The sequence below is a fragment of the Paenibacillus pini JCM 16418 genome, assembly GCF_000576305.1.
Classification (GTDB): domain Bacteria; phylum Bacillota; class Bacilli; order Paenibacillales; family Paenibacillaceae; genus Paenibacillus_AQ; species Paenibacillus_AQ pini.
On sequence record NZ_BAVZ01000002.1, the window covers coordinates 288,081 to 345,751 of the forward strand.

The window sequence follows — 57,671 nt, forward strand, 5'->3', positions numbered from 1 at the left end:
GTCAGCGCCATCTAGTAAGCCGTACGGATGCGGTAATTACCAGTATATATGCTGAACAGGGAAGGCCAGTAGTAGCTAAGAATGATCGGGTTAAAAAGGGTCAGATTCTCATCTCCGGCATGCTCGGGGACGAGGCACACTCCGAGCTAGTCGTGGCTAAGGGTGAGGTCAAAGGTCTTGTTTGGCATGAATATAATGTTGCAGTCCCGCTTGTAAAGGAACGGAAGATTTACACGGGGGAACGTAAAAATAGAAGTTATCTAGTTCTAGGAAACCGTGCTGTTCAGTTATGGGGATATGGAAAGAACCCCTATGCACAATCGGAGGTCCTTACAGAGCAAGATCCGCTTTCATGGCGTTCTATCGTTCTTCCTCTAGGCTGGATGACCGAGAAAGTGATGGAAGTTAAAATAAGTCAGGATACTATCGATGTGGAAGAAGCTAAAAAACAAGGTTTAGATGGAGCTATTCGTGATATTTTAGCTAAATACGGCAATGATTCGCAATTGATCAGTCAAAAAATTTTGCATGAGAAGAAAGAGAATGGTAAAGTTTATATGAAAGTGCTTTTAGAAGTGGAAGAGAGGATAGCTGAAGAGCTTCCTATAGTTCAAAACCAAGGAGAATGAGGCTATTTGTCAGAACATAATCACAGCATACAAATTTCACTCCAAAGTGCGGGTGAAGGACTGTCCATTTTCGGACCACAGGATACTTTTTTGAAATTAATTGAAGCTGAAATTCCCGCTAAAATTGATTCCCGGGAAGCCGAAATTACAATTCGCGGCAATGACCACGATGTTCAGGTGTTACAGCAATTGTTCGATGTGCTCCTTCAGTTGGTGCGCAAAGGTTACATCCTTACGGAGCGCGATGTATTGTATGCTATTGATTTAGCCAAAGATTTTCGGGCAGATCAGCTTTTAGATTTGTATAAGGGTGAGATTACTACCACGTTCCGGGGTAAACCCATCCGGGTTAAGACCATCGGACAGAAGCATTATGTTACTACGATTAAGAAGCGTGATATCGTATTCGGTATTGGTCCCGCAGGTACAGGTAAGACGTATCTGGCTGTGGTCCTTGCAGTTGCAGCGCTGAAAGAAGGCTCCGTTAAAAAGATTGTGCTTACTCGTCAGCCGTTGAGGCAGGGGAAAGCCTTGGCTTCTTACCTGGAGATTTGCAAGAGAAGGTTGATCCTTATTTGCGGCCATTATACGATGCCCTTTATGATGTTATGGGTCCAGATCAAACAGCCAAGTCCTTGGAGAGAGGATTAATCGAAATTGCTCCGCTCGCATATATGCGTGGAAGGACATTGGATGATTCTTTTATCATATTGGATGAGGCTCAGAATACGACCGCTGAACAAATGAAGATGTTCCTGACCCGTCTTGGATTTGGATCGAAGATGGTTATTACAGGTGATGTAACCCAGATTGACTTACCAAGAGGTAAGAAATCAGGGCTTATTGAAGCGAAATCTATACTACATGGAATTGATGAGATTGGATTTGTCTTTTTTGCGGAACAAGATGTCGTAAGGCATTCTCTAGTGCAAAAAATCATCGTTGCGTATGATCATGCAGCAGAAAAACAAGATTAGAGGGGATTATCTTTATGACTTCGAAAGAATCGTCATCTGGCAAATCTTTCTCAAGCAAAAGTATTGGCTGGAAGCATAGCGTGCCAACCCGCTATGTTCTATTTTTATTTTTGGTGCTGCTCTTCTATATAAGTCTGGCCTCTGACTTGCTTCCGGAACGCTATAATATCCAGATCGGAACGCATAGCGAGAAGGAAATTACAGCGCCAATGCAAATTCCGAACAATAAGGCTACACTCAAAGCACAAGAACAAGAAGCGGAGCGCGTACAGCCCATCTATAGTATCCTTCCGATCCGTAACGAGAATCTTGTCGTTTCTTTACTGGAGCGAATTGATCGCCTGAATCAAGATGATCAAGTATCTCGTGAGGATAAAGTGGCCATTTATCGTCAGGAAATACCTCAGAGATCTCAAGATTTTATACTTAACTATGTGAATGCTAGTCGTAGTGCGGGTAAGTACACGGACAAGCTTTTGAATGAGTTGGTTAAAGTAACGAATCAGCAGGCCTATCGGATTCCAGAAGAAACATTTATTAAAATGCCGCGGCTCTCATCAGAAGATATTATGAAGATGAAACCGGTAGCACGTGAGATTGTCTCGCGGCTCACAGGCGACCAGATTGTCGAGGCACAGACAGCCCGGGCTAAAGTTGCAGAGCTCGTTAGTACAAGCTCTCTTGATCAACGTACAGCTCGTGAAGTCGTACAGGAGCTGTCTAGACTGGCCATAACTGCCAATAAATTTTACGATGAGGATCTAACCAAGGAAGCTAGAGTACAAGCCCGTGAGAATACACAGACTGTTTATATTAAACAGGGGGATGTCCTGGTCGCCAAAGGTGAGATGATTACAAGCGAATTGTACAATCTTCTCGATGATAGCGGACTACTCAAGAATAAAGTGAATTATTGGCCTCAGGTCGGATTGTTCATGCTTTGTTGCTTGTTGTCCTTCGGACTTCTGATGTTCATTCGTCAATCGAATCCGAATAAGTTCAAATATAACAATGCACAGCTTCTTATGCTTGCCCTTATCTTTGTAATCACGATCGGCTCTATGTATGTGGCAGGCGTGCTACAAAGTAATGAACGCCCCTATATCGGGTATTTAGCTCCAGTTGCGATTGGAGCCATGTTAGTCACCTTGCTGCTTGATATGAGTCTTGCTTTTTTCTGCGCGATGATTTTTGGAGTGCTAGCAAGTGTTATCCTAAATGTTCATCAAGGGCAAATATTTGATTTTAAATTTGGGTTTTTTGCTCTCGTGGTTTCCTACGTTGGGATCTTTACTATTCATAAAGCTAGTCAGCGTTCTACCCTGTTAAAAGGTGGCATCATGGTATGTTTGTTCGGTTCTCTTGCTGTGTTTATGATGACGCTTATTAACACTGGTGGATGGAATCAAATGCAAATGCTGTATGCAATCGGATTCGCTTTTGCTGGAGGGCTACTCACAGCCATTCTGGTTATAGGGCTAATGCCTTTCTTTGAAGTCACGTTCGGCATTCTGTCTGCGCTGAAACTTGTAGAATTGTCTAATCCGAATCATCCGTTGCTGCGTAAGTTGCTTACGGAGACACCGGGAACCTATCATCATAGTGTGATGGTCGGTAACCTGTCAGAGGCTGCTGCTGAGGCGATTGGCGCTGACGGATTACTGTGCCGGGTAGGCTCTTATTATCATGATATCGGCAAGACCAAAAGACCAAGTTACTTCATTGAAAATCAGAACAATATGGAAAATCCGCATGATTCAATTGACCCTAAATTGAGCAAATCTATTATCATTGCGCACGCTAGAGATGGTGTAGAGATGCAAAAAGAGTACAAGCTTCCAAAACCGATTCGTGATATTGCTGAACAGCATCATGGAACGACTTTCCTACATTTCTTTTATCACAAAGCACTTCGTCAGGCTGAAGAATTAGGTAAGGAGCCAGACTTCACGGAAGAGGATTTTCGTTATCCTGGTCCTAAGGCGCAGTCGAAGGAATCAGCTGTTGTCGGCATTGCTGACAGCGTGGAAGCTGCGGTGCGGTCGCTACGTAAACCTACGGTCGAGCAGATCGAGTCCATGATTGAGAAAATTATTAAGAGTCGTCTGGATGATCATCAATTTAACGAATGCGATCTTACGATGAAGGAACTGGATATTGTCGGCAAAACACTACAAGAAAGCGTAATGGGGATTTTTCATTCGCGTATTGAGTATCCTGAAGAGATTAAGAAACCTGCTAGTTCGGTAGCTAGTAGCTGAAGTAGCTGAAATCCAACTTATGTTAATTCAAAGAGGGGCGTAATCAGAATGAGTCTACAACTCGTTTGGAATAATGAACAAGATGTACACAATATTAGTGATGAGTTGATTTCACAGCTGATGCAGGTACTTTATAAGGCTGGAGAAGCGGAGAACGTCACGGATGGGGAAGTTGCTCTGACCTTTGTAGACGATGCTCAAATTCACGAACTAAACCTCGAATACCGTGGTATTGATCGCCCAACGGACGTGCTTTCATTTGCTATGAATGAAACCGTTGATGAGGAACTTGACATTGTGTATGAGTTAGAAGAAGATGAAGAACTGGATGATATTCCTGATGTGCTAGGAGATATTATTATTTCCGTTAATCGCGCGCAGGCTCAGAGTGAAGAATATGGTCATTCGCTGGAACGTGAAATCGGTTTTTTATTTGTTCACGGATTTCTTCATTTGCTAGGATACGACCATCAGGATGAGGCAAGCGAAGCTGAAATGATGGGCAAGCAGGAAGCGGTGCTGGCTCAAGTGGGGTTAACGCGCTAATGGCCAGAAACTCCTTCGCATCATCCGTTGTTTATGCGGTGGAAGGAATTCGATATGCCTTCGCCACACAGATCAATATGAGAATACATGGGGTTGCTGCAATTGTAGTGATTACGGCTGCGGCGCTCCTACATGTTTCGGGACTGCGCTGGTTGTTTCTTCTACTAGCTATTACCTTGGTTATGGTTGCTGAAATGCTCAACACAGCGATTGAGGCTGCTGTTGATTTGACCTCTCCAGATCTGCACCCATTAGCCAAAGCAGCCAAGGATACCGCCGCAGGAGCTGTGCTTCTTGCTGCGGTTTTTGCTATTATCGTCGGTATTATCGTATTTTACCGTCCGGTGCTTGATTGGCTGGTATAAGGCTGTTCACTACATTACTAAACAACTTAGGAGGAATCAGGATGGATTCTGCGACATTACTACAAGAGGCAATTAAAGCTCGTACTAAGGCATATATCCCATATTCACATTTTGGAGTGGGAGCAGCTCTTCTTGATTCAGAAGGAAACGTGCATCATGGCTGTAATGTTGAGAATGCTGCTTATGGACCTACAAACTGTGCTGAGCGCACAGCGATGTTCCGTGCCATTGCAGATGGACATCAAGCGGGGAGCTTTCAAGCGATAGCCATTGTTGCCGACACAGACGGTCCTGTTTCGCCGTGTGGGGTCTGCAGGCAAGTAATGATAGAACTATGCCCTCCCGATATGAAAGTTATTCTGGGCAATATGAAGGGCAATACAAGTGAAACAACAGTTCGCGATTTGCTACCGGGTGCTTTTGGACCGTCAGATCTAGGCAACGTACGCAACTAAGCTAGTTAACAGGAGGAACATACAACTATGGCCAAGGCGTCATTTAAATCAGGATTTGTTGCTATTGTCGGTAGACCGAACGTAGGCAAATCCACATTGATGAATCAGGTAATTGGACAGAAAATTGCAATTATGTCTGATAAACCGCAGACGACAAGAAACAAAATTCACGGAGTATATACAACAACCGATTCTCAGGTTGTTTTTCTAGATACCCCGGGTATTCATAAAAGACAATCCAAACTTGGCGATTTCATGAATCAAACCGCGCTGAACACGCTAAAGGAAGTTGAAGCAGTTCTTTTCTTGGTTGATGTCGCCGAAGGACTTGGCGGTGGTGACCGATTCATTATTGAGCAACTTAAACAAGTGAAAACACCTGTGATTCTGGTGCTGAATAAAATCGATCAGATTGATCCACCAGCATTGCTGCCCATTATTGAGTCATACCGTAAGCTGCATGAATTTGCAGAGATTGTACCTGTTTCCGCAATAAACGGTAACAATGTAAATACTCTTCTTGATCAAGTGAAAAAGTATCTTCCTGAAGGGCCACAATACTATCCTGATGATCAGATCACTGACCACCCAGAACAGTTTGTCTGCGCAGAATTGATTCGTGAGAAGATCCTTCATATGACACGAGAAGAAGTTCCGCATTCCATTGCCGTAACGATTGAAGCGATGTCTGTTCAAGAGAACGGTCTTGTTAACATCTCCGCTGTCATTTTCGTTGAGCGGGATTCCCAAAAGGGAATCATTATCGGTAAACAAGGAGCGCTGCTCAAGCAGGTAGGTAAGCTCGCTCGTTATGATATCGAACGTTTACTTGGATCGAAGATTTTTCTGGAATTATGGGTAAAAGTGAAAAAAGACTGGCGCAACCAAGACCGTGTTCTTCGTGATCTAGGTTTCAACCGCGACTAGAAGTTAATTAGGTGATGCTGGCAGGAATTGCAACACATACTTCATCTGAGTTCGCACATCCTATTTTTTGAGATGCAGACGTCATTTCAGAAAGGATGAATACGAATGCGAGATTTTTCGTGGAAGTATTTTGCAATGACTGGAGATGTCGATGCTTATTTGCTGTATAAAGAAGCCGACGGTACAACTGGCGAAGAGCTGACAGCAACACCTGCAGCTGTTACGTGGAACGAGATGGAACATTATGAAGAAAACGAATGATGCTTGGCTGCTCAGGGAATGGCTGGGTGAAGAGGCGTGCTATACAGGGTTGAAGGGATCGTCATCCGCAGCATGGACTACGGTGAGGGGAACAAAATCATTACGCTTTGCACCGAAAACGCCGGTAAAGTAGGAGTACTCGTCCGTGGAGCTAAAAAAGTAAAGAGCCGGCATGCTGCTTTGACTCAATTATTTACGGTTGGCGAATATGTTTTTTTTAGAAATGGGACAGGGCTAGGTACGCTTAATTCGGGCGAGATTAACCAGTCCCACCACTTGCTAAGGGAAGAATTGTTCAAGGCTGCTTATGCATCGTATGCCTGTGAATTGCTGGATCGTGTTCTCCATGATGAAGAAACTGGTAATTTCTGGTTTCAACAACTTCATGCTTGCCTGCAGGCATTAGAAGAGGATAAAGATCCTGCAATTATTATTCACTTATATGAGATGAAGATTTTACAAGCTGCAGGGTATGGGCCTGAGCTGTACTCCTGCATCTCATGTGGCAGAGAATTAGCGGATGAGTCATTCTTTATCAGTCCTATGCTTGGTGGTATTCTGTGCAGATCGTGCAAGCATCTAGATCCACCCGCAATGAGCATTACCCCGCGTAGTTTGAAGCTGCTAAGGTTGTTCACACAACTTGATCTACGCCGCCTTGGACAAATTGATGTCAAAGACGAGACGAAGAAAGAGCTTAAGTCGATCATGAGAGCCTTTATGGACATGCAGCTAGGGCTAAACCTGAAATCCAGAAGCTTTTTGGATCAGATGGAGAAGTACGAAATGTAAATGAATGATTTGACGAATGCGCGGCAATACATTAATATATACTAAAGTTTCTTGTAAAAGGTCTGAGATGTGTTGATCGGTGTGGCGACCGGGAGCATTCATGTAATTTATATAAAAGTGGATTGTATGTTCGTCTAACGAACGTTTAATCAAGTAGGGTGGAACCGCGGGATCAACAGCTCTCGTCCCTATGTCTGTACAACAGGCATGGGGCGGGAGCTTTTTGCTGTGTTGTGCAGGCTTGATACATAAAAAAGCAAAGGAGTGGCACAGATGAATTTTCAGAAAATGATTTTGACATTGCAGCAATTTTGGGCAGATCAGAACTGCATTATCGTAAATCCCTATGATACCGAAAAGGGAGCGGGTACGATGAACCCGATGACATTTCTACGTTCCCTTGGACCGGAGCCGTGGAAAGTAGCTTATGTAGAGCCATCCCGTAGACCATCGGATGGACGTTATGGGGAGAACCCAAACCGTTTGTATCAGCATCACCAATTTCAGGTCATTATCAAACCTTCACCAGATAATATTCAGGAACTATATTTAGATAGCCTTAAAGCACTTGGGGTAGATGCGCTACATCACGACATCCGCTTTGTAGAGGATAACTGGGAAAACCCATCATTAGGTTGCGCAGGACTTGGATGGGAAGTATGGCTCGACGGCATGGAAATTACTCAATTCACATATTTCCAACAAGTCGGAGGTATTGAGACGAATCCAGTAGCTGTAGAGATTACTTACGGAATGGAACGTCTTGCTTCTTACATTCAGGAGAAAGAAAATGTATTTGATCTTGAATGGGTAAATGGCATCGCGTATGGTGACGTATTCCATCAACCTGAAGTTGAGCATTCTAAATACACATTTGAGGTTTCCGATGTGAAAATGCTTTTTACACTGTTTAACATGTACGAACAGGAAGCGAATAAAGCAATGGAGCAACACTTGGTGTTCCCTGCATATGACTATGTGCTTAAATGTTCCCATACATTTAACTTGCTTGATGCAAGAGGTGCAATCAGTGTAACCGAACGGACAGGATATATTACTCGCGTACGTAATCTAGCACGTCAGGTTGCTGCAACATATCTGGAAGAGCGTGAGAAGCTAGGCTTCCCGCTGTGTAAGAAAGGAGACGTGGAGCATGTCTAAGGATCTCTTATTTGAAATTGGACTAGAGGAAGTGCCTGCAAGGTTTCTTCGTGCTGCAATGCAGCAGCTGAAGGATCGAGTAGTCAAATGGCTGGAACAGTCGAGACTATCCCATGGTGATGTTCATGCATATGCCACTCCACGTCGTTTGGTTGTGCGTGTAGAGTCTTTAGCTGAAAAGCAGGATGATGTGGAGGAAGAAGTTAAAGGACCTTCCCGTAAAATTGCCCTCGATGAGTCAGGCGCATGGAGTAAGGCAGCTCTAGGCTTTGCTCGTGGTCAAGGTGTAGATCCAGAGCAGTTTACATTTAAAGAATTAAACGGTGTTGATTATATTTACGTAACGAAAAGCAGTGTGGGAGTAGAAACTTCTTCGCTGCTTGCTGAAGGTTTACTAAATATATTGTCATCCATGACCTTCCCTAAAAATATGCGCTGGGGCGCTTATGATTATAAATTCGTTCGGCCGATTCGTTGGCTTGTAGCTCTGTTTGGATCTGAAATCATCGAAATGGAAGTAACGGATGTTAAGGCTGGCAACGTAACACGGGGTCATCGTTTCTTGGGTACAGAAGTTGTGATCTCTGATCCTGCATCTTATGTTGAAACACTTCGTGAGCAGCATGTTATTGTTGACGTGCAAGAGCGCAAAGCGATGATTGAGCAGCAAATCCAAGCACTTGCAGATGAGAAGCAGTGGAAGATCGCTGTAAAAGAAGATCTGCTGGAAGAAGTATTGTTTCTCGTAGAAACACCAACGGTATTGTTCGGAACATTTGATCCATCGTTCTTAAATATTCCACAAGAAGTGCTGATTACGTCGATGAGAGAACATCAGCGTTACTTCCCAGTACTTGACGATCAAGGAAAGCTATTGCCTTTCTTTGTTACGGTTCGGAATGGTGATGCCACTTCGCTGGATGTTATTGCTAAAGGGAATGAGAAAGTACTCCGTGCTCGTTTATCCGATGCTAAGTTTTTCTATGATGAAGATCAGAAGCTGCAGATTAAAGATGCCTTATCTAAGCTGGAGACGATCGTATTCCATGAAGAACTTGGAACCATTGGCGATAAAGTACGTAGAATTCGTCGTATTGCAGATCAAGTGGGTCAAGCGCTGCATATTTCAGGTAATCAAGTGGAATCTGTTAGCAGAGCTGCTGATATTTGCAAATTTGATCTGGTAACTCAAATGGTGTATGAGTTCCCTGAACTGCAAGGCGTTATGGGTGAAGATTATGCCCGTAAAGCTGGAGAAAATGAGGATGTGGCTAAGGCGATATTTGAACACTACCAGCCACGCTCAGCATCAGATGATGCACCTTCGTCTATCGTAGGAGCCATTATTAGTATGGCTGATAAAATGGATACGATCGTAGGCTGCTTCTCCATTGGAATTATTCCAACAGGTTCACAAGATCCATATGCTCTACGCCGTCAGGCACAAGGCATTGTTCAAATTATGATTGCTCACCAGCTCCCGCTTACGTTATCACAGCTATTTGACATCGCACTAGATGTGCATGAAGAATTACGTGACATGAAACGTACCAAGTCTGAAATCAGTAAGGATCTGGTAGAATTCTTTGGTCTCCGTGTTAAAAAAGTTCTTTCTGAAAATGTTCGCTACGATGTCGTGGATGCGGTCATTCAAGCTGGATTTGATGATGTAGTGTCTGTTGTCGCTCGTGGAGATGCGTTGATGCAGGCTGTCAACAGCAGTACAGATGATTTTAAAACAACCGTTGAATCATTTAACCGTGTAAGCAACCTAGCGGCCAAAGCAGGCAATGCCGAGGTGAGTGAACAATTGCTACAGGAAGAAGCTGAGAAGGCTCTATATACAGCATGGAGAGCGGTACAACAGCCATATCATACAGCACTAAGTGAGAGAGAGGCTCCCAAGGCACTAGCTTTGCTCGCGCAGTTGAAAGAAGAAATTACACAATTCTTCGATGCAGTCATGGTTATGGCTGAAGACGACAATATTCGTAAGAATCGTTTGGCACTTTTAGCGTCTTTAGATCAGGATTTGAAACAATTTGCCGATTTTAATAAATTGGTGTGGTAATCTTTTGCGATTAAAGGGTATAAATATACGGAAGTGGAGTGGAAACATTGCTCCACTTCTTGGTTGCCCTTTGAAAAATAAGTTTGGCAGAAGTTGTTATTAACCTTAAAGCAGGATTTTAGTGTCTCAGGCTCGTATATATTATTACGGTATAACCATGATAACAGGGTGATGACTTCTGACTAAGTTGAACTTACAAATTGTTGTTGACGGGGATGCCTGTCCTGTGAAATCTGAAATCGCTGAAGTGGCCCGGATTTTCCAAGTTCCAGTGCTGTTGGTTGCTTCATATGATCATTTCATGCGGGAGCAAGCAGGCGTAACTGTTGTTCAAGTCGATCGGAGTGATCAGAGTGCTGACTTGTATATCGCCAATCATATTCATCATGGGGATGTTGTAGTTACCCAAGATTATGGTTTGGCTGCTTTGGCACTTTCTAAGAGCTGTCATGTTATTTCATTCCGCGGTATGTATTATAGTGATGAAGATATTGAACAGATGCTTGATCGGAGACATCATCAGGCCAAGGCAAGGCGGAATGGTAAACATTCCAAGGGTCCTAAACCGATTACCTCAGAGGACAAAACATTTTTTCAACAGAAACTGACAAAACTTTTGCAGAATTTGCAGGAGAACGTTTAATTGTAGCGAATTATATTTACGTGCTAAAAGAGATGAAGGTGGTTATGATGAGTGCCGGACAAGGTATTCCGGAGAATGTCATCGACTCCGTATTGGAGCAACACGATATCGTCGATACGGTAGGCAAGTACGTTCATCTGACGAAGCAGGGGAAATACATGAAGGGGCTTTGCCCATTTCATTCCGAGAAGACCCCGTCTTTTACAGTGACACCTGAACGTCAAATCTTTTATTGCTATGGCTGCGGCAAGGGCGGAAATGCCATCAAATTTAGGATGGAAATCGAAGGATTATCTTTTCCCGAAGCTGTGAAGGTCATGGCAGAAGAGAGCCATATCGCAATGCCAGAAGGACAAGGTGGGGTTGTTATCCCTTCTAATCCAGAGCGTGATCGTTTGTTGCAGGCTTACGAGTGGACGGCCAAATTTTATCACTTTCTGCTAAAGAACACCGAGCACGGCAAAGCAGCAATGGAGTATTTGCGTTCTAGAGGATTCAGCGACAAGATGATTGATCTGTTTCAAATCGGTTATGCTCCTGACCGCTGGGATACCCTGGTTCAGTTCTTGACGAAACGTTCATTTGATCTAGGCGAGATGGAGAAGGGCGGACTGTTATCGGTTCGGAGTGACGGTGAAGATTATCTTGATCGTTTCCGTGATCGTGTCATGTTTCCGATCTATGATCGCAACGGCAGAGTTATTGCTTTTGCCGGTAGGGTCTTAGGGGATGCGCAGCCCAAGTATTTAAATTCACCGGAAAGTAAGCTGTTTAACAAGAGTCGGATTCTGTACAATTTGCATCAAGCTAAACCAGCTATTCGTAAACTTCGGCAGATCGTTCTTTTTGAAGGTTATGGAGATGTAATTTCAGCTTGGGAGGCAGGGGTGCAGAATGGCGTGGCGACGATGGGAACTTCCCTGACCGAAAGCCATACCGGGCTTATGAAGACTATGGCTGACGAAGTAGTGATTTGCTATGACGGTGATCGTGCCGGACAAGCTGCTGCGATGAAGGTCATTCCTCTGCTGGAAGGCATAGGACTTCGCGTCAAAGTCTCTGTCTTGAATGAAGGGCTTGATCCCGATGAATTTATTCATAAGTATGGACAGGAACGATTTGTGCGGCAGATTATTGACGGGGCTGTATCTACTACGAAATTTAAGCTTATATATCTGAAAAAAAACCATATACTGCTAGAAGAAGAAGGTAAAATCGCATATACGAAAGAAGTTCTTCCAATTATCGCGATGCTTCAATCTTCGACTGAACGAGAGGTTTACTTGCGGGAATTATCTGCAGAGCTACAACTTTCCTTCGAAAGTCTTAAGCAGGATTGTAATGAGATCCGCCAGTCTATGCAAAAAAACATGCAGGATGGGGATAATAACGACAAAAGGTGGAATACTGGAAGGCATAAAAAAGGGCGTGTTGCAGCACCGACTTTACTGCCTGCTTATCACACTGGTGAACGCCGTCTTTTAGCGATTATGCTTCAGGATACCGAAGCTGCCCGGTATGTCCAAGAGCGACTCGATGATGCTTTTAATATTGATGATCATCAGCGATTGCTGCTTATCTATATGCCTATTATGCACAAGGCAAACCCCCGGACATCAGCCGGTTTATGTCATCTCTTCATGATGACCGTCTGGAGAAGACACTTAGCTCAATCTCCATGATGGATACACCTCGTGAATGGAATACTCAGGTACTGGATGATTGCATTAAGGAAGTACAAAAAGTCCCTCTGAAATTGCAAATCGATCAGAAAAAGGAAGAAATGATTTCTGCGGAGCGTTCAGGTGACTTTTTGCGTGCGGCACAAATTGCAAGTGAGATTATAGCCCTAGAAAGACAGTAAAGAAAGAGCATGGATATTTCTAGGGAGGAGGGAGTCGAAGTATGGCGAATGATCAGCATACGGAGTTAGAGACAGAATTTACGTTGGACCAGGTCAAAGATCAATTGGTTGAACAAGGTAAGAAAAGATCATCATTAGCTTACAAAGATATCATGGAAAAATTGTCCCCGTTCGATCAAGATCCCGAACAAATGGAAGAATTTTATGAGCATCTAAGTGATTTGGGAATTGAAGTGGTGAATGAGAATGATGAAGAAGTCACCAGCCTTCGGCCTAACGATGAGAATGAAAACAGCAATGACAATGAGGAATTCAGCTTCGATGATGATTTATCTCTTCCACCAGGGATTAAGATCAATGACCCTGTAAGGATGTATTTGAAAGAAATTGGTCGTGTTCCTTTGCTATCAGCTGATGATGAAGTCGAACTGGCTAAGCGAATTGAGAATGGTGATGAAGAAGCGAAGCGCCGCTTAGCGGAAGCCAACCTTCGTCTCGTTGTAAGTATCGCGAAACGTTATGTGGGCCGGGGAATGTTATTCTTGGATCTAATTCAAGAAGGTAACATGGGTCTAATTAAAGCCGTAGAAAAGTTTGACCATAAAAAAGGTTATAAATTCAGTACTTACGCAACTTGGTGGATTCGTCAGGCTATCACGCGTGCAATCGCGGACCAAGCAAGAACAATTCGTATCCCAGTGCATATGGTGGAAACCATAAATAAGCTGATCCGGGTATCCCGTCAGCTGTTGCAGGAATTGGGGCGTGAACCTACGCCAGAAGAAATCGCGGCTGAAATGGAACTGAGTGTAGAGAAAGTTCGGGAAATTATGAAGATCGCTCAAGAACCTGTATCTCTGGAAACACCAATTGGTGAAGAGGATGATTCTCATCTTGGCGACTTTATCGAGGACCAAGAAGCATTGGCCCCTGCTGACGCAGCAGCCTATGAGCTTCTGAAAGAACAACTAGAGGATGTTCTTGATACGCTTACCGAGCGGGAAGAGAACGTACTTCGTCTTCGTTTCGGATTGGATGATGGACGGACAAGAACACTTGAAGAGGTTGGTAAGGTGTTCGGTGTTACACGTGAGCGGATTCGCCAAATTGAGGCTAAAGCACTCCGTAAACTACGTCACCCTAGCCGTAGCAAACGATTAAAGGATTTTCTCGAATAGGATGTACCCAAGGCCTTCTGCATTGAAATACGCAGCAAGGTCTTTTTTCTTGTCATGGATCGTTTGCGTCTTCTATACTTTAGGTTTATTTCCTTTTTTTGTTTTATTGTTTTTTATTTTAGCTCTTTTTTATAATCAATGCAAATGATAAAGGGGTTTTTTAATTCCCAAAATTTAGTGGGAGGCAGGACAATCTGTAGTTTGCAGACTTTGCATCTGTCTGTTAGGGTAAAATAATAAGTGAATCATTCATGAGGATAATATCAAACAAATAAATTGATGGTGTAGGTGGAAGCGTGAAATTATCTAGAAGATTACAACTCATATTGGAACAAGTTCCATCAGGTAGCAGAATAGCAGATATTGGATCTGACCATGCAATGTTACCCGTAGCGGCAGTAGAATCGGGTAGGGCTGTAATGGCAGTAGCGGGAGAGGTTAATCCAGGACCTTTCGATGCGGCAACAAAGCAGGTGGCTGCAGCAGGACTCAGCCATTCCATTTCGGTCAGACGTGGAGACGGCCTTCAGGTGATTTCGCCAGAAGAAGTCGATGTTATTACAATTGCTGGTATGGGCGGGGGCTTAATTACAAGCATATTAGATGCTGATCAGGATAAATTGAAAGGTGTAAGCCAGCTTGTACTTCAGCCAAACGTCGGAGAGGACATATTACGTCGCTGGTTACTTGAGCACCACTGGGTGCTTATATCTGAAATGATTATTGAGGAAGATCATAAATTATATGAGATATTAACGGCCGTGCCTGAAGGTAGCCAAAGCGAGGGACAGCTAACGAATGAACAATTGTATCAAGAACAGACTTGGCAACGAGAATGGAGCGGAGAACCGCCTCTAGTCATTTCGCGTGATTTATTATTACAGATGGGGCCACTACTACTGGCTGATCCTGATCCTGTTTTGTTTGAGAAATGGGAAGGCGAAATCACTAAGCTAGAAGGCATCTTGGCGTCGCTATCATCATCTAAGCTTTCGTCGGCTGAGATGAAGGCGCAGGACATTAGGAAGCAAATAAAGCTTATACAGGAGGTTCTGGCATGTTTGCAAAAGGACAAGCAGTAATTCAATACATGGAGAAGCTTGCACCCAAGCATCTAGCGGTTCCCGATGATCGCATTGGGCTGCAGCTTGGCAGTTTGCAGAAGGATATCCAAAACGTTCTGATTGCCCTAGATGTGAATGATGAGGTTGTTGAAGAGGCTATTCGTGTTAAAGCGGACTTAATCATTGCACATCACGCCATAATCTTCCGTCCATTGAAGCATTTGCAGACGGATAATCCCATGGGTAAATTGTATGAAAAGCTCATTAAGCATGATATAGCTGTGTATATCAGTCATACAAATTTGGATATAACCGAAGGTGGCATGAATGATTGGATGGCAGAAGCCATCGGTATTCAGGCAGGCATCCCTCTCAATGAGGAACATACCGAGCAGCTGTTGAAGCTGGTAGTCTTTGTTCCCAAAAGTCACCATAAACAAGTGCTGAATGCAGTTCTTGATGCTGGGGCGGGTGCTATCGGCAATTATAGCCATTGCAGCTTCAATACGGAAGGTGACGGTACATTTTTACCGGGGAAGGGAACTAATCCCTTTATTGGACAAGCGGGCAAGATTGAAACGGTTGAAGAAATGAGAATAGAGACGATTGTTCCACATGGAATCCGGAGCAAAATTGTGCAGGCAATGATTAAAGCTCATCCTTATGAAGAAGTGGCGTATGACTTATATCCACTGGATTTGAAAGGCCGCACTTTTGGTCTGGGACGAGTAGGGAGGCTAGAACAGCCTCTTAGTTTGGTTGATCTCGTAGAAGTTGTTAAACAGAATTTAGATGTTAAGCATGTACGAGTTGTTGGGGACTTAACGCGTACGATACGAAAAGCTGCTGTACTAGGCGGATCAGGAAGTCGATATGTTTCACCTGCGATGTATAAGGGAGCAGATGTAATCGTTACTGGAGATATTGATTATCATACGGCTCAGGATGCTCTCATGGCTGGAATGGCTATCATTGATGCTGGTCATAATGTTGAGAAAATTATGAAAGCAAAAGTCGCAGAATGGATGCGCGAACAGCTTCATAGTGGTCGTTATGAAACAGAGGTACATGTATCTGAAATCAACACAGAACCTTTCCAGTTTCTATAAAAAATTGGTCTTAGAAACATTTTAAGGGTGCGAGGGTTGTAACGAATGCAAATACCTTGTATACTATCAAGTGTTGTCCGGAAAGTTTGACAGACAATCGCCGGCAGTGTGTAAGACACTGCGGGAGGAAAGTCCGGGCTCCATAGGGCAGGATGCTGGATAACGTCCAGTCAGCGCGAGTTGAAGGATAGTGCCACAGAAATGGACCGCCGATGGCCGTGTAAACGGATCAGGCAAGGATGGAACCGAGGTGTAAGAGACCCCGAGGAACGCTGGTGACTTCGTTCCTGGTAAACCCCATCTGGAGCAAGACCTAATGGAACGCAGCTTCTCTGCAAAGAGTAGCAGCCTTAGCCCGAGGCGCGTTTAGGTTGGTCGCTGGAGCCATGCAGCAATGTATGGCCTAGATAGATGATTGTCGCTTGCTGTGGGAGGGTAGTTCCCGTCTGTACCACGAAGAGCACAGAACCCGGCTTACGTAAAACTTTCCTAACTGCAACAGTAATTACCTTATGATTGTCAAATATAGCGGTGTCTATCGGTTTATCCGGTGGGCACCGCTTTTTGATATGTCTGCTTGGACATAGCCTAATTTAGGAGAATATCACAAGACTAAGGACAAACGTACAAACCTAAAAGGCTATTTAATAATAAGCTGTATTAAAATCATGAAAGGAGTTGCTTCCTATGCATCCTTGTCACCATCATCAACATCCTTGTTTTAATTGTCCTCCTGCAGATCCTGTTTTTACAGACCCTACAGTCATTGTGCAGGACTTCTACTATCCTCAAATTGTTCCGATAGTTCACACGATTAAAGTTGTGAAAAGACATCACTGTTGCCCAGTTCCTAAACACATCTACAATTATGTAACAACTGACGAAAATGTAGAGGTGTCTGGTCATACTCGCAGTGTTAAGAAACAGGGAGCTCAGATCTCTAAATCCAGAACTAAACGCTAATACGGATATGTACAATAAAAAAGCAATCCGTTTTTTGAGCAACGGATTGCTTTTTTTGTACATATACTCAATTCAATCAGCGATAAATATGATTATCACGATTAATGCACTGAATTTAACTGCTTCTGAACATGCTGGGGCCAGAACTGCAGTGGGGCTTCACTGCTACCAGCGGCTTGTAATGCTTTATAAATATCAATTTGTCCATAGCCATAAAAGCTGTCATGTCCTTTGGTCCCCAAATCAATCGTATTACTACGCATAATATCCATAACCTGCTTATTCGTCAGTTCGGGATTTTTGGAGCGGATTAATGCAGCCATGGCAGTTACATGAGGACTTGCCATTGATGTACCTGATAAAGCTGCGTATTGGTTACCAGGATAGGTACTGGCGATGCTGGTACCAGGAGCGGCAACATCAATGTAGTTCCCATAGTTGGAGAAGGAAGCGCGTTTATAGTTTTGATCCGTTGCAGCTACAGCTAACACTTCAGGATATGCCGCAGGATAACCAGGGCGCTCTGTATTATCGTTGCCAGATGCTGCTACGATAACGACATCGCGATCATAAGCATACTTGATTGCATCATGCAGAAACTCGGAGTCCGCATAGTTGCCCAGACTCAGGTTAATAACCTTGGCACCGTGATCTGTAGCCCAAATAATTCCTTCTGCAACGGAATAGGTCGTACCTGATCCTGATTTATCAAGTGCTTTTACAGGCAAAATCTTGTTGTACCAGCTAATGCCTGCAACCCCTTCATTGTTATTGACGAGAGCACCAATGATGCCAGCGACATGGGTTCCATGGCCGACATCATCCATGGGATCACTACCCGGATCAATGACGTTGTAGCCTTCAAGTAATTGACCTTTCAAATCGGGGTGATCGATATCAACCCCTGTATCTACAATCGCCACGATGATATTTTTACTCCCTCTGGATAGGTTCCAGCCTTTACTTGCTTCGATGGCAGGAAGGTTCCATTGGTACTTAGCAAATAGTAGGTCATTCGGGACGATAGGAACGGTTGTATTACTGGCAGAATCCATGCCGTCAGCATTTTCATTGGTCAAGTATAGGAAATGGGGCTCCACATACTGGGGCGACCATTTTTTCTGGAAATAGGTTTTCAGTTCTTCATATCTCATCACACCAGAGCGAAAAATATACGTATATCCAATTTTTCGAGAAGACACGGCCTTAATATCCGACATGATGGTATTCATGTCTTGACGGGAAGGTTCGGTTCGGAAATGAACAACAATTTCATTCTCATAATAATGGCTAGCATTTTCATTATCATGCCCCGTTTCTACCGTCAGTTCCTTTAATGTGTCGGGGTGAATGGATTCTACACGAAATTTACCTTCTTTGGGATATGGAATCATTCTTAAATTCTTTTTTTGATGTTTAGCGACTTCGTTCAAAATTTTCTGATTAATCAATACGGTTACAGATTTATCATTTCCAGATGCAGCTTCCGACATTACAAAATATTGCTTGCCAGCCATTTGAAATGATGGGGACTCATAAAAATGCTTATTTTGCATTTGGATCTTTGACTGATTCAAGTAATGATTAAGCTGCTTTTGATCCTCAGCATTCCAAGAATAGTTATTCATTTTGAATTGCAAATTTTGCTTTGTTTCAGCATCTTGCCAAATCAGCATTGAGAAATGATCATGGTATTTTTGCAGCTCTTGTACCTGTTTTTTTATCGTTACTGGATTTGCATGTTGAAAAGAATTTAGCATCGTTGTTAAATGTTGCTGGGTATCCACTCTTGTCAACTTGTCTGTGGAAGCGATATCCTGTGCCATCATCCTCTGCTTAGATTGTTGCTCTTGCTTAGGATTTAGGGGAGATACCTGCTGAGAGGCCTGAGGATTTGTATCTCCACGTGGTATCAGAAGCAGTAACATCACAGAGAAAGCTCCGATCAGAATGCCTAAACCAGCCCATTTGCGTCGTGACATCATTAACGAACCTCCTACTTTGGAATAAAGTTAGGTTTAGCGTGAGATAAGACAGCCTAATTTATACTTACTTAACATGGATTTAGGGATACCGTTTCAATTATTTTTATGGTAGGATAATAATTGGAAATTGGAACAAGGTATTAATAAGGGGGAGCTAATAAGCTATGTCAGCAGGCAACGTTCAGAAATTGTGTGAAACTACAAGGGAAAAGCTGAAACCGGCAATTGAGAGAATGGAAACGTTCTTAAATGAATATGCACTGTCGCAATTGGTTGCAGAATCAGATGAAGAAACTGTACATTTTTACAAAGGATTTTTGTCAGATCTCCGTCACCTGCTTGTGTTCTCAGAAGTATCCTTTGAGAAACTTGGAATTGTTTTACGCCGTGCTAATTTTGATGCCGATTTTGCCGAAAAAGCTCTTTACCATGTTTATCATCATGCTGTTAACAATTTCTTCTATCCTAAAAGCGAAAGCTATTCCGAAGATGGTCGATATGCTTATACGGGACAAGATGCAATTCGTTTTCGCGTAAAGCCTGTCCGGGCTGCACGAGACATTATTATGGATATTACTAAGGTATATGAAGACCTGAGAGATGATCTTACTTACTACGAAAGTGACTATTTAACTGAGCGCCGGATGCAAAGTCAGCGTTCGCTTGCATAAAATACAGCCATACAAAGAAAGATGCCGCGTTTTGGCATCTTTTTTTATTTTGTACAGTAGAAGTACAGCAGAACCAGCTACTGACAGGTACTAAACCGCATAGCTAGCCTCGATGAAGGAGAGAATGGAGTTTGAGGTGATCATACTAATGAGTGATACAAGAACCTTTGTCAAATGCAGCGTTAGTAACTGTAACTATTGGGGCGAGCATAACGTTTGCCAGGCTGAACAAATTTTAATTGAAATTGACAAGCATGCTAAATCGTCGTTCAATCAAGAATTTAGTCAAGAGCACTTCGGAGAACATAAGGATCAGGCTAGAACGTCTTCAGCGACTTGTTGCCTCACGTTCAAACCTAAATCTTCCTAGACGACAAACTATAAGTTGTAACTAAAGGGAGGGGCCAGCAACATGAATGATTTTCGTGATTTCCGTGAACATTCGCAGGAAGAGCCTCGTCATGGACATGCCTTAAGAAGAGTGAGAACCGACTTTCCACGAAGAGTGGAACGTAATCACGAGGAATACGCAGCGGAGATAACACCTCCTAATGCAGTGCGAATGCACAATACGGAAGCAGAGCGTCCTGATGAAGAATCCGTGAGCACAGGTAGGACAGCAGGATATGTAGGTCTGGCTTTTGGTATTGCATCGTTGTTTATGTGGTCTATTATTTTGGGACCCATCGCTGCTGTAACCGGATATTATGCATATTCGCAAGGGAGTAAAGGATGGGGAGCTTGGTCCATGGGGCTAGGCATACTGTCTACACTAAGTTATTTTGTTTTAATTCCATTTGCAAGATAAAAGGTAATCAAAGCGTCTTGTAGCAGCCTGTCGGTTGCTGCAAGGCGTTTTTTTATATCAAATGAATAAATTATTAAGTGGCGAATCTAGCCAAAAACATGGTAAAATGTACAAATTAGTTATACTAGTACACAATAAATGGGGTACATTCATATGCAAATTGATTCGGAAAATGTGCGGCTTGCCTCGCTGCAAGATTCTAGCCGTATTCGAAATAAAAAGGAACTTTTACAGGATCTAATCGATAATGGAAGCTCATCTGATTTCGGGGTTGTTTTGCAGCAGTATATGAAATCTGACTTGACGGCATCCACTTCTGGGCAAGCTACAGATGTTAAAGTTGAGCCAACCGTTGCTGGCGTTAGCTGGAGTGAAGGGTTGCTGTGGCAGCAGCTTGGTGCGGTTGATGCAGAACCTAGCGCATCGGTAGGAAATGTTTCTCATGATGTGAATGGGACGAAGCCAACAGATTACGATGAATTGATTCAGCAAGCGAGTAAGAAATATGGGGTGTCAGAATCATTGATTAAAGCCGTAATTGATACGGAATCTACATTTAATCCACAGGCTGTTTCATCGGCAGGGGCGAAGGGATTAATGCAATTAATGGATGGTACGGCACAGGGGCTTGGAGTTAGCGATTCGTTTGATCCAGCCCAAAATATTGACGGGGGTACACGTTATCTCTCTTATCAACTGAAGCGATTTAATGGTCAAGAAAATATGGCACTTGCAGCTTATAACGCTGGGCCTAATCGCTTGAAACGTTTAGGAATCACGAGTGATGCCGATCTTATGAATAAGCTAACATTGCTCCCGGATGAAACCCGAAAGTATATTGGAAAAATTGCCAAAGCACGTACTAAATATGAAGTATAACTTACATTTTTATTTGAGAGATCAGACTAAAGAAGAGGCCAGTTCGTTAGCGAATGGGTGCCATCCCTGTTGTCTGATCTCTTTATGTCGTTTAAACTGTACAGTAACTGTTTGTTTTTGAGGAGAGAATGTCAATGATTTATTGGGATCATGCGGCGAGCACACCACCCTACGATGAAGTGATTCAAACGATGGGTGAGGTCATGAAGCAGCATTATGGTAATCCTTCCTCCATTCATCGGATGGGCGAAGATGCAGCGAAATTAATCCGACGCTCACGAGAGGTTTGTGCTCAGGCACTAAGCGTGAAGCCGGATGAAATTATATTTACTTCAGGGGCAACAGAAGGAAATAATATGGCTATTAAGGGTGCGGCACTTCAATATAATAGCCGTGGAAGACATATCATTACGACCCAGATTGAGCATCCATCTGTATATGATAGCTGTCTCGAATTAGAGAAGCAGGGATATGAGGTTACCTTTCTTCCTGTCGATCAACAAGGCTGCGTTAATTTAGATGAACTGGCTGCGGCGGTACGAAAAGATACGATACTCGTCAGTATCATGCATGTGAATAATGAGACGGGTTCAGTACAACCATTACTGGAAGTTGGAAAATTGGTTAAAGAACGGAACCCACGCACATTGATTCATATTGATGGTGTACAGGGTTATGGCAAATTACCCGTTTACCTTAATGATTGGCAGGCTGATCTATATACGCTTTCGGCACATAAAATTCGCGGTCCAAAGGGTACTGGAATTTTATATAAAAGAGCGGGAATTGAGCTATATCCGTTATTATCCGGAGGCAAGCAGGAAGCTGGTTTACGGGCTGGCACCGAGAATATTGCAGGTTATGTAGCCATGTCTAAGGCCATGCGAATGGCTGGTGAGCACCAACAGGTTTTTGCCACTGAAATTAGTTCGCTTAGGGACAAGCTAATATATAGTATAACTAAGATGCCAGGACTTGAACTTAACAGCTATTGTAATGGGGCTCCGCACATTGTGAATGTATCTTTTCCTGGAATGAAGGCAGAGGTTCTACTGCATACACTTGAAGAGTATGGCATGTTGGTATCCACGAAATCAGCATGCTCCTCCAAAACGTCGGAGCCTAGCCGAGTACTGCTCGCCATGGGGCGTAGCCACGACGTAGCCTCCAGTGCGATACGAATCAGTATGGGTGACTTAAATACAAATGATGACATACAGCAGTTGCTGGAAACACTGAAAGTAGCAGTGGGACGCCTTGAACCGCTAAGCAGAAAGGAATGATACAATCATGAACTACGACATGCTGCTTTTGCGTTTCGGAGAATTGATGCTGAAAGGGAAAAATCGTGGGAGGTTTGAGAGAACCGTGCTCACGGATGTGAAGGCGGTACTTGAATCTTTTCCACAAGCACAATTTCTTAAGGAGTATGGCCGTCTATATATTGTTTTAAATGGCGAAGACCATGAATCGTTGATCAAAGCGTTAAAGAAAGTTTTCGGGATTGATACGATTAGTCCTGTGATGGTATGTCCTTCTGAGCTGGATAAAATCATTGAAACAGCCCTGTTATTTATGGAGAAGATCCACCTAAAAGGTGAAACTACATTTAAAGTAACATCTAGACGCGTGTGGAAGCCTTTCCCTCATTCATCACAAGAAATGAATCATCTGGTTGGATCACCGATGTTGAAGACTTTTTCTAATCTAAAAGTAAGTATGAATGATCCGGAGCTTACACTACGCGTTGAAATTAGGGAGCAAGGAACCTATCTGTACTGTGAAGTAATACCCGGTGCTGGTGGCTTCCCTAGAGGAAGCAATGGCAAAGCAATGTTGCTGTTATCAGGTGGCATCGATAGCCCAGTAGCAGGATGGTCCTCCATGCGTAGAGGGCTGGAAGTAGAATGCGTTCATTTTTATAGCTATCCGTTTACAAGCAGAATGGCGAAAGAGAAAGTCATCGACTTGGCTAAGGTGCTTGCTGGCTATGCAGGCGAGATCAAAATCCATCTGGTTCCGTTTACAGAGGTGCAGACTGCCTTTACGGGTATTGGTCAAGACAATTTAATTATTACGCTAATGCGTCGTGCCATGCTTCGGATTGCTACGATGCTAGCTAATCGGGAAGGAGCGCTTGCGCTAGTTACTGGGGATAGCTTAGGACAAGTGGCGAGCCAAACCTTGGGTAGCATGAATGTCATCGGTAGGGCGACAGAAATTCCTTTGCTTCGTCCGCTCATTATGATGGATAAGAATGAAATTATTACGCTGTCGAAGGAAATCGGCACGTATGATTTATCTATTTTACCTTTTGAAGATTGTTGTACCTTATTTGTTCCGAAATCACCAGCAACGAATCCTAACCTAAGAATTGTGGAGAAGATTGAGCATAGGATCCAAACACTGCCCACAATGCTACAAGAAGCAGTTGACCGTACGGAGACACTTGTATTGACTTCAAATAGTCATGTGGATCTTAGCGGGGAAGAGGAAGTTGTTAATGGTGACTGGTTCTGATTATTTTCAAGGTACATGTGACATGTGAGTAGCAGAAAAAGCAGAAGGACTTCCACTATGGAAGTCCTTCTGCTTTTTAGCATTTTGTAGACAAGTGATTAGTCCTGAGCCTGCTTATTTTTACGTTGAGGGAGGTGTTTTTTATAATACCCGGCACTAAGCACACCGATGATGATAACAGCAATGAATATGATTTTGAGAACCAGATGCTCATTGAAAAAGGGTTCAAGTTTCTTTTCTTCCGTTATCATATTGGATGCTGTGTATGCTAAAACTGCTGAGCCTAGGTAAATAATCCATGGATAGCGGGTGATGAGCGTAATAAATAATGTGCTTCCCCATACAATGATGGGCACGCTGATTAGAAGACCAATGATTACAAGTATAATATTTTGCTGCGAGGCTCCAGCGATTGCGATTACATTATCTATACCCATTGCTGCATCGGCAATAATGATGGTGCGAACGGCAGCCCAAAGCGTTTGACCCGACTTGACGTCATTATGCTCATCTTCATTTTCCGCCAGTAATTTGTAAGCAATTCCGATAAGCAGTACACCCCCAACGAGCAGTAGCCATGGAATATTGAGTAGCCATACAACAAGAATGGTAGCAATAATCCGAAGCACTACCGCACCGCTCATTCCATAAATGATTGCCTTTTTCTGCATTGTGGCAGGAAGTTTCCTTGCTGCAAGTCCAATAACAATGGCATTGTCGCCGCCTAATATGATATCGAGAAAAACGATATTGAGCAGTTGAAGCAAAAACGAGATAACGGTGGTTTCCATGTTTGATTCCTCTCCTTATGACTGTTTACCCGTGTATGTGCAATTGGGGTTCATTTTAGGCTCCCAAAAAGAACAAGTCAAGCATAGCCAAGCCATTTGACTCATAGATTTAGAAACGGGGGAGGTGGACTTGGACTTATGGAATCGGTATGGCTACTTGTTCAAATTTTGATGATTAATTTAGTGCTGAGCGGTGATAATGCTGTAGTTATAGCACTTGCTAGTAAAGATTTGCCCGATGCTCAGCGAAAGCAGGCCGTATGGTGGGGTGCTCTTGGTGCAGTCATACTAAGATGTATGCTTACTTTTGTAGCCGTATTGTTGCTGAAAATCCCTTATGTACAGGCTATTGGTGGCGTTATGCTACTCTGGATTGCTTTAAAACTATTGCTTGAGCACAAAGATCATCTCAGGGTGGAAGAATCCCCCACAATATGGAAAGCGGTCAGAACCATACTTGCCGCAGATTTCATCATGAGTCTGGATAATGTACTCGCGATCGCTGGCCTTGCAAATGGCGATATGGCACTCGTTGTGATCGGAATCGCAATCAGTATTCCAATTGTCGTATGGGGCAGTAATTTAATCGTGAACTGGCTTCAGCGATTCCCAATTCTAGTTTATATTGGAGCAGGAATTCTTGGATATACGGCAGGTGAAATGATGCTTCAAGATTCAAGACTAGGCACAATATTATCAGCCCATTTCCCAGGTTTTATCCATCTGCTACCGTTGCTCTTGGCTGCATTCGTTATCGCTGCTGGCAGTATCAGAAGATATTGGCATTCCGTATTTAATACTTGAAGAACCACCGGCGAAATGCCGGTTTTTTTGTGTTTTGAAGTGACTCCTTTAAGAGCAAAAAAATACAGAGAGATATATGGTTTTTTTCTACATTTTCAGATAAACTATTCATGAATACATGCCCTATATGTGTAATAAAAGGCGTGTAAGGAGATATTAGAGAAGAGGGTGGAGAACATGTCTTCCAGAAATGACGTGAAGATTGGTTTATTTATCGTTATTGCAGGAATTGTCATATTGCTTGGAAAATTAGGTGTGTTTGGTTTCTTAGGTCGTACACTTTGGCCGTTAATTATACTGATACCGGGACTCCTACTCCATGCGTTGTTCTTTGCTAACCGTGCCCGCGCTTCAGTGCTTTTACCTGGAGGCATTTTAACGGTGTATGGGCTACTCTTTGGACTATGCAATATTTCTGGATGGCATCTATTCTCTTACGTTTGGCCAGCTCTAATTGTAGGTATTGCTGTCGGACTTTATGAATATTATTGGTTCGAACATCCAAGACCTACAGGTATACTTCCAATTGCGATTGTGGTAGGATTACTTTCTATTGTACTGTTTTTTTTCAGTTTGCTTCATACAGGCGCAATTTACTTTATTGCCGCGCTTTTAATCATTACGGGTATTTGGTTAATTGCAGGTAAGGGTAAATCGAAAAATGGAAAATGGAGTAGTGGTTGGTAGCAGTCATGCTATTTTCTGTAAAAATGCTTGTTTTTTTCTGAAAATTCACTATAATATAAGGGATATGTTGAAGCGTCGGCATTACCGCCAGGCGCTTCTTTTGTGAGAGACTTAGGTTTGATTTGAAAGGGAAAGGATCTGGATAAAACACATGCATTCAAGAGACCATATTCGCAATATTGCGATAATCGCGCACGTTGACCACGGCAAGACAACGCTTGTTGACCAGTTACTGCAGCAATCGGGGATTTTCGGGAAACATGAACAACTGCAGGAACGCGCCATGGATTCAAACGATTTGGAGCGTGAACGCGGCATTACGATCCTGGCTAAGAACACGGCCATTACGTATAAAGAATTTCTAATTAACATTATGGATACACCAGGCCATGCTGACTTTGGTGGCGAAGTAGAACGGATCATGAAAATGGTTGATGGAGTTCTTCTCGTTGTTGACGCTTATGAAGGTTGTATGCCACAAACGAAGTTCGTGCTTCGTAAAGCACTTGAACAGAATTTGACACCAATTGTTGTTGTTAACAAAATTGACCGTCCAGCAGCACGTCCAGCAGAAGTTATTGATGAAGTTCTGGATTTGTTTATTGAACTTGGAGCAAATGATGAGCAGCTCAACTTCCCAGTTGTATATGCCTCAGCTCTAAACGGTACCTCCAGCATGAATCCTGAGCAACAGGATGATAACATGCTTGCCCTCTACGAAACCATTACGGAACATATTCCTTCACCAACTGAAGATATTGAAGCACCGCTTCAGTTCCTTGTTACTCTTATGGATTACAATGAATATTTGGGACGTATTGCTATCGGTCGTGTAAACCGTGGTAAAATCCGTCAAGGTGAGTCTGTAACAGTTATTATGCGTGATGGTAAAAGCAAGACAGCACGCATTGAGAAACTATTCGGATTCCAAGGTTTGAAGCGTATTGAGATCGAAGAAGCAGGCGGCGGTGATATCGTTGCGATTGCGGGTATTAAAGATATTAATATCGGCGAAACCATTGCAGATTCTCAAAACCCAGAAGCTCTTCCAGTTCTGAAAATTGACGAGCCTACATTGCAAATGACATTCCTAGTAAATAACAGTCCATTTGCAGGCCGCGAAGGTAAGTGGGTTACTTCCCGTAAAATTCGTGAGCGTCTCTTCAAAGAGCTTGAAACAGATGTAAGCTTACGTGTTGAAGAAACAGATAGCCCAGATGCTTTCATCGTTTCCGGACGTGGTGAGCTTCACCTTGGTATCTTGATCGAGAACATGCGTCGTGAAGGTTACGAGGTGCAAGTTTCGAAACCAGAGGTTATCGTTCGCGTTATTGATGGTGCTAAAATGGAGCCAATCGAGCGTTTGCTGATCGATGTTCCAGAAGATAGCATGGGCTCTGTTATGGAAAGTTTGGGCTCACGTAAAGCCGAAATGGTAAACATGGTGAACACAGGTAGTGGTCAAGTTCGTTTGGAATTCTTAATTCCTGCACGTGGATTGATCGGTTACCGTACCCACTTCCTAACACTTACACGTGGTTATGGCGTAATGAACCATGCTTTTGATAGCTATGGTCCAGTAGTCAGCGGTCAAGTCGGCGGACGTCAAAAAGGTGTTCTTGTATCGAGTGAGGCGGGCAGTAGTACGCTTTACGGTATGATGGGTATCGAAGATCGTGGTACATTATTCATGGAACCAGGAACTGATATTTATGAAGGTATGATTGTTGGTGAACATACACGTGACAATGATATCGTCGTTAATATTTGTAAAGAAAAAGCGGTAAATAACATTCGTTCAGCAAATAAAGAAGAAACGGTGAGAATGAAAACACCAATTATCTTCTCTATGGAACAAGCTCTTGAATATTTGAATGATGATGAATTGTGTGAAATTACACCTAAATCCATTCGTCTTCGTAAAAAGATTCTAAACAAGAGTGAGCGTGAACGTTCAGAGAAACACCGCAAAATGGCTGACACTAAATAAGATTTAACCAATAAAGGCCGTTTCCTGATTTTGAAAGGAGTGAACCATTCATGCAAAACTGGTTTGCAGCGCATCCGTTTATTGCCTATATTGTCATCTTTGTGTTGATAACGTACGTCTATAATAAAGTCTTCCGAGTCAGTCAGAGGCTTCCTTTGTTAAAGGAAATTCTGTTATACATTCTGATGGCTATCGGCTCTGGCATGCTGCTTATTTTCCAGCATGATAAGCTCCCGATCATTCAGTGTCTGCTCGTAGCAGTGGCATTAATGCTGCTGGTACGGGTAAGGTATTTTATGGAAGCACGGCAGAAGAGAAAAGCTGAGGCAGCGGCAAAGAGGGGCTAAACCCCTCTAGCTGTCTGCTTTATTATTTTTCTAAAGGTTCCGTCGTTTATAGAGAGATTAACTCTAAATAAATGAAAAAGGTGTTTACTATGAGTCCTAACAATACGGGTTTACCTCCAAGAAATCGAGGCAGCGTTAAGTCAGACAAGCAGCCATCGAAGCAGTCTCCTAAGAAGAAAAAGAAAAAGAGTGCCTTCAAGACGTTTTTGAAATTTTTGCTGATTATTATCATCTTAGCGATTTTGAGCGTAGCTATTTATATCGGAGTACTTTGGAAAAAGGCGGACTCAGGTGTTCTTAACACAGGAAACAACACACCTGTACCTGCTGAACGTTCTGCGAAGGTAAAGCCTATTACGATGCTACTACTTGGTACGGATTATCGTCCGGAGACAGGTACACATCTGTCTGATGTCATGATGGTGATGGCATTTAATCCAGATACGTTGTCAGCGACGGTTGTATCGATCCCACGGGATACGAAGATTGATCTCGAAGGTTATCGGGAGAATAAGGCGAATGCTTTTTATCCGATCTATTTATCCGAAGAGAAGAAATCGGGTGAGAAAGCTGAGGATCGAATGAAGAAGATGCTCGGTAAGTACCTAGATACACCTATTGATTATGTAACTGTGCTCAATTTTCAAGCGTTTCGTGATGCGGTAGATGCTCTTGGTGGTGTTCAGGTAAATGTGGATATGAACATGTGTTACAAAGACACCGCTGACGGAACCAACATTAATCTCAAGAAGGGGCCCGCTGAGTTAAACGGAAAAGATGCTTTGGATTACGTTCGTTATCGTAAATCAAATTGTCGTCCAAAAACACAAGCCTCCGATGACTTTGATCGTAATAAACGTCAGAACGAAGTACTACATGCTCTAATTGACAAAATGCAGTCTCTTTCAGGTATATCTAAAATTGGTGGGGTACTTGATTCCATGGATAAGAACTTAGAAATGGATATTGAATCAGATCAATTAAAGAACATGATCTCTACGTATTGGAAAATTTCCAAGGACAACGTTAAGTTTATGCCGATTACAGGTAATTGGAAGAGTCCTTATGTATATGTGAGCGACGGTGAAATTAGTAAAGCTAGCCAAGCTTTAGCGGATGAGATTGCCGGGAAAGCTGATCATAGTGCAGATTCAACCGATGAACAAACAAAGCCTTAAAGTTGAAGTCAATTTTTAACTTGGGATATAATAGAATAGATCAAAGGATACTGTAAGGGGGTCAACTTGATGTCCGAAACGGTTACAAGATTACAACATTCATTATATGATCAAAAGGCAGCGTTCCTTTTAACGGATGCTCAATTGAATTCATACCCTAAATCCAGCAACTTTCCGACCGATTGGATGGAAAGTTGCTGTGTGATGCAAAAAGCCTAGTGAGGATTTCACTAGGCTTTTTATTCATGTATAGGTATCCTTTGATATGATCAGCATGCTCCAAGTTTTAAGTTTAAATAAGTTTAGCGTTTTGTGTTTTCTGGAACCGTAGATGTGTTTTGATTTTGTTTCGGTTTGACATCTTGCGGTAGTTGAGGAATGATGCGTCCGATGATGTCTGCCATCTCAGAAGCAAACCCAGAGACTGGACGTCCTTTCCTAACATGCTCTCCAATTTCAGCAATACGGCTTGATAAGTCCATATCTGCCGTAACCAGTGATTTTTTACCTCTTGGATCCTTTCGCAAGGCTTCCGCCACAGAGTACTTAATACTTCCAACCCGAGAACGGGTTAGCTGGCCGTCTACATCAATGCCTACAACGGCTCGATTACCAAAGACAACCACATGTGCGTTTTTAACACCTGGTACCTTTTTAGCCAATGTCTCTAAATGATCCTTGACCTTTAAATCCGTTGTTTCTTTAATCGTATTCCCCGCCGCTTTAGATGTGGACTTTAGGGAAAGGCGACTATAGCGGTCCGAAGTCTGGCCATTTGCTGTTTCGTGTTTACTTTGAGGAGAGGGTGATGCACTATTGTTCGCAGCGGTATTACAACCGCTAAGCAGCACTAATGATAACAGAGTGAGCAGAAACAGTCTCATATGTGATCCTCCTTTCCAGGTAGTAGATTAGAGTGATGGTTTGAAATTAGCATGTCCATGACACAACAATTTATGTGTTGATTATGAAATGGGTGGAGGAAGATAGATGAGAAAAATCTTCGTGCTGGATACTAATGTGCTGCTTCATGATCCTAATGCCATTTTCACATTCGATGAACATGAAGTCATCATTCCCGCTGTTGTTCTGGAAGAGATTGACTCTAAGAAGCGTAATGCCGATGAGATAGGCCGTAATGCGCGTACAGTGTCTCGTCTGTTGGATGGATTACGTGAACAGGGTCATTTACACAGCGGTGTACCCTTGGGTAATGGAGGCCGTTTAAAAGTTGAACTGAATCATCGTAGCTTCCTTAAGGTTCAGGAAATGTTCGGAGAGGTATCGAATGATAACCGAATATTGGCTGTTGCACTTAATTACCATATTGAGGAGCAAAGCGAAGCGAAAGAAGGCGAGGCTGCTTCGGTTGTGTTAGTGAGCAAAGACGTACTAGTACGGATTAAGGCCGATGTATTAGGGTTGGTTACACAGGACTATCTCACCGATCGAACAGCAGGGCCTGGAGATCTATATAGTGGTTACTCCACACTCAAAGTGCATCCTTCCATCATCGACGAGTTTTATTCTTTTCGGTCACTCCCGATCAAACCGTTACAACTTCCATACCCGCTCTATCCACATGAATTTGTTATTCTAAAAGATGAAATGGGCAGTACCAAATCCGCGTTATTAAAAGTTAATACGAATGCAACGAAACTAGAGCCGCTATTCCTCAGCAACGAGTCCGTATGGGGAATGAGTGCCCGGAATGCCCAGCAAAGAATGGCACTAGAATTACTGCTAAATGATGAAATTCCCCTCGTAACAATCACAGGAAAAGCGGGTACGGGGAAAACGCTGCTTGCACTAGCGGCGGGACTACTGAAGGTTGAGGATGAACATAAGTATAAGAAGTTGCTCATCGCAAGACCTGTTGTACCTATGGGCAAGGATATTGGTTATCTACCCGGTGAAAAAGACGAGAAACTACGTCCATGGATGCAACCGATTTATGATAACCTTGAATTTTTGTTTGATACAAAGAAATCAGGCGATATTGAGAAAATATTAATGGGGCTCGGTAGTATCCAGGTTGAAGCACTAACTTATATTCGCGGTCGCTCTATACCGGGACAGTTTATTATTATAGATGAAGCACAGAACCTCTCTAGGCATGAGGTCAAGACGATAGTATCTAGGGTTGGGGAAGGTAGTAAAATTATCTTGATGGGAGATCCGGAGCAAATAGATCATCCGTATCTCGATGCATCAAGCAATGGGCTTACGTATCTTGTGGAGAAATTCAAGCAGGAAGGGATCAGCGGCCACATTACTCTGGAAAAGGGTGAGAGATCTAAACTGGCACAATTGGCTGCAGATTTACTTTGATTCAAACATACGCTAATTAGTTAACCTACAAACTCTGTCGACCGCCCAATTATGGAATGGTAGATAGAGTTTGTATGTATAAGTAAAAGTTTCCCATAAAAGTAGGACAAGTTACCTATCCTTTTGTTAGAATAAGTGTGTAGATTAAAGGAGAGGGAGGCTCAAGACTTGAAGCGGAAAAAATACATGTTTCTGTTTGGCGTTTTGCTGCTATCGTTAACGAGCTTGTCCCCGGGTCTCAATCAAACTCCGTCGGACTATACGAAGGAGCAGCGAAGACCTGCTTTGTATCCTTTACCTTCTTCACAACGAAATCCGGATGATCATCTTCCGATCCGCATCATGGTAAATCTAAACTCTTATGAATTCGAAGAACTCCTTAAATATAATAATGATTACATGAAAGAAACTGGTAATCTTGTAGAAATGACCAATGTTCCAAACGCAGATGCATATCATATATTTAACTCCTCATTGGCCGTAGGTGAGGCTCCCGATATTATGGTAATGAATAGTACTTGGGTTCGCAGCTTCGCTACCCAAGGTTATTTGCTGCCCGTTGAATCCTATCAAAGTACTGCCTCGGGACGAGAAGCAGTGCGAGCGTTACTTCAACCATTGACATGGAATGGATATCAATGGGGAACACCAATGGATATGGACCCTTACGTACTTTCATGGCATACGGATTCATTAAAGGCTATGGGAATAGAGGATTTACCCCAGGGAAGTAAAGCTTGGAAGGAACTGCTCGCCAAACAAGAGACCCGCAAAGATAAGAAACTAATTGCTATGAATACTGAAGATGCCTTTGCTTTAGCGGCCTTGACTGTGGCTATGGATGGAAATCCTCTGCATTTGAGTGAAGAGGATATGGATTTATTGACCAAAGCACGTCCTGCCTTTGATTTTAGCCCGAAAGGATCTATGAATGATTTAACTTCGGGGACGGTAGGGAATATACCTCTTGAAGTCTTGCCCATCTCGAAAGCGGTTACTTTAGACGGAGTATACAGGGATCGAAGTAAGGAACTTCAAATGCCAGAGTCATATTATGCTAGTAATCCATTTCTACTTCGAAGTCGTAGCTTTGCGGTAACTGCGCAGTCGACACACCCGAAGCGAGCTGCGGAATGGGTAGCTTATATGAATGACCCAGCGCTTCAGCTTAAATGGTTTAAACATACAGGCAAGCTTCCAGCGTTAACTGCAAATTATCTTGGAGATGTTGTGAACGATACCCAGGAGATACCTGTGCGGTTAAATGAACTATTGCACTCTGGGGTAGATATAGATATCAAAGTAGACAATGAGATACAAGGGAAATGGGATTTGTATAACAAGGCTGCCAAGCTGTGGTTATCAGGGATAAACACAGCTCAGCAATATAAGCAGATGGTGGAGGCGGTACAGAAGGAGAAGGATAAGAGCATTAAATAGCGGACTACATGGATAATTTAAGGATAACGATCAAATGTTTATCTGTACTTTTAACCTCGGTCGCTTTGACGAAAGAAACTATTTTTTGCGGATAAAATCCAAGATCAAATTCTTCCTCGAGCGTTCGGCAAGTCGTATCCGGTAATTCGAGTCCGTTAAATACCAATTTATCAACATGGAACATGATTGAATTCTGAGGCTCGTTCTCGACACTGTAATGTCCCTTTACTTCCAAACTTAATGTACCACTTTTACCTGAAGCGGTAATCGAATTATTTGCAAAATGGAAAGAGAATTGATTAAATATCTCATTTTTGGATCGAAGAAAAAGGTTTAAATCATCCTCATGAATATCAATCGTGTATGTGCTTCCGTTCGTACGAAGTGTACCTTCTTTATTTTTTATAAAATCGGGTAGATCCTGCATCGCAGAAGCCAGTGCCTCGAAATATTTCTTCACCTCATAGATCCCGATATTGTTCCAGTACAGTGTAAACTCCTCAATCATTTTCTTTAAAGCTTCTGGATTAGCACTTCCAGCGAGACTGCTGTCCACTTCTTTCTGAAGCGCTAGAACACGTTCTCTTTGCTTAATTAAATTCATTCTCATCATATCGAGTTCAGCCACAGTTCGCTGCATTTCATCTTCCATAGCCTGAATTTTATGGTAGTCTGTTTGGTATGTATCCAGAATTGTAGCATCTTGATCTATGATCATCTCATAATAGCTGTAAATTTGCAGAAAATTGCTGATATTTGACGCAGACAGAAGTAAAGTAAACAAGTTATCACGTTCACCCATATAATAAGACCGAACAATAGCTCCTGCACTGTCTTGCTTAGCTTTAATTTGATTGCTTTTGGATACTAGATCCTTCTGTAGAGCATTTCTGGATGCTTCTGCAGTTGCTTGCTGCTTCGTAATCCGCTCGATTTCGTGGTCGATTTCCACTATAGATAGGCTATTTTGAAGTAGGTCATGCTGATTTGAATCTATACTGGTGGCGGGGTCTGCATCGAGAGGGCTGCCTAGTAGCAGCAGAGAGACAAGCAGCAGAGGCAAGAGCAAGCTCTTAGTGAGCAAATGACGATCTCTGTCCTTCAAAGTTCATCCCTCCTCATATGTCCCATGTAAATATATGACTTGTACCCGGAAAATATCATTATTCTCTTTTTCAACATAACAAAGAGCGAATGAAACAAAAAAAGCAATCCGTCAAAATTGTCGGATCGCTTTTTCGTAGTAGAGCATTTGCGGCTTTGATCGGATTATAGGGGTAAGCCCATTTGAAAGACTGTCCAGTAACTGAAACCGGTAAAGGTCACGATCATATAGCCCCAGAAGAGAAGAATGTAGGTTCTCTCCGTAAATTTCAAATAACCCAAAATTACGAAAAATGCTGTCTGCAAGAAGAACAACAGAGCCATTTCAACCAGGTTCCCGGCATAAGCCATTAAACCGATTACAAGTGTGAAAAACCCAAGTACTCTAAACATGCGTGCCACGTAAAATCCCCCTCTCCTATGTACGGTCATAGCTTTGCTATGTACCATTATAACGTTAACCCAAAATTGTGTAAACGAAAAAGTCATAAAGAAATTACATCTTTTTCTTTATTGTGAACCATGTGAAGGAAAGTATTCATCCTTTATCTTTAATTTTGCCTCAAAGAGTATGAGTCGATCATAAAATGGAAATACAATTTAGTATCAAATAGATTCTATGAACTCTATGAGAAGCATAGGAATGAAATAAGCAGCTTTTATACCTAATTCTATACCGGAACGCGTCCGGTGATGAAGACGGTTATTTTAGGATGGTGTTAGGAGGGTTTGGTTGCATGACAGCTGTTAGACAAGATGCTTGGAGCATCGAAGACGATCTTATTTTAGCGGAAGTAACCTTAAGGCATATTCGCGAGGGAAGTACTCAGCTTGCAGCGTTTGAAGAAGTAGGTGAGAAGATCGGCAGAACATCAGCTGCTTGTGGATTTCGCTGGAACAGTTGTGTCCGTAAAAAGTATGAGGATGCGATCAGCTTAGCGAAGACACAACGTCAGAAGCGCAGTTATTACAAAAAACAGCCTTCTAATAATGGTCTGCAAGTGGCAGGATTGATATCGGCAGATGTAGAACCGTCTTATTATAAGGTAGATGGTGCTAGCGAAGAAACATTATCGATTGATGCTGTCATTCGATTCCTGAAGCAGTGGAAGGGCAGTATACAAGAGAATGGACGTCATTTAAAAGTAATGGAGAAAGAATTACGTGACAAGGATGAAGAGCTATCCGGTTTACGTAGATTAAACGAACGTTTGTCTCGCGAAGTCAGCGAGGTTCAGACGGATTATCGTGTTGTCAATGATGATTACAGAGCATTAATTCAGATTATGGACCGCGCAAGAAGGCTGGCTTTTCTGAATGAAGAAGAGGATGAGCAGAAGACTAGATTTAAAATGGATGCTAATGGAAACTTAGAACGAATCGAGTAGTGGATTCAATACATGAATACGTATACTTTAACCCGTTTGAAACGTAGATGCTACGTCAGAGCGGGTTTTTTCACGTTTAGACAATATTATGGGATATAATATCTCTATATCCTACATAAAGCAGGTGTGTAAATTATGATTATTGATATTGTGGGCGGCGGTTCACTAGGACTTCTATATGGAAGTCGGATGGTATTATCAGGACAGAGCATTCGGTTGTGGTGCCGGAGCATGAAACAAGTTGAACTTCTTCGCTCTCAAGGTCTTTACATCAGTGAAGAAGGGGCGGTTACCGTCAAGTTAGAGCCGCATCAGTTCGAAGCAAATATTATTGAAAACTTCAGTGAAATATGGTGTCAGCGTCCGGGAGACTGGTTGTTACTTATGACTAAACAGAAGGATGTTCTAAATGTTTGTCGTAACTATATTGAAGGTATTCGAAGCTATTTACATCTTTATCATCCACCGGGAGTGATATGCTTTCAGAACGGAACAGGACATGTGGAGAGCATACAAGACATATTGCAAGGCTGGGATGTATACACTGCGATTACGACTGAGGGAGCAAAGCGGATTTCTGGCTATGAAATATTTCATGCTGGAAGAGGTGATACATGGATTGGAATATCTGGGAAATCAAATTTATTTATAACGGAGCTTAAACGTTTGGAAATACGTGCGGACTCTCTCATTAATGGACTCCAGCAGGCAGGATTTAAGGCATTATTGTCGAATGATATCGATGAGATTATGTATAGAAAATTATTAATGAATGCAGTCATCAATCCATTGACTTCACTCTGGAGGGTTACGAATGGACAACTTCTCGACTCCTCACAGCGTATGGGCTGATGAAAGATCTGTTCGATGAAGGAGTGACAGTATATAATGCGTGCGGAATTTATTATCATCCTAACTTGTGGGATCAAATCATAGAGGTGTGTATTTCTACTTCCGGTAACACATCATCTATGCTGAAAGATGTATTGAATGGTTCACCTACAGAGGTATCTTGGATTAACGGAAGTATTGTAAAATTGGCAATCAAGGCGGGGATCGAAGCTCCCTTGCATCAATTGTTCACTCAACTCATTGAAGGCTTGAGAATAGAGGAGGATTGAGGCTTTGAATATCATTCAGAATTCATTTATTTTTTTAAGCATTCTTCCGTTTTTTCCATTTTTAATTGTATATTACGGCTATTACTGGTGGAAGAATAATAAGAACACCGCATTGCTTCTGGCAATGGATGTGACGACACTATTTCTAATTATATCGGTATCCGCTTTATTCAACAATGTCTTCCGCTCTAAATTTGGTTTTTATCTAATTTTGTTATTCATTTTACTTGCTATTGGCTTGATTGGAAGTGCGCAAAACCGCTTGAGAGGGAAAATTAATATACCCAAAATGTCCCGTTTGATTTGGCGTGCTTTATTTTTAATTATGAGTGTTAGCTACATATTTTTTACTTTATTTGGAATAATAAAATACATATTACTAACAAATTCTTAACCTAAAATACACATATAATCGTTGTTAACGGCAGTTCTAAAGAATTAGCCGTTTTTTCTTTATTTTGTTAATAGATTTTTTTGACCACTGGTTGTATAATCAATTACCATATACTTAAATAACCTTAGGGGGAAACATCAATGAGAAGGAAAAGTCTATTAGCCCTGCTAACGCTTATTCTTGTTGTTGGTACCGTGCTTGCTGGATGCGGTTCCAAAAACGATAAGGATAACAATTCATCTAGTGGTGATACAACAGGTGCTGCAAAAGAACAAGTGCTTCATATTAACTTAAGCGCTGAGCCGCCAACATTCGATCCGGCGCAAGCTCAAGACAGCCAAGCCCACACTGTACTTAACATGATGTATGAAGGTCTTGTACGCATGGACAAAGACAGCAAGCCTATTCCAGGTGTTGCTGAAAAGTGGGATATTTCCTCCGACGGTCTGAAATACGTGTTCCACTTGCGTAAAGATGCTAAATGGAGCAACGGCGATGCTGTAACAGCAAAAGATTTCGTATTCGCATGGGAACGGGTTCTGAACCCAACATCAACACCTGCACCTCCTTATGCATACCAAATGTTCTATGTTAAAGGTGCTGAAGATTATAACAGCAAAAAAACAACTGACTTTTCAACAGTGGGCATAAAAGCTACTGATGACAACACACTGGAAGTTACTTTGAACAATCCGACTCCTTATTTCTTGGGTCTGACTTCATTCTACACGTTCTTCCCAGTGCATCAATCTGTTAAAGACAATGCTAAATGGGCTACAGAGCCTAAATCAATGATTACTAATGGACCTTTCGCGTTGACTACTTGGACAACGGGTCAGAAAATTGAAGTTACTAAAAATGCAAACTACTGGGATAACAAAGACATCAAGTTGAGCAAAATCACGATGTCCCTTTCTAATAGTGGTGCTACTGAGCTTTCTAGTTATAAAGCAGGTCAGATTGATTATGCAGGTATGCCAAATGGAGAAATTCCAACGGACCAAATGCCAGCAGTTAAGAAAGAGCTGAAGGATGAACTAAACTTGAAGGCAATTGGTGGTATTTATTACTACCAATTCAACGTAACTGCTAAGCCTTTTGATAATGCTAAGATTCGTAAAGCGTTTGCTATGGCAATTAGCCGTCAAGATATCGTTGACAAGGTTACACAAAGTGAAGAAAAACCTGCATTCGGTTTCGTACCACCAGGAATTGCAGGTCTTAAAGAAGAGTTCCGTACAGAGAACAAAGATGATTTCTTTACTGAAGATATGACAGCAGCTAAGCAATTACTAGCTGATGGTATGAAAGAAGAAGGATACACAACGCTTCCACCAGTTACACTGATCTATAACTCCAGCGACAAGCACAAGAAAATTGCTTTGGCAGTTTCCGATATGTGGAAGAAAAATCTTGGCGTTGATGTGAAAACAGAAAACCAAGAGTGGGGCGTATTCCTTAAAAACCGTAGAGGTTTGAACTATCAAATCGCTCGTGCAGGCTGGAGCCCAGACTACAATGATCCAATGACATTCTTCGATCTTTGGACTTCGAAGAGCGGTAACAACGATGTTGGATTTAAGAACAAAGATTATGATGCACTTGTAGCTGATGCTTACAAGTCTGCAGATAATGCAAAACGTATGGATAACTTCAAAAAAGCTGAAACACTTCTAATTAAAGACGAGCAAGTGTTGATGCCATTGTACTACTACACGAACGTTTCACTAGTGAAACCAAATGTTAAAGGTATTTTGATTGATTATGCAGGTTCTGTTGACTTTACAAGAGCTTCCATCGAATAGTTTCGAATAGTATGATTATAAAGTGTTAAAAGCTTATATAAGCTGTTCGGGATATATATGTGGAATTCCATATATATCCCGTTTTTTTTGCTTCAAAAGTCTAATATGGTAGACATTTCGTAATTGTGAAATATCTAGATTGGACAAGGAGCGGTCATTTTAATTAAAATTAGACTATGTCGAATAAAGTCGAATGACAGATCAGATTCATACGCGGGGAGGGTTGACGGGCATGGTTCGTTATGTAGCCAATAAGTTTTTCTATTTGCTGGTGTCGTTGTTCATTTTGATATCAGCCACTTTCTTTCTGATGAAAGCCATACCTGGTGATCCTTTTATGTCAGAAAAAAATGTACCGCCTGAAATTCAAGCCCGCCTTTATGAGCAATATGGGTTGGATAAACCGGTATATCAGCAGTATTTTAAATATTTAGGTGATATTGCTACGGGAGATCTCGGTATTTCCATGAAGCATCAAAACCAAGAGGTCGGAGGAATTATTCTTCAGACATTTTCGGCATCGCTTAAGCTAGGAATATTTGCGATTATCATTTCCGTTATTGTAGGTGTGCTACTCGGAATGGTTGCGGCGCTATACCATCGAAAACTGATTGATAATATTGCCATGATTTTGGCTGTACTAGGGATCGCGGTTCCGAGTTTTGTACTCGCTTCACTAATCCAATTTATATTTGGTGAAAAATTAGGTTGGTTCCATGTTATGGGCTTTGACGGCCCGCTTGACTACGTCTTACCTGTCGCTGCGCTCTCAGCACAGCCAATTGCCTTCATTGCACGTTTGACGCGTTCTAGCATGCTTGAGGTGCTTCATGCAGATTACATTAAGACAGCTAAAGCTAAAGGTCTGAACTGGTTTACGATCATGTTCAAACACGTCATTCGAAATGGTATTTTACCTGTAGTAACCTATATCGGCCCAATGACAGCGAATATCATTACAGGTTCAGTTGTTATTGAACAAATTTTTGGTATTGGTGGAATAGGTAAAGTGTTTGTTGAATGTATTACCAATCGTGATTACACGATGATTATGGGCGTTACGATATTCTACGGTGTTCTGTTGATGCTCGCCCGTTTCATTACAGATATTGTATATGTGCTGGTTGATCCACGTATTAAATTAACCGGCGGGAAGGAGGGCTAACAGTGACTACGAATGAAATACCATTATCTAAAACGACATCGGTAGAGCTGACGCCCGAAGACTTCCACAAAATTGGGACGGATGAAAAACAGGCGGAAATTATTCAGCGTGAGAGCCTCTCGGCATGGAGAGACGCCTGGGATCGTCTGAAGAAGAACAAACTGGCAATGACTAGCTTGGTGATTTTATTCCTAATCATCCTAGCTGCTATTGTTGGCCCGTTGATTTCTAAGTTCAACTACTATTCCAATGACTTGCTAAATACGAATCAGCCTCCTTCCTCAGAGCACTGGTTTGGAACAGATGACTTGGGACGTGATATGTTCGTACGTACCTGGATGGGTGCTCGAATTTCACTTATCGTTGGTTTAGCGGCAGCTTTAATTGACTTGATGATTGGTGTCATCTACGGCGGAATCATGGGTTACTTTGGTGGTCGCGTAGATGCTATTATGAATAAATTTTCGGAAATTTTGTATTCGATTCCTTATATGCTTGTTACCATTTTGCTGCTTGTTGTGTTTGAGCCAAGCATTGGAACGATTATTTTGGCTTTAACGATTACAGGCTGGATTAACATGTCATGGATAGTTCGTGGTGAAATCATGCAGCTCAAAAACCGTGAATTCGTTCTGGCTTCGCGTTCAATGGGTGCAGGTTCAGGTCGGTTATTGTTCCGCCATCTGCTTCCCAATGCAATAGGTCCAATTATTGTTACACTGACTCTCTCCGTACCAAGTGCTATTTTCTCAGAAGCGTTCTTAAGCTTCCTCGGCTTGGGTGTACAAGCGCCAGTGGCTTCACTTGGTTCGATGATCAACGATGCGCTCACAGGGTGGATGTATTATCCTTGGCGGATGCTGTTCCCAGCGATCCTGATCAGTTTAACCATGCTTGCATTTAATATTTTCGGTGATGGCCTCCGTGACGCGCTCGATCCGAAACTGAAATAACTGGAGGTGAGATCATGGAACCCATTTTACAGGTCAAAGACTTGCATATATCATTCAATGTCAAAGGCGGAGAAGTTAAAGCCGTTCGTGGCATGAATTTTGAGATAGCTAAAGGGGAAACGGTGGCGATTGTAGGTGAATCGGGTAGTGGTAAAAGTGTAACCGCACAGACAATTATGCGCCTGATCCCATCTCCTCCGTCTCTAATTAAGAGCGGTGAAATTATTTTTCAGGGAGAAGATATACTGAAGAAAACCAACAAGCAAATGGAAAGTATTCGCGGAAATGATATGGGCATGATTTTTCAAGACCCGATGACTTCGCTCAATCCAACCATTAAAGTTGGTAAACAAATTACAGAAGTGCTCATCAAGCATCAGAAGATGTCAGCTAGTGAAGCAAAAGATCAAGGAATTGAGATGCTTAAACTGGTTGGTATTAAAAATGCGGAAGAACGCTTCAATCAATATGCCCATGAATTTTCCGGTGGTATGCGTCAACGTGTTATGATCGCGATTGCCTTGGCTTGTCGGCCTGCACTGCTTATCGCAGATGAACCGACGACAGCTCTTGATGTTACGATACAGGCACAAATTATGGATGTTATGAAGGAAATGCAGAAGAAGCTTGGCACATCAATTATTCTAATTACACATGATTTAGGCGTTGTAGCCGGTATGTGCGACCGTGTAATTGTAATGTATGCAGGTGAAGTGGTTGAGACGGGTACGAAATGGGAGATTTTCAAAAATCCTCAGCATCCATATACTAAAGGCCTATTACGTTCAATGCCACGACTGGATCAGAAGAAGAATGAGCCTTTGATTCCAATCATTGGTACTCCTCCTGATATGATTAAGCCACCGATTGGCTGCGCGTTCTGTGCGCGTTGTGATGAAGCTATGAGGATTTGCGAACGCGTGAATCCGGATGCTACTGTATTTAGCGACACGCATAAGGCTCGTTGCTGGAATCTTCATCCGATGGCGAAGGAGGGACAATCCTCATGAAAGAGAACCATTTAATCGAAGTTGAGGGACTTAAGAAGTACTTTAATGTTGGCGGCGGTAAAATCGTTAAGGCCGTTGATGATATCAGCTTTTTTATTCGTGAGGGTGAGACGCTTGGTATGGTAGGGGAATCCGGCTGTGGTAAATCGACCGCAGGCCGTACGATTCTTCGTCTGTACGAGCCTACTGCGGGTAGTGTTAAGTTTAATGGACAAGATATTACCAAGCTCTCTCCTAAAAATATGAAGGCCATGCGCCGCGATATGCAGATGATATTCCAAGATCCATATGCGTCGCTTAATCCACGCTTTACCGTATCGGATATCATTGGTGAAGCTTTGGATATTCATAATCTTGCGGGTAGCCATAAAGAGCGCAAGAAACGCATTGAAGAACTCCTTGATATGGTAGGACTTAATCCGGACCATGCAACAAGATATCCACATGAATTCTCTGGAGGTCAGCGTCAGCGGATTGGTATTGCACGCGCACTTGCGGTAAATCCGAAATTTATTATCTGTGATGAACCGATTTCAGCACTCGACGTATCGATTCAAGCTCAGGTGGTTAATCTGTTAAAAGATCTACAAGAACGTCTTGGATTAACTTATTTGTTTATTGCACATGATTTGTCCATGGTCAAACACATCAGTGACCGTGTTGCTGTTATGTATTTGGGTAAAATGGTCGAACTGGCTGACAGTGATGAACTCTATGCTAATCCAATTCATCCTTACACGAAGACGTTATTGTCTGCGATTCCGATTCCTGATCCAGAAGTTGAAGAGAAGAAACAGCGGATTCGTATGGATGATGACTTGTCAGGTCCGATCCATTCTGCAAAGGACGACAAGAGTCTTATTATAGAAGATACAAAGCTTATTGAAGTGTCTAAAGGGCACTGGGTCGCTGCTCCATACGCATAAGCCTGATGAGTTAACCGCCGGGTGTTCCGGCGGTTTTTTGTTTATTTTGACGTGAAGGTGAACATTCGGTACAATCAAGGAAGATTTTTATTAAATGAACATTAGAAAGAGTTTGGATAGGCACAGAATAGGAGGCAGACCTCATGAATGTTGTTTCAGGTTCGCTGAAGAGCGGATCGGCTCTGGCAGATGATTATATTAAACGTTTCTCGCAAGTACAGCATTTATATGGTGCGGATTTTAACCAGACTTCAAGCTGGGAAAAACGTGCAGAATGGCTGGATGAAACAGAACAGAACCGGGTTAGCCGAGATGAGCTGTTCGAGTGCCTTACACAATATAACGGGAAGCACAATTCCCATGAAGCGGTACATACTTCACTTGAATTGCTTAAGAAACCAGGTACTTTAGCCGTTGTTGGTGGACAACAAAGCGGTTTGTTCACTGGTTCTTTGCTTGTTATATATAAGGCAGTAACGATTATTCAGTCAGCAAAAGAAGCTCAGGAGAAGCTCGGACGCCCCGTTGTACCTGTGTTCTGGATTGCTGGAGAAGATCATGACTGGGATGAAGTAAATCATACCTATTTAATGACACCAGAACTCAAAGTATCCAAAATTAAAATGGATGCCCAGCCCGGCCCACGTTCTTCTGTAAGCCAGATCAGCGTAAAATCAGAACAATGGCGCCAAGCGCTGGAGAAACTCGGTTCAATACTGCCGGACAGTGAGCATAAATCCGATATTCTTCATCTTTTACGCCAATCTACCGAGGAATCAAATAACCTTAGTGATGCTTTTGCTAAGCTAATGGGGCATTTATTTGGTGAACATGGTTTGATTTTGTTGGATTCAGCAGATCCCGAGCTACGTAAGCTTGAAATGCCACTTTTTGAAACGATCATTGATCGTAATGATGATTTAGAAAAGGCATATCAAGCATCAGCTTCACGTATCACATCACAGGGTTATAGTTTGCAGGCAGAGGTTGCGGAAGACGGAGCTAACCTATTTTATATTCATGAGGGTAATCGGTTCTTGCTCTTTAAACAAAATGGTTATTTTGCTGATCGTAAAGGCGTAATTTCTTTTACAAAAGAGGAAATCAAGGACTGTATACGCACTCACCCTGAGCGGTTCAGTAATAATGTACTGACGCGTCCCCTCATGCAGGATACAATTCTCCCTGTATTGAGTAGTGTACTTGGTCAAGGCGAAATCTCTTATTGGGCGCTTACCAAGGATGCTTTTGAGGTGCTTGGGATGAGTATGCCAATTTTACTACCACGGATGTCGTTTACCTTAGTTGAAGGAACCCTGCAAAAATACATGGATCAGTTTGGAATCTCATTCCAAGATGTGCAATATCGTTTGGAGGATTTACGTCAGACGTGGCTATCGCAACAAGATACACAGCAAATCCAGCCTAAATTTGAACAAACTAAACAGGCATTTGAAGCCTTATATGATCCGTTGATTCATGAGCTAGCTCAAACGCAACCAGGTCTCACGAAACTTGGCGAAACAAATAAAAACAAGATTATGGAACAGATTGCTTTTCTGCAGCGTAAATCCAAGGAAGCTCTGGAGAAAAGGAATGATGCAGGACTTCGACAATGGGATCGAATTGGTGTGTCACTATTTCCTCTTGGTAAACCTCAGGAGAGAGTTTATAATATCTTTTATTATTTAAATCGTTTTGGTATTTCATGGATTAATGATTTGATTAATATCTCGGAACATTATTCCGCAGAACATCGAATTATTCAATTATAAATTTAATGGGAGAGTGAGTGAATGCGTTCTATGAGTACATCATCTTTACAGAACAGTGTTGTTAAAGATATGGCTTTGGCACCTGATGGGCATTTGAAAATTGATTGGGTTGAATCACATATGCCTGTTTTGAATCAAGTCAGACGTCAGTTTGAAGCGGAGCAGCCATTTAAAGGTCTTAAGGTTACCATTTCACTTCATTTGGAAGCCAAGACAGCTTATCTTGCCAAAGTTGTTCAGGCTGGTGGCGCAGAAGTTACGATTACGGGTAGTAATCCACTCTCAACACAAGATGATGTTTGCGCAGCACTCGTAGAAGATGGTGTTACTGTACTTGCGAAGTACAATCCAGATCCTGTAGAGTACAAAGAATTTCTCATTCGGGCTCTAGAAACGAAGCCAGATCTAATTATTGATGATGGTGGCGATTTGGTTACGATCTTACATGCGGAGCGGCCTGATTTACTTGAAACGATTCGCGGGGGTGCGGAAGAGACCACAACGGGTATTATCCGTCTTAAAGCACTAGAGAAGGAAGGACTTCTTAAGCTGCCAATGGTTGCTGTTAATGATGCGTACTGCAAGTACCTGTTTGATAATCGATATGGTACAGGTCAATCGGTATTTGATGCCATTAACCGTACAACTAATCTAGTGGTTGCTGGTAAAACGGTAGTTGTCGTTGGTTACGGTTGGTGTGGTAAAGGTGTAGCCATGCGTGCCAAGGGTCTGGGAGCTAAGGTAGTCGTTACTGAGGTTGATGCAATTCGCGCGGTGGAGGCACATATGGATGGGTTCCATGTTATGCCGATGGTCGAAGCTGCGAAGTTGGGTGATTTCTTCGTAACGGTAACAGGTAACCGTGATGTAATTAGTGGTGACCATTTCGACGTGATGAAAGATGGGGCGATCCTATCCAATGCTGGACACTTTGATATTGAAGTGAATAAAATGGATTTGTCAGAGCGCGCATCATCCATTCGTACAGTTCGTAAGAACATTGAGGAATACAAGATGGCTGACGGTCGTAATATTTATTTACTTGCTGAAGGGCGTCTGGTCAACTTAGGTGCAGGCGATGGACATCCTGCTGAAATTATGGATATGACATTCGCACTGCAGGCATTGTCCCTTAAATATGTGAATGATCACTATCAGACAATCGGTAAATCGGTATTGAATGTTCCTTATGAAATTGATAATCAGGTAGCCAGCTACAAGTTGGAGAGCTTGGGAATTGAAATTGATCGACTAAGCGAAGAGCAAATTCGTTATATGGATAGCTGGGCGTCACACGAATAATTAGGTAATTTGTGGTTGGTATTATTTACTATAAAACCCCTTGATCCTTAAAGATCAAGGGGTTTTATGCTGTGCTTTGGTACAGAAATGTAAAATTAAGGTTAGAAAATCATTTGCAATTAGAAGGATTTTGATTTTAAACGGCGAATTTAGTATTCTTAAGTGGTGGAAAGTGGTGCAAAGTGGGGACTTTGGGGTAAAGGAGTGAGTGGGTCAATGTTCATGGGCGAATTTCAACATAGCATTGACGACAAAGGCCGGATTATCATTCCAGCTAAATTCCGTGAACTTTTAGGAAACTCATTTGTAGCTACCAGAGGTCTCGACCAATGTCTTTTTATTTATCCAATGGATGAATGGGGAATTCTAGAGCAGAAGCTAAAGTCCCTACCACTTATGAAATCAGACGCGCGTGCGTTTACCCGCTTTTTTTTCTCGGGAGCAACCGAATGCGATTGGGATAAACAGGGTAGGGTAAATTTACCGTCTAATTTACGTCAATATGCCAAACTAGATAAAGAATGTGTAGTGATCGGTGTTTCAAACCGAGTTGAGATTTGGAGTAAGGATGTATGGGAACAGTACTTCCAGCAATCCGAGGGTGCATTTAACGATATCGCGGAGAAACTGGTTGATTTTAATTTTGATTTATAATTATGGTTTTATAACTTGGTCTGGAGGGCTGCAGCTTGTTTCATCACATCACGGTACTTAAGGAAGAAGCAACAGAAGGGCTGCGCATCAAAAGAGATGGCATATATGTCGACTGTACGCTTGGAGGCGCGGGACATAGCTCTCTGATCGCATCCAAGCTTGGAGAATACGGTAGATTAATCGCACTAGATCAGGATGATTGGGCACTGGATCATGCGAAAGAGAAGCTGGCTCCTTATACGGATCGAGTTTCCTTAGTGAAGACAAACTTCCGATTCTTAGAAGAAACACTAAAGAACCTGTCAGTTCCACTTAAAGATGGCATTCCTCAAGTCGATGGTATTTTATTTGATCTAGGGGTATCCTCTCCCCAATTTGATGAAGCAGATCGAGGATTTAGCTATAATCACGATGCGCCGCTCGATATGCGTATGGATCAATCCTCCGAATTAACAGCTGCTCATATTGTTAATGAATGGTCGGAGCAAGAGATTGCCAGAATTCTATTTCATTATGGTGATGAAAAGTTTTCCCGGCGTATTGCTAAAATTATGGTCGAACGTAGGGCCTTAGGACCCATTCAAACAACGGGTCAGTTGGTCGATATTATTAAAGAGGGTATTCCTGCTGCTGCACGCAGGACGGGTGGACATCCAGCGAAGCGAAGTTTTCAGGCGCTACGGATTGCAGTAAATGATGAATTAGGTGCTTTTGAAGAAGGACTACATCAAGCGGTACGATGTCTTGCTCCAGGGGGAAGAGTTTCTGTAATTACATTCCATTCGTTAGAAGATCGGATTTGTAAGCAGATTCTGAATGGCTATGTGGAGAAGTGTACATGCCCACCAGACTTTCCAATGTGTGTATGTGGTAACAAGGGGCAGATTAAACTGATTAATCGTAAGCCTACGATTGCAGGGGACGTTGAACTTGAACAGAACTCGCGTGCACGATCGGCCAAATTGAGAGTGGCGGAGAAACTATAGATTTGCACTTGGTGATACGGATTATAATCATTCGCTACTGAATACTAAAATGAAGGAGAATCAGACATGGCCTACACGCGTGGTAATTTGGCAGTACAAGAAAAACCGGTTGAACGCGCATATCCTGGATATCGGGAGAAAACAAAGGTTGTTACGCGCCGTACATATCTTCCCATGAAGGAGAAATTTCTTTACTTGCTGACCCTAGCATTTTGTGTCGTGATCGCGACTCTCCTGATTTGGCAGAATTCGCATATTTATGATCTTAATAAACAGAATCAAACGATAATTAAAGATATGAATAAATCTAAACGTAACATTGCACAGCTTGAAGTTCAGAAACAACAGCTGGAACAAAATTTACGTTCTGAGGCCGAGAAGCTGGGATATTCATTGCCTGAAGGTAACCAGTCCATACATGTATCTCGTACTTCTTCTACACCAACCAATAAAGCAGATGCATCTATGAATACAGCTCCAGCAGCTAAAAAATAAAGCTTGTGAGGGTTGAGTGATGGTAAAAAGAATAAAACTTCGCACATTGCTTATAGGAGGATTTATCACCCTCCTTTTTGTTATTTTGATCGTTAGAATTTTTGTGCTTCAAGTCGTTCAAGCTGATAAATGGCACACAACTGCATTGAAAAATTGGAGTAAAGGGTATCCCATAGCAGCTACTCGCGGAACCATATCGGATCGCAATGGTAATGCACTTGCTATTGATGCTCCTGCCTATACAATTGTGGTTAACCCTAGAGTTATTCATGCGAATAATATGGAAGATGAGGTCGTTGAAGGACTTCATCGTATCTTGAATAAGAACGAAGATGATCTCCATACGCTCTTGAATACAAAAGCTATCGATTCAAAAACGAAAGCATATGATTATGTAATTAGCCGTGAGGTTCGTAATGAAGGACTGAAAGTTGACGAGGCCACGAAAAATAAAGTTAAAGAATTCAGTGATACATTGACAAAGCAACTGAAAAAGAATAATCGAAAAAAAGCTGCTGATTCAGGAATCAGCTTCTTAACCCAATCCAAACGCTATTATCCTAAAGGTCAGCTTGCTGCACATGTTCTGGGTTTTGTCGATCGTGAAGGCAAGGCTATTATGGGACTAGAAAGCAAATTAGATAAAGAACTCAAAGGGACGCCAGGTAAGATTAATTACCAAAGCGATGGGAGCGGAGATAAGTTACCGAATCCTAAGGAAACGTTAGAACCGGCTGTCAATGGTAATAATTATAAGCTGACGATTGATGATACGATCCAGTATTATATCGAAGATGCAATGAAAGAAGCTTATGATTTATACAAGCCGATCAGTATGACGGTTATTGCGGCAGACCCTAAGAACATGGAAATTCTAGGACTCGCAAATTTGCCTACCTTTGATCCTAATACATTTTGGGAATCTGAAGACGCATTCTCCAATTTCGCTGTTCGTGCCATTTACGAACCCGGTTCAACGTTTAAAATCGTAACATTAGCGGGTACGATTCAGGAGAAATTATTTAACCCTACGGCTACATATATGTCTGGTAGGGTTTTAGTTAAAGGCACTCGAAGTACCTATTTACATGATATTAATCGCTCAGGATGGGGACCAATTACGTATTTAGAAGGCGTCAAGCGTTCTAGTAACGTCGCTTTTGTTAAAATGGGTGAGATGTTGGGCAAAGATAAACTGGCTAAATACATTGATGACTTTGGTTTCGGAGCAAAAACGGGTATTGAATTACCGGGTGAAATAACCGGAATGATTACCCTGAAAAACCCCGTGCAGACGGCTACCGCATCTTATGGTCACGGTGTCACCGTTACACCAATTCAGCAATTAGCTGCTATTTCCGCAATCGCAAACGGTGGGAAGTTGTTAAAGCCACATATTATCAAAGAGATGATTGATCAATACGGGAAAAACACAAAATATGAGTGAGCCTGATATGGTTCGTCAGGTGATTTCACCGGCAGCTGCTAAGGAAACAAGCAGTTATCTGGAACAAGTCGTTTCTGACCAAGTTCATGGCACAGGCCGTAACGCTTATATTGATGGTTATAGGGTTGCAGGTAAGACGGGTACGGCAATCAAATATACGAATGGACTGCCTGATAAATCTAGATCGGTGGTGTCGTTTATTGGCTTCGCGCCAGTGAATGATCCGAAAATCGCAATGATTATTATTATGGATGAACCGGATTTGCCTTCGGTAGGCGGAGGTACGGTTGCTGCACCAGTCTTTAAAAAAGTTGTATCCCAAACCCTTCAATACATGGGTGTTCCTAAAACAGCCACGAAGGAAGAATCGGAAGGGACTAAACAAGTGGAGACTCGTGCTCAAGCCCCTGATTTAGTTAATAAAGGATTGAAGGAAGCACAGACGCAGCTTCTGGATGCGGGTATCGCTTATGAGAATCTCGGTAAAGGAACCAAGGTAATGAAGCAGTTTCCCTCAAAAAGTACCTTTATGGCTCCAGGCCAGCAGATCTATTTATTAACAGAGACGGATGGTAAAATGGAAATACCCGATCTAACTGGCGCATCTTTGAGAGATGCGATGGATATTCTTACACTTATGAATGCAACGGTAACTGTGGAAGGTGAAGGGTTCGTTTCAAGTCAGAAGGTTGAGAATCAGAATGGCAAACGCGTGGTGAATTTGACATTGCAGCCTGCGAAGGAACAAACATTGGCCGATAATTCTAAAGCCAGCGCGAGTACAGATGCTTCTATAACGGATGAGACAACAGATACAACTAAAGACAGTAAAGAGAATAAATCAAGTGGCAAAAAATCAGATGATTCGAAAAATGATATAGTTAAAGATACTGCTGGTAAAAACGATCACTAAGTACGGCCTGTTCTAACCCCTGTTTGTCCCGAATAATCATGATATGAATACGTTCATGAAGTCAGGACTGACAGGGAGGAATATAAAGTGAAAGTTTCCAATGTGACGTTAAGACGGAGACTGCTATGGAGCTTACTGGTCCTATGTGTTCTTTTTGCAGCTTTGGTTATTAGACTCGCATATGTGCAGTTAGGCAAGAGTGGTGAGCTCTCTGCTGAAGCTGAAGATTTATGGCGTCGTGAGGTCACTTACTCTGCTAAGCGTGGTGAAATATTGGATCGCAATGGTACGGCGCTTGCATATAATATTAGTTCACCAACGATAATGGCTATTCCCGTGCAAGTTAAGAATCCAGATCAGACTGCTAAAATATTAGCACCGCTGCTAGATATGAGTGAAGAAAGTATTAAGAAGATGATTACGAAAAAAACGAGACTTGAAAGTTTGAAACCCGGTGGACGCAAAATTACGATGGAGCTTGCTCAGAAAATTCGTGATTTAAAACTGCCGGGTATCGTTGTTGCAGAGGACAATAAACGATTCTATCCGTATGGTGATCTTGCTGCACATATTTTAGGTTTTACCGGAGGTTACAACCAAGGGTTGACTGGACTTGAACAGAAATATGACAGCAGGCTCAAAGGCTTGGATGGTAATGTATCTTATCTATCTGATGCTGGAGGGCGATTAATGCCTGGTTCTTCTGAGAAGTATGAAGAGCCTCAGGATGGTCTTAATTTAGAGCTAACTATTGATAAATCCATTCAATCCATTATGGAGCGTGAGCTGGATCAAGCGATGGTGCAGTATCAAGCTCGTGGTAGTTGGTCCATTGCGATGAATCCGAAGACAGGCGAGATTCTGGCAATGGCGAGTCGTCCAAGCTACGATCCGGGTAACTATAAACAATATCCAGCTGAGGTGTACAACCGGAATTTGCCGATCTGGATGACGTACGAACCTGGGTCTACTTTTAAAATTATTACGCTCGCTGCCGCACTCCAAGAGAAGAAGGTTGATCTGAAGAATGATCAATTTTTCGATCCTGGTTATGTGAAGGTAGGTGGAGCGAAGCTTAGATGCTGGAAAAGCGGAGGTCATGGTAGTGAAACTTTTATGCAGGTTGTGGAAAATTCCTGCAATCCCGGTTTCGTAGCGTTGGGTCAGCGTCTCGGTAAGGATTCGTTGTTCAGCTACATCCGTAATTTTGGATTTGGTTCCAAAACGGGTATTGATCTGAACGGTGAAGAAAATGGGATTCTGTTTAAACTTTCAAACGTAGGTCCTGTGGAATTAGCCACGACATCATTCGGCCAGGGGGTTTCAGTAACCCCAATACAACAGGTAGCGGCGGTATCAGCAGCTATCAATGGCGGCAAGCTTTTTAAGCCTTATGTGTCTAAAGCTTGGGTTAATCCTACGACGGGTGCAACAGTGAGCGAAACGCAGCCACAGCTCGTCAGACAGGTCATTTCGGAGGAAACGTCTAAACAGGTACGCGAGGCGCTTGAAAGTGTAGTGGCTAAAGGAACAGGCCGTCCTGCTTTTATTGATGGATACCGAGTAGGTGGAAAGACCGGTACAGCGCAACTAGTTGTGAATGGACGTTACTCCGCTACAGAGCATATTGTTTCATTTATCGGGTTTGCTCCAGCTGATGATCCGCAAATTGTAGTCTATACAGCAGTGGATAACCCAGCGGGAATACAATTTGGAGGCGTCGTCGCAGCTCCAATTGTTCAGCGCATTCTTGAGGATTCACTTCATTACATGAAGGTGCCTGAACGTAAGGATCAGCTACCCAAGACCTATAAACTTGGAGAGACACCCGTAGTTACGGTTCCTGATTTGGTAGGGGCTACCGCTAAAGATTTATATGAAGATATGAATATGAATTTCATGTTGTCTAAATCCGGAACGGGAGATACCGTAGTAAGCCAGGCGCCTAAACCAGGTAGCCGAGTAGACCGAGGATCTACGATTCGCATTTATATGGGTACTTCCACAGAGACTGATGATCCAACTAAAGATGTTCCATAACAAGATGCCTAATCATCGCATTACTTGACGATACTATGGGTTAATAGAGAAATAGAGCGAGGGACAAAGACATGAAATTGAATGAATTGGTTTCAACACTTACAATTGCAGAAATTATAGGGGAATGTAACATTACGATAACTGGCCTACAGACCGATTCGCGGAAGGTAGCTCCGGGTGATCTGTTTATCTGTTTACCTGGGCACACGGTTGATGGTCATGATTATGCTGCCCAAGCTGAAGAGAACGGAGCGGCGGCACTTGTTGTGGAGCGTCGTCTCGAAACAGAGCTTCCGCAGATTCTTGTTAAGGATTGTCGGTTTGCAATGGCAGTCATTGCAGATGCCTTCTTCGGATCTCCTAGCACGCACATGAATGTGATCGGCGTGACAGGAACGAATGGCAAAACGACAACAACATATCTCATTGAGAAAATGATGAATGATCATGGTGTGAATACGGGGCTTATTGGTACGATACAAATGCGCTATGGTGGACGCACATTCCCTATGTCAGGGACAACACCAGAAGCACTTGACTTACAACGCTCGCTAGATGATATGAGCGCGAACGGAGTTGAGTGCTGCGTGATGGAAGTTTCCTCGCATGCGCTTGAGCAAGGCCGAGTGAAGGGCACGGACTTCCGTACTGCTATTTTCACTAACCTCAGTCAGGATCATTTGGATTATCATAAATCAATGGAAGAATACCAAGCAGCTAAGGGATTATTCTTTGCTCGTCTTGGAAATAAATTCAACCACGATGTAAAACGCCGTAAACACGCGGTTCTTAATGCGGATGATCCGTCATCTGCTTATTTTGCCAAAATTACATCGGCTGAAATCATTACATACGGCATTGACGAACCAGCGGATGTTCGCGCATCTAATATATCAATCACAGCGCAAGGGACATACTTCCATCTCGATACTTTCCGCGGAAGCACAGACATTCAGCTTCGGATGGTAGGTAAATTCAATGTTTACAATGCTATGGCTGCTATCGCGGCAGGACTTTTGGAAGGAATTGAGCTTGAGGCTATTAAACGTAGCCTTGAATCTATTGCTGGTGTAGATGGTCGTGTGGAATCGGTAGATGCAGGTCAACCTTTTGCAGTAATCGTCGATTACGCCCACACACCGGATGGTCTTGAGAATGTACTTAAAACCGTTAAAGAGTTTGCTAAAGGTAGAGTGCTGACTGTATTCGGATGTGGTGGTGACCGTGACCGAACCAAACGTCCAATTATGGGCAAAATCGCTGCTAAATATAGTGATATGGCAATTGTAACTTCGGATAATCCGCGAACGGAAGATCCTGATCTAATCCTGAAGGATATTGAGCAGGGGTTACAAGAGGATCAAGTTCCGGAGAATCAATATATGCTTATTGTGGACCGCCGTAAAGCCATTCAAAAGGCTATTGAAATGGCAAGCCCTGACGATGTAGTATTGATTGCGGGGAAAGGTCATGAGACCTACCAAATCATTGGACACACGAAACATGACTTTGATGATCGTGTGATTGCCAAAGAAGCGATAAGGAGTATGGATCTGTGATTATAAGAACTTTGGGGGAAATCGCTGAAATGTGCGGGGGAAGCCTTGTACATAATCAGGATTCGAATATAGAAATTCAAGGTGTTATTACCGATTCGCGTCAAATCGCTCCAGGATGTCTGTTTGTGCCCTTGACCGGAGAACGATTTGACGGTCATGTATTTGCTGCACAAGCCTTGGAACAAGGCGCTGCAGGTGTCCTCTGGGAGCGGAGACATGGACAGGCGCCGCAGGGCGCGGTCATTGAAGTCGATGACACCCTTATTGCATTACAGCAGATGTCTCAAGTATATTTGCGTAATGTAGGGTGCCGTGTTGTCGGGATCACGGGTAGTAATGGCAAAACAACGACAAAAGATATGCTTTATTCACTTTTAAGTACAACATATAACGTTCATAAAACAGGTGGGAATTTCAATAATCATATTGGACTTCCACTTACGATCCTGAGTATGAAGCCAGATACAGATATTATTGTTCTTGAGATGGGTATGAGTGGAAGACAAGAAATTAGTACGCTCTCTGCTATTGCTTGCCCAGATGTGGCAGTCATTACGAACATTGGAGAAGCGCATCTGCTTCAACTAGGCTCAAGAGAAGAAATCGCTCGGGCTAAGGTTGAAATTATAAGTGGTCTGAAATCTGGTGGTTTGTTCATTTACAATGGAGATGAACCACTGATTCCACGGGTACTATCGGAACCGAACACGGTTAAACCACAATCTTTCCAGACATTTACTTTCGGGTTGAATGACACGAATGATAACTATCCGATAGGAATGATGTCACATAGTAGAGGTACTATTTTCACAACTCATCAGAATCCAGACCAAGGGCTGGATCTGCCTTTGCTCGGCCAGCATAACGTAGTTAATTGTCTTGCTGCCCTTGCGGTTGCTAGTCATTTCGGTATCAACGAAGAGGGAATTCGTAGCGGTCTAGCCAACTTAAATTTAACGAGCATGCGAATTGAGCAATTGACTGCACCTAGTGGTCTAACCATCTTAAATGACGCATACAACGCCAGCCCAACTTCGATGAAGGCTGCTATTGATGTGCTCCAAGGGCTCAAAGGGTACCGCAACAAAATAGCTGTTCTCGGGGACATGCTGGAACTTGGGCCACAGGAAGAAGAATTTCATGCGGGTATAGGTGAATATGTGGCTTCGGACAAAGTGGATATACTATGTACGTTTGGCATGTTATCAGAGAAAACGTCAGAGGCGGCGCGCGCTCATCGTCCAGATATGAAAGTCTCTTCTTTTACGGATAAGAAAGAATTAATTGAATATTTAATACAGCATCTTGGACCTAAAGATATCGTACTTGTTAAAGGTTCACGTGGGATGAAGCTGGAAGAAGTAGTGGATGCTCTAACAGAGGCTAACTTACACAATTAAAGAACGGAGGGGGTGAATCCATGGATTATCAACTATTATTGTTAACGATCGGCGTATCATTCATTCTTGCGGTTATTGCAGCACCTTTACTTATTCCTCTATTGAGGCGTATGAAGTTTGGTCAACAGGTTCGGGATGACGGGCCGCAAAGCCATCTGAAAAAGGCGGGAACCCCAACGATGGGTGGGGTTGTCATTATTGTTGCCTTTACTCTTTCCTATTTGAAATTTTCAGTAATTAATACGGACTTTTTTGTATTACTCGTTGCTACATTAGGCTTCGGTCTAATTGGCTTCTTAGATGATTATATTAAGATCGTATTTAAGCGTTCACTGGGTCTTACGGCACGCCAAAAGCTATTTGGACAGCTATTGTTTTCAGGGATCATGTGTTACTTGTTAATTCAAAATGGTCATAGTACGGCAATCAGTGTGCCGGGCACATCATGGTCATTTGACTGGGGCGGTTGGTTCTATTATCCATTTATTGTTATTATGATGCTTGCCATTAGTAATGCGGTCAATTTCACAGACGGTCTGGATGGTTTATTGTCTGGCGTGAGTGCTATTGCCTTAGGCGCATTTGCTATAGTGGCTATGCAGGCGACTTCGCTCCCCGCAGCAGTGTGTGCCGCAGCGATGATTGGTGCAGTCCTTGGGTTTTTGGTATTTAATGCGCATCCAGCAAAAGTCTTTATGGGAGACACGGGCTCACTCGGTATCGGTGGTGCGATTGGTGCTATTGCTATTGTAACGAAAAGCGAGCTGTTATTCTTAGTTATCGGTGGTATTTTTGTTATCGAAATGTTATCCGTGGTACTACAAGTTGCATCATTTAAAACACGCGGTAAACGAATATTTAAAATGAGTCCAATTCACCATCACTTTGAACTTAGTGGATGGTCGGAATGGCGAGTAGTCATCAGTTTCTGGGCAGTGGGCCTTGTACTGGCCGTTGTTGGACTTTACTTAAACAAGGGGTTGTAATTATGAAGCATCCAGAATCATACAAGGGACAAGAAATCGTAGTGCTTGGCTTAGCCAGAAGCGGTGTGCAGGTCGCTAAGGTGATGCATAATCTTGGGGCAATCGTTACGGTTAACGACCGTAAAGAAAAGGAAGAATGCCCCGAATCAGGCGAATTAGAAGAGCTTGGAATCAAGGTCATTTATGGAGGACATCCGGATGATCTGATTCATTCGGGTGTGAAACTGCTTGTGAAGAATCCGGGCATCCCATACTCCGTGTCACCTGTTCGTAAAGCAATCGAGCTTGGGGTGGAAGTGGTTACTGAAGTCGAAGTGGCTTTTCACCTTTGTAAAGCCCCTATCATTGGGATTACAGGTTCCAATGGTAAAACAACGACAACGACATGGGTTGGCAACATTTTAGAAGCTGCAGGCTTGCGCTCTATCGTGGCAGGTAATATTGGCACACCTCTATGTGAAGCTGCAATCCAGGCTGATGAGGATGATTGGATGGTCGTCGAGCTAAGTAGTTTTCAGCTCAAAGGAACAGAAGAGTTTCGGCCTCGAATT

Annotated in this window: 52 protein-coding genes, 1 other RNA gene and 3 pseudogenes (2 of these 56 cut by a window edge); 51 read left to right on the plus strand and 5 right to left on the minus strand. The window is 42.6% G+C overall.

Going from position 1 to position 57,671, the window contains the following annotated elements:
* The 17 genes and pseudogenes from yqfD to rnpB form a co-directional block, all read left to right on the plus strand.
* A protein-coding gene (yqfD, locus tag JCM16418_RS04615) for a sporulation protein YqfD (RefSeq protein ID WP_036646624.1) crosses the window boundary here: on the plus strand, positions 1–629 show its 3' portion. It extends 565 nt beyond the left edge of the window; 629 of the gene's 1,194 nt are visible here — the last part of the coding sequence; the start codon falls outside the window, past its left edge; its stop codon occupies positions 627–629.
* A 6-nt stretch (positions 630–635) separates the two neighbouring features.
* Positions 636–1,606, plus strand: a pseudogene (locus tag JCM16418_RS04620) (PhoH family protein).
* A gap of 14 nt (positions 1,607–1,620) precedes the next feature.
* Positions 1,621–3,867 carry an HD family phosphohydrolase gene (locus JCM16418_RS04625; RefSeq protein WP_036646626.1) on the plus strand — a complete coding sequence of 749 codons (2,247 nt, stop codon included), beginning with the start codon at positions 1,621–1,623 and terminating at the stop codon, positions 3,865–3,867.
* A 48-nt stretch (positions 3,868–3,915) separates the two neighbouring features.
* Complete coding sequence (gene ybeY / locus JCM16418_RS04630) at positions 3,916–4,413, plus strand: rRNA maturation RNase YbeY (RefSeq protein WP_036646628.1); 498 nt, start codon at positions 3,916–3,918, stop codon at positions 4,411–4,413.
* Positions 4,413–4,778, plus strand: coding sequence for a diacylglycerol kinase family protein (locus JCM16418_RS04635; RefSeq protein WP_036646630.1), 366 nt, complete (start codon positions 4,413–4,415; stop codon positions 4,776–4,778). The genes ybeY and JCM16418_RS04635 overlap by 1 nt, the downstream gene beginning before the upstream one ends.
* A 41-nt stretch (positions 4,779–4,819) precedes the next feature.
* Positions 4,820–5,233, plus strand: a complete 414-nt coding sequence (locus tag JCM16418_RS04640; RefSeq protein WP_036646631.1) for a cytidine deaminase — start codon at positions 4,820–4,822, stop codon at positions 5,231–5,233.
* A 27-nt stretch (positions 5,234–5,260) separates the two neighbouring features.
* On the plus strand, positions 5,261–6,160 hold the full coding sequence (gene era / locus JCM16418_RS04645) for a GTPase Era (protein ID WP_036646633.1): 900 nt from the start codon (positions 5,261–5,263) through the stop codon (positions 6,158–6,160).
* A 105-nt stretch (positions 6,161–6,265) separates the two neighbouring features.
* Positions 6,266–6,421, plus strand: a complete 156-nt coding sequence (locus JCM16418_RS24175; protein WP_081765323.1) for a YqzL family protein — start codon at positions 6,266–6,268, stop codon at positions 6,419–6,421.
* 36 nt (positions 6,422–6,457) lie between these two features.
* Positions 6,458–7,213 carry a DNA repair protein RecO gene (gene recO, locus JCM16418_RS04650; protein WP_036646635.1) on the plus strand — a complete coding sequence of 252 codons (756 nt, stop codon included), beginning with the start codon at positions 6,458–6,460 and terminating at the stop codon, positions 7,211–7,213.
* A gap of 273 nt (positions 7,214–7,486) precedes the next feature.
* On the plus strand, positions 7,487–8,374 hold the full coding sequence (gene glyQ / locus JCM16418_RS04655) for a glycine--tRNA ligase subunit alpha (protein WP_036646636.1): 888 nt from the start codon (positions 7,487–7,489) through the stop codon (positions 8,372–8,374).
* On the plus strand, positions 8,367–10,445 hold the full coding sequence (gene glyS / locus JCM16418_RS04660; protein ID WP_036646639.1) for a glycine--tRNA ligase subunit beta: 2,079 nt from the start codon (positions 8,367–8,369) through the stop codon (positions 10,443–10,445). Before glyQ ends, glyS begins: the two co-directional genes overlap by 8 nt.
* 178 nt (positions 10,446–10,623) lie before the next feature.
* A complete protein-coding gene (locus JCM16418_RS04665; protein ID WP_036646642.1) occupies positions 10,624–11,088 on the plus strand; it encodes a YaiI/YqxD family protein in 465 nt (154 codons plus the stop codon).
* A 47-nt stretch (positions 11,089–11,135) separates the two neighbouring features.
* A pseudogene (gene dnaG / locus JCM16418_RS04670) lies at positions 11,136–12,952 on the plus strand (DNA primase).
* A gap of 41 nt (positions 12,953–12,993) precedes the next feature.
* Positions 12,994–14,130 carry an RNA polymerase sigma factor RpoD gene (rpoD, locus tag JCM16418_RS04675; protein WP_036646646.1) on the plus strand — a complete coding sequence of 379 codons (1,137 nt, stop codon included), beginning with the start codon at positions 12,994–12,996 and terminating at the stop codon, positions 14,128–14,130.
* Positions 14,131–14,426: 296 nt separating this feature from the next.
* On the plus strand, positions 14,427–15,212 hold the full coding sequence (locus JCM16418_RS04680; protein ID WP_036646649.1) for a tRNA (adenine(22)-N(1))-methyltransferase: 786 nt from the start codon (positions 14,427–14,429) through the stop codon (positions 15,210–15,212).
* The gene (locus JCM16418_RS04685; protein WP_036646650.1) at positions 15,188–16,303 is read left to right on the plus strand and encodes a Nif3-like dinuclear metal center hexameric protein; all 1,116 of its coding nucleotides are present in this window, start codon (positions 15,188–15,190) and stop codon (positions 16,301–16,303) included. Before JCM16418_RS04680 ends, JCM16418_RS04685 begins: the two co-directional genes overlap by 25 nt.
* A gap of 81 nt (positions 16,304–16,384) precedes the next feature.
* Positions 16,385–16,795, plus strand: an RNA gene (rnpB, locus tag JCM16418_RS23570) — RNase P RNA component class A.
* A 572-nt stretch (positions 16,796–17,367) separates the two neighbouring features.
* Here rnpB and JCM16418_RS04690 read toward each other — a convergent pair.
* Positions 17,368–19,248, minus strand: coding sequence for a S8 family peptidase (locus tag JCM16418_RS04690; protein ID WP_036646926.1), 1,881 nt, complete (start codon positions 19,246–19,248; stop codon positions 17,368–17,370).
* Between the two features lie 167 nt (positions 19,249–19,415).
* On the opposite strand from JCM16418_RS04690, the gene JCM16418_RS04695 reads away from it, so the two are divergent.
* The 6 genes from JCM16418_RS04695 to thiI all read left to right on the plus strand — a co-directional run bounded on the left by JCM16418_RS04695 (position 19,416) and on the right by thiI (position 24,129).
* Positions 19,416–19,922 carry a YpuI family protein gene (locus JCM16418_RS04695; RefSeq protein WP_036646651.1) on the plus strand — a complete coding sequence of 169 codons (507 nt, stop codon included), beginning with the start codon at positions 19,416–19,418 and terminating at the stop codon, positions 19,920–19,922.
* Positions 19,923–20,070: 148 nt separating this feature from the next.
* On the plus strand, positions 20,071–20,292 hold the full coding sequence (locus JCM16418_RS04700) for a DUF1540 domain-containing protein (protein ID WP_036646927.1): 222 nt from the start codon (positions 20,071–20,073) through the stop codon (positions 20,290–20,292).
* Positions 20,293–20,334: 42 nt separating this feature from the next.
* The gene (locus tag JCM16418_RS04705) at positions 20,335–20,730 is read left to right on the plus strand and encodes a hypothetical protein (RefSeq protein ID WP_036646652.1); all 396 of its coding nucleotides are present in this window, start codon (positions 20,335–20,337) and stop codon (positions 20,728–20,730) included.
* 153 nt (positions 20,731–20,883) lie between these two features.
* Complete coding sequence (locus JCM16418_RS04710; protein ID WP_036646654.1) at positions 20,884–21,609, plus strand: lytic transglycosylase domain-containing protein; 726 nt, start codon at positions 20,884–20,886, stop codon at positions 21,607–21,609.
* Positions 21,610–21,743: 134 nt separating this feature from the next.
* Positions 21,744–22,892 (plus strand): cysteine desulfurase family protein, encoded by a 1,149-nt coding sequence (locus tag JCM16418_RS04715; RefSeq protein ID WP_036646658.1) that lies wholly within the window; start codon positions 21,744–21,746, stop codon positions 22,890–22,892.
* A gap of 7 nt (positions 22,893–22,899) precedes the next feature.
* Positions 22,900–24,129 carry a tRNA uracil 4-sulfurtransferase ThiI gene (thiI, locus tag JCM16418_RS04720; RefSeq protein ID WP_036646660.1) on the plus strand — a complete coding sequence of 410 codons (1,230 nt, stop codon included), beginning with the start codon at positions 22,900–22,902 and terminating at the stop codon, positions 24,127–24,129.
* Positions 24,130–24,227: 98 nt separating this feature from the next.
* On the opposite strand, the gene JCM16418_RS04725 is transcribed toward thiI, so the two are convergent.
* Positions 24,228–24,920, minus strand: a complete 693-nt coding sequence (locus JCM16418_RS04725; RefSeq protein ID WP_036646661.1) for a TerC family protein — start codon at positions 24,918–24,920, stop codon at positions 24,228–24,230.
* Between the two features lie 138 nt (positions 24,921–25,058).
* Here JCM16418_RS04725 and JCM16418_RS04730 point away from each other — a divergent pair, with 138 nt between their 5' ends.
* From JCM16418_RS04730 to JCM16418_RS24875, 6 genes are all read left to right on the plus strand, one after another.
* Positions 25,059–25,724: a TerC family protein gene (locus tag JCM16418_RS04730; RefSeq protein ID WP_036646663.1), complete on the plus strand. Its 666-nt coding sequence runs from the start codon at positions 25,059–25,061 to the stop codon at positions 25,722–25,724.
* A 177-nt stretch (positions 25,725–25,901) separates the two neighbouring features.
* Positions 25,902–26,411, plus strand: coding sequence for a hypothetical protein (locus JCM16418_RS04735; protein ID WP_036646664.1), 510 nt, complete (start codon positions 25,902–25,904; stop codon positions 26,409–26,411).
* A 151-nt stretch (positions 26,412–26,562) separates the two neighbouring features.
* On the plus strand, positions 26,563–28,401 hold the full coding sequence (gene typA / locus JCM16418_RS04740; RefSeq protein WP_036646666.1) for a translational GTPase TypA: 1,839 nt from the start codon (positions 26,563–26,565) through the stop codon (positions 28,399–28,401).
* Positions 28,402–28,451: 50 nt separating this feature from the next.
* Entirely contained in the window at positions 28,452–28,748 is a 297-nt protein-coding gene (locus JCM16418_RS04745; RefSeq protein ID WP_036646667.1) for a YlaH-like family protein, read from the plus strand.
* Between the two features lie 89 nt (positions 28,749–28,837).
* Positions 28,838–29,926: an LCP family protein gene (locus tag JCM16418_RS04750; protein WP_036646669.1), complete on the plus strand. Its 1,089-nt coding sequence runs from the start codon at positions 28,838–28,840 to the stop codon at positions 29,924–29,926.
* Between the two features lie 69 nt (positions 29,927–29,995).
* Positions 29,996–30,145, plus strand: coding sequence for a hypothetical protein (locus JCM16418_RS24875; protein ID WP_156327208.1), 150 nt, complete (start codon positions 29,996–29,998; stop codon positions 30,143–30,145).
* 83 nt (positions 30,146–30,228) lie between these two features.
* On the opposite strand, the gene JCM16418_RS04755 is transcribed toward JCM16418_RS24875, so the two are convergent.
* On the minus strand, positions 30,229–30,810 hold the full coding sequence (locus JCM16418_RS04755) for a YhcN/YlaJ family sporulation lipoprotein (protein WP_052020049.1): 582 nt from the start codon (positions 30,808–30,810) through the stop codon (positions 30,229–30,231).
* Between the two features lie 106 nt (positions 30,811–30,916).
* Between JCM16418_RS04755 and JCM16418_RS04760 the strand changes: the two genes are divergently transcribed.
* Together JCM16418_RS04760 and JCM16418_RS04765 are read left to right on the plus strand one after the other, a co-directional pair.
* Entirely contained in the window at positions 30,917–32,257 is a 1,341-nt protein-coding gene (locus tag JCM16418_RS04760; RefSeq protein WP_036646670.1) for a PhoH family protein, read from the plus strand.
* A 168-nt stretch (positions 32,258–32,425) separates the two neighbouring features.
* Positions 32,426–33,697, plus strand: coding sequence for an extracellular solute-binding protein (locus tag JCM16418_RS04765; RefSeq protein ID WP_036646673.1), 1,272 nt, complete (start codon positions 32,426–32,428; stop codon positions 33,695–33,697).
* A gap of 4 nt (positions 33,698–33,701) precedes the next feature.
* Here the strand turns inward: JCM16418_RS04765 and JCM16418_RS04770 are convergent, their stop codons facing one another.
* Together JCM16418_RS04770 and JCM16418_RS04775 are read right to left on the minus strand one after the other, a co-directional pair.
* Positions 33,702–34,802: a coiled-coil domain-containing protein gene (locus tag JCM16418_RS04770; RefSeq protein ID WP_052020050.1), complete on the minus strand. Its 1,101-nt coding sequence runs from the start codon at positions 34,800–34,802 to the stop codon at positions 33,702–33,704.
* Positions 34,803–34,966: 164 nt separating this feature from the next.
* Positions 34,967–35,203 carry a DUF2626 domain-containing protein gene (locus JCM16418_RS04775; protein ID WP_036646675.1) on the minus strand — a complete coding sequence of 79 codons (237 nt, stop codon included), beginning with the start codon at positions 35,201–35,203 and terminating at the stop codon, positions 34,967–34,969.
* Between the two features lie 335 nt (positions 35,204–35,538).
* Between JCM16418_RS04775 and JCM16418_RS04780 the strand changes: the two genes are divergently transcribed.
* The 20 genes and pseudogenes from JCM16418_RS04780 to murD all read left to right on the plus strand — a co-directional run.
* Positions 35,539–36,189 (plus strand): RsfA family transcriptional regulator, encoded by a 651-nt coding sequence (locus JCM16418_RS04780; RefSeq protein WP_036646676.1) that lies wholly within the window; start codon positions 35,539–35,541, stop codon positions 36,187–36,189.
* Positions 36,190–36,324: 135 nt separating this feature from the next.
* Positions 36,325–37,310: pseudogene (locus JCM16418_RS04785) on the plus strand (ketopantoate reductase family protein).
* Positions 37,311–37,314: 4 nt separating this feature from the next.
* Positions 37,315–37,704, plus strand: coding sequence for a DUF3397 domain-containing protein (locus JCM16418_RS04790; protein ID WP_036646678.1), 390 nt, complete (start codon positions 37,315–37,317; stop codon positions 37,702–37,704).
* A gap of 140 nt (positions 37,705–37,844) precedes the next feature.
* Positions 37,845–39,509, plus strand: a complete 1,665-nt coding sequence (locus JCM16418_RS04795) for a peptide ABC transporter substrate-binding protein (RefSeq protein ID WP_036646680.1) — start codon at positions 37,845–37,847, stop codon at positions 39,507–39,509.
* Positions 39,510–39,741: 232 nt separating this feature from the next.
* Positions 39,742–40,674 (plus strand): ABC transporter permease, encoded by a 933-nt coding sequence (locus tag JCM16418_RS04800; protein ID WP_036646682.1) that lies wholly within the window; start codon positions 39,742–39,744, stop codon positions 40,672–40,674.
* Between the two features lie 2 nt (positions 40,675–40,676).
* Positions 40,677–41,627, plus strand: coding sequence for an ABC transporter permease (locus JCM16418_RS04805; protein WP_036646684.1), 951 nt, complete (start codon positions 40,677–40,679; stop codon positions 41,625–41,627).
* Between the two features lie 14 nt (positions 41,628–41,641).
* A complete protein-coding gene (locus tag JCM16418_RS04810) occupies positions 41,642–42,637 on the plus strand; it encodes an ABC transporter ATP-binding protein (protein WP_036646685.1) in 996 nt (331 codons plus the stop codon).
* Positions 42,634–43,563 carry an ABC transporter ATP-binding protein gene (locus tag JCM16418_RS04815; protein WP_036646686.1) on the plus strand — a complete coding sequence of 310 codons (930 nt, stop codon included), beginning with the start codon at positions 42,634–42,636 and terminating at the stop codon, positions 43,561–43,563. The genes JCM16418_RS04810 and JCM16418_RS04815 overlap by 4 nt, the downstream gene beginning before the upstream one ends.
* 143 nt (positions 43,564–43,706) lie before the next feature.
* Positions 43,707–45,338: a bacillithiol biosynthesis cysteine-adding enzyme BshC gene (gene bshC, locus JCM16418_RS04820; protein WP_036646687.1), complete on the plus strand. Its 1,632-nt coding sequence runs from the start codon at positions 43,707–43,709 to the stop codon at positions 45,336–45,338.
* A 30-nt stretch (positions 45,339–45,368) separates the two neighbouring features.
* Entirely contained in the window at positions 45,369–46,640 is a 1,272-nt protein-coding gene (locus JCM16418_RS04825; protein WP_036646930.1) for an adenosylhomocysteinase, read from the plus strand.
* A 216-nt stretch (positions 46,641–46,856) separates the two neighbouring features.
* Positions 46,857–47,294, plus strand: coding sequence for a division/cell wall cluster transcriptional repressor MraZ (mraZ, locus tag JCM16418_RS04830; protein WP_036646690.1), 438 nt, complete (start codon positions 46,857–46,859; stop codon positions 47,292–47,294).
* 35 nt (positions 47,295–47,329) lie between these two features.
* Positions 47,330–48,280, plus strand: coding sequence for a 16S rRNA (cytosine(1402)-N(4))-methyltransferase RsmH (gene rsmH / locus JCM16418_RS04835; RefSeq protein WP_036646692.1), 951 nt, complete (start codon positions 47,330–47,332; stop codon positions 48,278–48,280).
* Between the two features lie 66 nt (positions 48,281–48,346).
* Positions 48,347–48,775 (plus strand): FtsB/FtsL family cell division protein, encoded by a 429-nt coding sequence (locus JCM16418_RS04840; protein ID WP_036646694.1) that lies wholly within the window; start codon positions 48,347–48,349, stop codon positions 48,773–48,775.
* A gap of 19 nt (positions 48,776–48,794) precedes the next feature.
* A complete protein-coding gene (locus JCM16418_RS23550; RefSeq protein ID WP_081765325.1) occupies positions 48,795–50,222 on the plus strand; it encodes a peptidoglycan D,D-transpeptidase FtsI family protein in 1,428 nt (475 codons plus the stop codon).
* Positions 50,215–51,135, plus strand: a complete 921-nt coding sequence (locus JCM16418_RS26270; protein WP_052020054.1) for a penicillin-binding transpeptidase domain-containing protein — start codon at positions 50,215–50,217, stop codon at positions 51,133–51,135. The genes JCM16418_RS23550 and JCM16418_RS26270 overlap by 8 nt, the downstream gene beginning before the upstream one ends.
* 87 nt (positions 51,136–51,222) lie before the next feature.
* On the plus strand, positions 51,223–53,175 hold the full coding sequence (locus tag JCM16418_RS04850; RefSeq protein WP_036646696.1) for a stage V sporulation protein D: 1,953 nt from the start codon (positions 51,223–51,225) through the stop codon (positions 53,173–53,175).
* 71 nt (positions 53,176–53,246) lie between these two features.
* On the plus strand, positions 53,247–54,734 hold the full coding sequence (locus JCM16418_RS04855) for a UDP-N-acetylmuramoyl-L-alanyl-D-glutamate--2,6-diaminopimelate ligase (protein WP_036646697.1): 1,488 nt from the start codon (positions 53,247–53,249) through the stop codon (positions 54,732–54,734).
* Complete coding sequence (locus tag JCM16418_RS04860; protein ID WP_036646699.1) at positions 54,731–56,134, plus strand: UDP-N-acetylmuramoyl-tripeptide--D-alanyl-D-alanine ligase; 1,404 nt, start codon at positions 54,731–54,733, stop codon at positions 56,132–56,134. The genes JCM16418_RS04855 and JCM16418_RS04860 overlap by 4 nt, the downstream gene beginning before the upstream one ends.
* 20 nt (positions 56,135–56,154) lie before the next feature.
* Entirely contained in the window at positions 56,155–57,120 is a 966-nt protein-coding gene (gene mraY / locus JCM16418_RS04865) for a phospho-N-acetylmuramoyl-pentapeptide-transferase (protein WP_036646702.1), read from the plus strand.
* Between the two features lie 2 nt (positions 57,121–57,122).
* Positions 57,123–57,671: the 5' end (the start) of a UDP-N-acetylmuramoyl-L-alanine--D-glutamate ligase gene (gene murD / locus JCM16418_RS04870; RefSeq protein WP_036646705.1), read on the plus strand. Its footprint extends 873 nt past the window's final position; the window shows 549 of its 1,422 coding nt (coding positions 1–549); it begins with the start codon at positions 57,123–57,125; its stop codon lies beyond the right edge, outside the window.

Excerpts from the sequence above, each read along its gene's own strand:
- JCM16418_RS04725 (WP_036646661.1), bottom strand. The coding sequence starts at position 24,920 with ATGGAAACCACCGTTATCTCGTTTTTGCTTCAACTGCTCAATATCGTT.
- JCM16418_RS24175 (WP_081765323.1), top strand. The coding sequence starts at position 6,266 with ATGCGAGATTTTTCGTGGAAGTATTTTGCAATGACTGGAGATGTCGAT.
- JCM16418_RS04710 (WP_036646654.1), top strand. The coding sequence starts at position 20,884 with ATGCAAATTGATTCGGAAAATGTGCGGCTTGCCTCGCTGCAAGATTCT.
- rpoD (WP_036646646.1), top strand. The coding sequence starts at position 12,994 with ATGGCGAATGATCAGCATACGGAGTTAGAGACAGAATTTACGTTGGAC.
- mraY (WP_036646702.1), top strand. The coding sequence starts at position 56,155 with ATGGATTATCAACTATTATTGTTAACGATCGGCGTATCATTCATTCTT.
- thiI (WP_036646660.1), top strand. The coding sequence starts at position 22,900 with ATGAACTACGACATGCTGCTTTTGCGTTTCGGAGAATTGATGCTGAAA.
- JCM16418_RS04800 (WP_036646682.1), top strand. The coding sequence starts at position 39,742 with ATGGTTCGTTATGTAGCCAATAAGTTTTTCTATTTGCTGGTGTCGTTG.
- JCM16418_RS04625 (WP_036646626.1), top strand. The coding sequence starts at position 1,621 with ATGACTTCGAAAGAATCGTCATCTGGCAAATCTTTCTCAAGCAAAAGT.
- JCM16418_RS04780 (WP_036646676.1), top strand. The coding sequence starts at position 35,539 with ATGACAGCTGTTAGACAAGATGCTTGGAGCATCGAAGACGATCTTATT.
- JCM16418_RS23550 (WP_081765325.1), top strand. The coding sequence starts at position 48,795 with ATGGTAAAAAGAATAAAACTTCGCACATTGCTTATAGGAGGATTTATC.
- bshC (WP_036646687.1), top strand. The coding sequence starts at position 43,707 with ATGAATGTTGTTTCAGGTTCGCTGAAGAGCGGATCGGCTCTGGCAGAT.
- JCM16418_RS04750 (WP_036646669.1), top strand. The coding sequence starts at position 28,838 with ATGAGTCCTAACAATACGGGTTTACCTCCAAGAAATCGAGGCAGCGTT.
- JCM16418_RS04810 (WP_036646685.1), top strand. The coding sequence starts at position 41,642 with ATGGAACCCATTTTACAGGTCAAAGACTTGCATATATCATTCAATGTC.
- JCM16418_RS24875 (WP_156327208.1), top strand. The coding sequence starts at position 29,996 with ATGTCCGAAACGGTTACAAGATTACAACATTCATTATATGATCAAAAG.
- JCM16418_RS04705 (WP_036646652.1), top strand. The coding sequence starts at position 20,335 with ATGAATGATTTTCGTGATTTCCGTGAACATTCGCAGGAAGAGCCTCGT.
- JCM16418_RS04795 (WP_036646680.1), top strand. The coding sequence starts at position 37,845 with ATGAGAAGGAAAAGTCTATTAGCCCTGCTAACGCTTATTCTTGTTGTT.
- JCM16418_RS04695 (WP_036646651.1), top strand. The coding sequence starts at position 19,416 with ATGTCAGCAGGCAACGTTCAGAAATTGTGTGAAACTACAAGGGAAAAG.
- JCM16418_RS04825 (WP_036646930.1), top strand. The coding sequence starts at position 45,369 with ATGAGTACATCATCTTTACAGAACAGTGTTGTTAAAGATATGGCTTTG.
- JCM16418_RS04700 (WP_036646927.1), top strand. The coding sequence starts at position 20,071 with ATGAGTGATACAAGAACCTTTGTCAAATGCAGCGTTAGTAACTGTAAC.
- JCM16418_RS04855 (WP_036646697.1), top strand. The coding sequence starts at position 53,247 with ATGAAATTGAATGAATTGGTTTCAACACTTACAATTGCAGAAATTATA.
- JCM16418_RS04690 (WP_036646926.1), bottom strand. The coding sequence starts at position 19,248 with ATGTCACGACGCAAATGGGCTGGTTTAGGCATTCTGATCGGAGCTTTC.
- JCM16418_RS04635 (WP_036646630.1), top strand. The coding sequence starts at position 4,413 with ATGGCCAGAAACTCCTTCGCATCATCCGTTGTTTATGCGGTGGAAGGA.
- JCM16418_RS04730 (WP_036646663.1), top strand. The coding sequence starts at position 25,059 with ATGGAATCGGTATGGCTACTTGTTCAAATTTTGATGATTAATTTAGTG.
- JCM16418_RS04745 (WP_036646667.1), top strand. The coding sequence starts at position 28,452 with ATGCAAAACTGGTTTGCAGCGCATCCGTTTATTGCCTATATTGTCATC.
- JCM16418_RS04840 (WP_036646694.1), top strand. The coding sequence starts at position 48,347 with ATGGCCTACACGCGTGGTAATTTGGCAGTACAAGAAAAACCGGTTGAA.
- JCM16418_RS04755 (WP_052020049.1), bottom strand. The coding sequence starts at position 30,810 with ATGAGACTGTTTCTGCTCACTCTGTTATCATTAGTGCTGCTTAGCGGT.
- mraZ (WP_036646690.1), top strand. The coding sequence starts at position 46,857 with ATGTTCATGGGCGAATTTCAACATAGCATTGACGACAAAGGCCGGATT.
- glyS (WP_036646639.1), top strand. The coding sequence starts at position 8,367 with ATGTCTAAGGATCTCTTATTTGAAATTGGACTAGAGGAAGTGCCTGCA.
- typA (WP_036646666.1), top strand. The coding sequence starts at position 26,563 with ATGCATTCAAGAGACCATATTCGCAATATTGCGATAATCGCGCACGTT.
- JCM16418_RS04685 (WP_036646650.1), top strand. The coding sequence starts at position 15,188 with ATGTTTGCAAAAGGACAAGCAGTAATTCAATACATGGAGAAGCTTGCA.
- glyQ (WP_036646636.1), top strand. The coding sequence starts at position 7,487 with ATGAATTTTCAGAAAATGATTTTGACATTGCAGCAATTTTGGGCAGAT.
- era (WP_036646633.1), top strand. The coding sequence starts at position 5,261 with ATGGCCAAGGCGTCATTTAAATCAGGATTTGTTGCTATTGTCGGTAGA.
- JCM16418_RS04735 (WP_036646664.1), top strand. The coding sequence starts at position 25,902 with ATGTCTTCCAGAAATGACGTGAAGATTGGTTTATTTATCGTTATTGCA.
- JCM16418_RS04715 (WP_036646658.1), top strand. The coding sequence starts at position 21,744 with ATGATTTATTGGGATCATGCGGCGAGCACACCACCCTACGATGAAGTG.
- JCM16418_RS26270 (WP_052020054.1), top strand. The coding sequence starts at position 50,215 with ATGAGTGAGCCTGATATGGTTCGTCAGGTGATTTCACCGGCAGCTGCT.
- JCM16418_RS04815 (WP_036646686.1), top strand. The coding sequence starts at position 42,634 with ATGAAAGAGAACCATTTAATCGAAGTTGAGGGACTTAAGAAGTACTTT.
- ybeY (WP_036646628.1), top strand. The coding sequence starts at position 3,916 with ATGAGTCTACAACTCGTTTGGAATAATGAACAAGATGTACACAATATT.
- JCM16418_RS04760 (WP_036646670.1), top strand. The coding sequence starts at position 30,917 with ATGAGAAAAATCTTCGTGCTGGATACTAATGTGCTGCTTCATGATCCT.
- JCM16418_RS04640 (WP_036646631.1), top strand. The coding sequence starts at position 4,820 with ATGGATTCTGCGACATTACTACAAGAGGCAATTAAAGCTCGTACTAAG.